General features: G+C 66.3%; 69 protein-coding genes (1 of these 69 only partly in view). 51 read left to right on the forward strand and 18 right to left on the reverse strand.

The features are described from left to right. The 38 genes from H536_RS23845 to H536_RS0117645 all read left to right on the forward strand — a co-directional run. Positions 1-95, forward strand: a 95-nt coding sequence (locus H536_RS23845) for an EF-Tu C-terminal domain-related protein (RefSeq protein ID WP_155898537.1), incomplete at its 5' end; no start/stop codon positions are given. A 165-nt stretch (positions 96-260) separates the two neighbouring features. Then, the gene (gene rpsJ / locus H536_RS0117465) at positions 261-569 is read left to right on the forward strand and encodes a 30S ribosomal protein S10 (protein ID WP_006205468.1); all 309 of its coding nucleotides are present in this window, start codon (positions 261-263) and stop codon (positions 567-569) included. A 25-nt stretch (positions 570-594) separates the two neighbouring features. Further along, the gene (gene rplC / locus H536_RS0117470; RefSeq protein ID WP_024351692.1) at positions 595-1,320 is read left to right on the forward strand and encodes a 50S ribosomal protein L3; all 726 of its coding nucleotides are present in this window, start codon (positions 595-597) and stop codon (positions 1,318-1,320) included. Continuing rightward, on the forward strand, positions 1,320-1,940 hold the full coding sequence (rplD, locus tag H536_RS0117475; RefSeq protein ID WP_009209731.1) for a 50S ribosomal protein L4: 621 nt from the start codon (positions 1,320-1,322) through the stop codon (positions 1,938-1,940). The genes rplC and rplD overlap by 1 nt, the downstream gene beginning before the upstream one ends. Continuing rightward, positions 1,937-2,230: a 50S ribosomal protein L23 gene (locus tag H536_RS0117480; RefSeq protein ID WP_024351693.1), complete on the forward strand. Its 294-nt coding sequence runs from the start codon at positions 1,937-1,939 to the stop codon at positions 2,228-2,230. The genes rplD and H536_RS0117480 overlap by 4 nt, the downstream gene beginning before the upstream one ends. 23 nt (positions 2,231-2,253) lie before the next feature. Then, on the forward strand, positions 2,254-3,090 hold the full coding sequence (rplB, locus tag H536_RS0117485) for a 50S ribosomal protein L2 (protein WP_009209730.1): 837 nt from the start codon (positions 2,254-2,256) through the stop codon (positions 3,088-3,090). 12 nt (positions 3,091-3,102) lie between these two features. After that, positions 3,103-3,381 (forward strand): 30S ribosomal protein S19, encoded by a 279-nt coding sequence (gene rpsS / locus H536_RS0117490; protein WP_024351694.1) that lies wholly within the window; start codon positions 3,103-3,105, stop codon positions 3,379-3,381. Positions 3,382-3,383: 2 nt separating this feature from the next. Next, positions 3,384-3,773 carry a 50S ribosomal protein L22 gene (gene rplV, locus H536_RS0117495; protein ID WP_009209729.1) on the forward strand — a complete coding sequence of 130 codons (390 nt, stop codon included), beginning with the start codon at positions 3,384-3,386 and terminating at the stop codon, positions 3,771-3,773. Continuing rightward, entirely contained in the window at positions 3,773-4,480 is a 708-nt protein-coding gene (rpsC, locus tag H536_RS0117500; RefSeq protein WP_009209728.1) for a 30S ribosomal protein S3, read from the forward strand. The genes rplV and rpsC overlap by 1 nt, the downstream gene beginning before the upstream one ends. A 27-nt stretch (positions 4,481-4,507) precedes the next feature. Beyond that, the gene (gene rplP, locus H536_RS0117505; RefSeq protein ID WP_009209727.1) at positions 4,508-4,921 is read left to right on the forward strand and encodes a 50S ribosomal protein L16; all 414 of its coding nucleotides are present in this window, start codon (positions 4,508-4,510) and stop codon (positions 4,919-4,921) included. 11 nt (positions 4,922-4,932) lie between these two features. Further along, positions 4,933-5,133: a 50S ribosomal protein L29 gene (rpmC, locus tag H536_RS0117510; protein WP_009209726.1), complete on the forward strand. Its 201-nt coding sequence runs from the start codon at positions 4,933-4,935 to the stop codon at positions 5,131-5,133. Between the two features lie 10 nt (positions 5,134-5,143). Then, positions 5,144-5,392, forward strand: a complete 249-nt coding sequence (gene rpsQ, locus H536_RS0117515) for a 30S ribosomal protein S17 (RefSeq protein WP_024351695.1) — start codon at positions 5,144-5,146, stop codon at positions 5,390-5,392. Positions 5,393-5,454: 62 nt separating this feature from the next. Beyond that, complete coding sequence (gene rplN, locus H536_RS0117520) at positions 5,455-5,823, forward strand: 50S ribosomal protein L14 (RefSeq protein WP_009209725.1); 369 nt, start codon at positions 5,455-5,457, stop codon at positions 5,821-5,823. 15 nt (positions 5,824-5,838) lie between these two features. After that, positions 5,839-6,153: a 50S ribosomal protein L24 gene (gene rplX, locus H536_RS0117525; RefSeq protein WP_009209724.1), complete on the forward strand. Its 315-nt coding sequence runs from the start codon at positions 5,839-5,841 to the stop codon at positions 6,151-6,153. Next, entirely contained in the window at positions 6,146-6,709 is a 564-nt protein-coding gene (gene rplE / locus H536_RS0117530) for a 50S ribosomal protein L5 (protein ID WP_024351696.1), read from the forward strand. The genes rplX and rplE overlap by 8 nt, the downstream gene beginning before the upstream one ends. Positions 6,710-6,734: 25 nt before the next feature. Further along, a complete protein-coding gene (rpsN, locus tag H536_RS0117535) occupies positions 6,735-7,040 on the forward strand; it encodes a 30S ribosomal protein S14 (RefSeq protein ID WP_009209722.1) in 306 nt (101 codons plus the stop codon). A 12-nt stretch (positions 7,041-7,052) separates the two neighbouring features. After that, positions 7,053-7,451 carry a 30S ribosomal protein S8 gene (gene rpsH, locus H536_RS0117540; RefSeq protein ID WP_009209721.1) on the forward strand — a complete coding sequence of 133 codons (399 nt, stop codon included), beginning with the start codon at positions 7,053-7,055 and terminating at the stop codon, positions 7,449-7,451. 41 nt (positions 7,452-7,492) lie between these two features. Continuing rightward, entirely contained in the window at positions 7,493-8,026 is a 534-nt protein-coding gene (gene rplF, locus H536_RS0117545) for a 50S ribosomal protein L6 (protein WP_009209720.1), read from the forward strand. A gap of 8 nt (positions 8,027-8,034) precedes the next feature. After that, positions 8,035-8,397: a 50S ribosomal protein L18 gene (gene rplR, locus H536_RS0117550; RefSeq protein ID WP_009209719.1), complete on the forward strand. Its 363-nt coding sequence runs from the start codon at positions 8,035-8,037 to the stop codon at positions 8,395-8,397. Positions 8,398-8,486: 89 nt separating this feature from the next. Beyond that, a complete protein-coding gene (gene rpsE, locus H536_RS0117555; protein WP_009209718.1) occupies positions 8,487-9,044 on the forward strand; it encodes a 30S ribosomal protein S5 in 558 nt (185 codons plus the stop codon). A gap of 54 nt (positions 9,045-9,098) precedes the next feature. Next, complete coding sequence (gene rpmD, locus H536_RS0117560; protein ID WP_024351697.1) at positions 9,099-9,302, forward strand: 50S ribosomal protein L30; 204 nt, start codon at positions 9,099-9,101, stop codon at positions 9,300-9,302. A 120-nt stretch (positions 9,303-9,422) separates the two neighbouring features. After that, the gene (gene rplO, locus H536_RS0117565) at positions 9,423-9,890 is read left to right on the forward strand and encodes a 50S ribosomal protein L15 (RefSeq protein ID WP_009209717.1); all 468 of its coding nucleotides are present in this window, start codon (positions 9,423-9,425) and stop codon (positions 9,888-9,890) included. Positions 9,891-10,027: 137 nt separating this feature from the next. Then, a complete protein-coding gene (secY, locus tag H536_RS0117570) occupies positions 10,028-11,371 on the forward strand; it encodes a preprotein translocase subunit SecY (RefSeq protein ID WP_024351698.1) in 1,344 nt (447 codons plus the stop codon). After that, positions 11,368-12,021, forward strand: a complete 654-nt coding sequence (locus tag H536_RS0117575; RefSeq protein WP_009209715.1) for an adenylate kinase — start codon at positions 11,368-11,370, stop codon at positions 12,019-12,021. Before secY ends, H536_RS0117575 begins: the two co-directional genes overlap by 4 nt. Before the next feature lie 209 nt (positions 12,022-12,230). Further along, on the forward strand, positions 12,231-12,599 hold the full coding sequence (rpsM, locus tag H536_RS0117580) for a 30S ribosomal protein S13 (RefSeq protein ID WP_009209714.1): 369 nt from the start codon (positions 12,231-12,233) through the stop codon (positions 12,597-12,599). Between the two features lie 104 nt (positions 12,600-12,703). Then, on the forward strand, positions 12,704-13,093 hold the full coding sequence (gene rpsK, locus H536_RS0117585) for a 30S ribosomal protein S11 (RefSeq protein WP_009209713.1): 390 nt from the start codon (positions 12,704-12,706) through the stop codon (positions 13,091-13,093). 116 nt (positions 13,094-13,209) lie between these two features. Continuing rightward, entirely contained in the window at positions 13,210-14,238 is a 1,029-nt protein-coding gene (locus H536_RS0117590; RefSeq protein WP_009209712.1) for a DNA-directed RNA polymerase subunit alpha, read from the forward strand. A 148-nt stretch (positions 14,239-14,386) separates the two neighbouring features. Beyond that, a complete protein-coding gene (gene rplQ, locus H536_RS0117595; protein ID WP_009209711.1) occupies positions 14,387-14,809 on the forward strand; it encodes a 50S ribosomal protein L17 in 423 nt (140 codons plus the stop codon). 145 nt (positions 14,810-14,954) lie between these two features. Next, entirely contained in the window at positions 14,955-15,989 is a 1,035-nt protein-coding gene (locus H536_RS0117600) for an NAD-dependent epimerase/dehydratase family protein (protein WP_024351699.1), read from the forward strand. A 236-nt stretch (positions 15,990-16,225) separates the two neighbouring features. Next, positions 16,226-16,396, forward strand: a complete 171-nt coding sequence (locus tag H536_RS24490) for a hypothetical protein (protein WP_155898538.1) — start codon at positions 16,226-16,228, stop codon at positions 16,394-16,396. A gap of 189 nt (positions 16,397-16,585) precedes the next feature. Further along, on the forward strand, positions 16,586-18,145 hold the full coding sequence (locus H536_RS0117610) for a DegQ family serine endoprotease (RefSeq protein ID WP_373279292.1): 1,560 nt from the start codon (positions 16,586-16,588) through the stop codon (positions 18,143-18,145). Position 18,146: 1 nt separating this feature from the next. Next, the gene (locus H536_RS0117615; RefSeq protein WP_024351701.1) at positions 18,147-19,505 is read left to right on the forward strand and encodes a replication-associated recombination protein A; all 1,359 of its coding nucleotides are present in this window, start codon (positions 18,147-18,149) and stop codon (positions 19,503-19,505) included. Between the two features lie 147 nt (positions 19,506-19,652). Beyond that, positions 19,653-21,269, forward strand: a complete 1,617-nt coding sequence (locus H536_RS0117620) for a BCCT family transporter (RefSeq protein ID WP_024351702.1) — start codon at positions 19,653-19,655, stop codon at positions 21,267-21,269. A gap of 141 nt (positions 21,270-21,410) precedes the next feature. After that, the gene (gene crcB, locus H536_RS0117625) at positions 21,411-21,788 is read left to right on the forward strand and encodes a fluoride efflux transporter CrcB (RefSeq protein WP_024351703.1); all 378 of its coding nucleotides are present in this window, start codon (positions 21,411-21,413) and stop codon (positions 21,786-21,788) included. Between the two features lie 37 nt (positions 21,789-21,825). After that, positions 21,826-22,812, forward strand: coding sequence for an RluA family pseudouridine synthase (locus H536_RS0117630; RefSeq protein WP_024351704.1), 987 nt, complete (start codon positions 21,826-21,828; stop codon positions 22,810-22,812). Continuing rightward, complete coding sequence (locus H536_RS0117635) at positions 22,812-23,519, forward strand: HAD-IA family hydrolase (RefSeq protein ID WP_024351705.1); 708 nt, start codon at positions 22,812-22,814, stop codon at positions 23,517-23,519. Before H536_RS0117630 ends, H536_RS0117635 begins: the two co-directional genes overlap by 1 nt. A 93-nt stretch (positions 23,520-23,612) precedes the next feature. Beyond that, entirely contained in the window at positions 23,613-24,335 is a 723-nt protein-coding gene (locus H536_RS0117640) for an ATP12 family chaperone protein (RefSeq protein WP_024351706.1), read from the forward strand. 103 nt (positions 24,336-24,438) lie between these two features. Beyond that, positions 24,439-25,971, forward strand: coding sequence for an acyl-CoA carboxylase subunit beta (locus H536_RS0117645; protein ID WP_024351707.1), 1,533 nt, complete (start codon positions 24,439-24,441; stop codon positions 25,969-25,971). 55 nt (positions 25,972-26,026) lie between these two features. On the opposite strand, the gene H536_RS0117650 is transcribed toward H536_RS0117645, so the two are convergent. From H536_RS0117650 to topA, 7 genes are all read right to left on the reverse strand, one after another. Beyond that, complete coding sequence (locus H536_RS0117650) at positions 26,027-27,034, reverse strand: hypothetical protein (protein ID WP_024351708.1); 1,008 nt, start codon at positions 27,032-27,034, stop codon at positions 26,027-26,029. Between the two features lie 144 nt (positions 27,035-27,178). Next, positions 27,179-27,346: a 50S ribosomal protein L33 gene (rpmG, locus tag H536_RS0117655; protein ID WP_024351709.1), complete on the reverse strand. Its 168-nt coding sequence runs from the start codon at positions 27,344-27,346 to the stop codon at positions 27,179-27,181. 192 nt (positions 27,347-27,538) lie between these two features. Next, positions 27,539-28,738 (reverse strand): MFS transporter, encoded by a 1,200-nt coding sequence (locus tag H536_RS0117660; RefSeq protein WP_024351710.1) that lies wholly within the window; start codon positions 28,736-28,738, stop codon positions 27,539-27,541. A gap of 19 nt (positions 28,739-28,757) precedes the next feature. Then, entirely contained in the window at positions 28,758-29,516 is a 759-nt protein-coding gene (locus H536_RS0117665) for an NUDIX hydrolase (RefSeq protein WP_024351711.1), read from the reverse strand. Then, positions 29,513-29,950 (reverse strand): DUF983 domain-containing protein, encoded by a 438-nt coding sequence (locus H536_RS0117670; protein ID WP_024351712.1) that lies wholly within the window; start codon positions 29,948-29,950, stop codon positions 29,513-29,515. The genes H536_RS0117665 and H536_RS0117670 overlap by 4 nt, the downstream gene beginning before the upstream one ends. Further along, a complete protein-coding gene (rnr, locus tag H536_RS0117675) occupies positions 29,947-32,214 on the reverse strand; it encodes a ribonuclease R (RefSeq protein WP_024351713.1) in 2,268 nt (755 codons plus the stop codon). Before rnr ends, H536_RS0117670 begins: the two co-directional genes overlap by 4 nt. A 3-nt stretch (positions 32,215-32,217) precedes the next feature. After that, positions 32,218-35,004 (reverse strand): type I DNA topoisomerase, encoded by a 2,787-nt coding sequence (gene topA / locus H536_RS0117680; protein WP_024351714.1) that lies wholly within the window; start codon positions 35,002-35,004, stop codon positions 32,218-32,220. A gap of 253 nt (positions 35,005-35,257) precedes the next feature. Between topA and H536_RS24495 the strand changes: the two genes are divergently transcribed. Then, positions 35,258-35,434: a hypothetical protein gene (locus H536_RS24495; protein ID WP_155898540.1), complete on the forward strand. Its 177-nt coding sequence runs from the start codon at positions 35,258-35,260 to the stop codon at positions 35,432-35,434. Here H536_RS24495 and dprA read toward each other — a convergent pair. From dprA to H536_RS0117705, 4 genes are read right to left on the reverse strand one after another with little or no spacing between them, the layout of a single operon-like run. After that, entirely contained in the window at positions 35,423-36,553 is a 1,131-nt protein-coding gene (gene dprA / locus H536_RS0117690) for a DNA-processing protein DprA (protein WP_024351715.1), read from the reverse strand. The genes H536_RS24495 and dprA overlap by 12 nt on opposite strands. After that, positions 36,550-37,158 (reverse strand): glycerol-3-phosphate 1-O-acyltransferase PlsY, encoded by a 609-nt coding sequence (plsY, locus tag H536_RS0117695; RefSeq protein ID WP_024351716.1) that lies wholly within the window; start codon positions 37,156-37,158, stop codon positions 36,550-36,552. Before plsY ends, dprA begins: the two co-directional genes overlap by 4 nt. After that, positions 37,159-38,472 carry a dihydroorotase gene (locus tag H536_RS0117700; RefSeq protein ID WP_024351717.1) on the reverse strand — a complete coding sequence of 438 codons (1,314 nt, stop codon included), beginning with the start codon at positions 38,470-38,472 and terminating at the stop codon, positions 37,159-37,161. Further along, a complete protein-coding gene (locus tag H536_RS0117705; protein WP_009209692.1) occupies positions 38,469-39,422 on the reverse strand; it encodes an aspartate carbamoyltransferase catalytic subunit in 954 nt (317 codons plus the stop codon). Before H536_RS0117705 ends, H536_RS0117700 begins: the two co-directional genes overlap by 4 nt. A 72-nt stretch (positions 39,423-39,494) precedes the next feature. On the opposite strand from H536_RS0117705, the gene H536_RS0117710 reads away from it, so the two are divergent. The 3 genes from H536_RS0117710 to H536_RS0117720 all read left to right on the forward strand — a co-directional run bounded on the left by H536_RS0117710 (position 39,495) and on the right by H536_RS0117720 (position 42,211). Next, positions 39,495-41,150, forward strand: a complete 1,656-nt coding sequence (locus tag H536_RS0117710; RefSeq protein ID WP_024351718.1) for an acyl-CoA dehydrogenase family protein — start codon at positions 39,495-39,497, stop codon at positions 41,148-41,150. Positions 41,151-41,315: 165 nt separating this feature from the next. After that, positions 41,316-41,873 carry a hypothetical protein gene (locus tag H536_RS0117715; protein ID WP_156421805.1) on the forward strand — a complete coding sequence of 186 codons (558 nt, stop codon included), beginning with the start codon at positions 41,316-41,318 and terminating at the stop codon, positions 41,871-41,873. Beyond that, positions 41,873-42,211 (forward strand): DUF6105 family protein, encoded by a 339-nt coding sequence (locus tag H536_RS0117720; protein WP_024351720.1) that lies wholly within the window; start codon positions 41,873-41,875, stop codon positions 42,209-42,211. Before H536_RS0117715 ends, H536_RS0117720 begins: the two co-directional genes overlap by 1 nt. On the opposite strand, the gene ruvX is transcribed toward H536_RS0117720, so the two are convergent. Beyond that, positions 42,172-42,642, reverse strand: coding sequence for a Holliday junction resolvase RuvX (ruvX, locus tag H536_RS0117725; RefSeq protein WP_024351721.1), 471 nt, complete (start codon positions 42,640-42,642; stop codon positions 42,172-42,174). The genes H536_RS0117720 and ruvX overlap by 40 nt on opposite strands. A 107-nt stretch (positions 42,643-42,749) precedes the next feature. Here ruvX and H536_RS0117730 point away from each other — a divergent pair, with 107 nt between their 5' ends. The 9 genes from H536_RS0117730 to H536_RS0117770 all read left to right on the forward strand — a co-directional run bounded on the left by H536_RS0117730 (position 42,750) and on the right by H536_RS0117770 (position 49,226). Next, the gene (locus H536_RS0117730) at positions 42,750-43,451 is read left to right on the forward strand and encodes a metal-dependent hydrolase (protein ID WP_024351722.1); all 702 of its coding nucleotides are present in this window, start codon (positions 42,750-42,752) and stop codon (positions 43,449-43,451) included. A gap of 143 nt (positions 43,452-43,594) precedes the next feature. After that, positions 43,595-43,882 carry an Asp-tRNA(Asn)/Glu-tRNA(Gln) amidotransferase subunit GatC gene (gatC, locus tag H536_RS0117735; RefSeq protein WP_009209688.1) on the forward strand — a complete coding sequence of 96 codons (288 nt, stop codon included), beginning with the start codon at positions 43,595-43,597 and terminating at the stop codon, positions 43,880-43,882. A 7-nt stretch (positions 43,883-43,889) separates the two neighbouring features. After that, positions 43,890-44,360, forward strand: a complete 471-nt coding sequence (locus tag H536_RS0117740) for a GNAT family N-acetyltransferase (protein ID WP_024351723.1) — start codon at positions 43,890-43,892, stop codon at positions 44,358-44,360. After that, complete coding sequence (gatA, locus tag H536_RS0117745; RefSeq protein ID WP_024351724.1) at positions 44,357-45,838, forward strand: Asp-tRNA(Asn)/Glu-tRNA(Gln) amidotransferase subunit GatA; 1,482 nt, start codon at positions 44,357-44,359, stop codon at positions 45,836-45,838. Before H536_RS0117740 ends, gatA begins: the two co-directional genes overlap by 4 nt. A 4-nt stretch (positions 45,839-45,842) precedes the next feature. Then, a complete protein-coding gene (locus tag H536_RS0117750; protein WP_024351725.1) occupies positions 45,843-46,076 on the forward strand; it encodes a hypothetical protein in 234 nt (77 codons plus the stop codon). 96 nt (positions 46,077-46,172) lie between these two features. Next, positions 46,173-47,672 carry an Asp-tRNA(Asn)/Glu-tRNA(Gln) amidotransferase subunit GatB gene (gene gatB / locus H536_RS0117755; protein WP_024351726.1) on the forward strand — a complete coding sequence of 500 codons (1,500 nt, stop codon included), beginning with the start codon at positions 46,173-46,175 and terminating at the stop codon, positions 47,670-47,672. Beyond that, entirely contained in the window at positions 47,669-48,175 is a 507-nt protein-coding gene (locus H536_RS0117760; RefSeq protein ID WP_024351727.1) for a GNAT family N-acetyltransferase, read from the forward strand. Before gatB ends, H536_RS0117760 begins: the two co-directional genes overlap by 4 nt. Positions 48,176-48,279: 104 nt before the next feature. Further along, the gene (locus H536_RS0117765; RefSeq protein WP_024351728.1) at positions 48,280-48,660 is read left to right on the forward strand and encodes an NADH:ubiquinone oxidoreductase subunit NDUFA12; all 381 of its coding nucleotides are present in this window, start codon (positions 48,280-48,282) and stop codon (positions 48,658-48,660) included. A 158-nt stretch (positions 48,661-48,818) separates the two neighbouring features. Next, positions 48,819-49,226, forward strand: coding sequence for a DUF2155 domain-containing protein (locus H536_RS0117770; protein WP_009209683.1), 408 nt, complete (start codon positions 48,819-48,821; stop codon positions 49,224-49,226). Here H536_RS0117770 and aat read toward each other — a convergent pair. The 6 genes from aat to H536_RS0117800 all read right to left on the reverse strand — a co-directional run. Beyond that, the gene (aat, locus tag H536_RS0117775) at positions 49,166-49,834 is read right to left on the reverse strand and encodes a leucyl/phenylalanyl-tRNA--protein transferase (RefSeq protein WP_024351729.1); all 669 of its coding nucleotides are present in this window, start codon (positions 49,832-49,834) and stop codon (positions 49,166-49,168) included. The two genes, H536_RS0117770 and aat, sit on opposite strands and share 61 nt — an antisense overlap. A gap of 4 nt (positions 49,835-49,838) precedes the next feature. Continuing rightward, positions 49,839-51,188: an acetyl-CoA carboxylase biotin carboxylase subunit gene (accC, locus tag H536_RS0117780; RefSeq protein WP_024351730.1), complete on the reverse strand. Its 1,350-nt coding sequence runs from the start codon at positions 51,186-51,188 to the stop codon at positions 49,839-49,841. A gap of 10 nt (positions 51,189-51,198) precedes the next feature. After that, a complete protein-coding gene (gene accB, locus H536_RS0117785) occupies positions 51,199-51,678 on the reverse strand; it encodes an acetyl-CoA carboxylase biotin carboxyl carrier protein (protein ID WP_024351731.1) in 480 nt (159 codons plus the stop codon). A 31-nt stretch (positions 51,679-51,709) separates the two neighbouring features. Beyond that, a complete protein-coding gene (gene aroQ, locus H536_RS0117790; RefSeq protein ID WP_024351732.1) occupies positions 51,710-52,144 on the reverse strand; it encodes a type II 3-dehydroquinate dehydratase in 435 nt (144 codons plus the stop codon). A 117-nt stretch (positions 52,145-52,261) separates the two neighbouring features. After that, positions 52,262-53,041 (reverse strand): DsbA family protein, encoded by a 780-nt coding sequence (locus tag H536_RS0117795; protein ID WP_035695195.1) that lies wholly within the window; start codon positions 53,039-53,041, stop codon positions 52,262-52,264. A 59-nt stretch (positions 53,042-53,100) separates the two neighbouring features. Continuing rightward, positions 53,101-53,397, reverse strand: the 3' end of a protein-coding gene (locus tag H536_RS0117800) for a M48 family metalloprotease (RefSeq protein ID WP_024351734.1). It continues 1,086 nt past the right edge of the window; the window shows 297 of its 1,383 coding nt (coding positions 1,087-1,383); its start codon lies off the right edge, out of view; its stop codon occupies positions 53,101-53,103.

Genomic DNA, 53,397 nt, shown 5'->3' on the forward strand with positions numbered 1-53,397 from the left:
TCGTGCCGATCGCGATGGAAGACAAGCTGCGCTTCGCCATCCGCGAAGGCGGCCGCACCGTCGGCGCCGGCATCGTCGCCTCGATCATCGAGTAGGACGAAGCGATCTCGGGGACGCCGCGCGCTTGAGAGCGGCGTCCCCGGTTCTTTGCCCCCCACGGGCGAGCCGGGGTTCGCCCCGCGCGACATTGGCTGCTTTGACAAGACAAGCGCTCGGAAAGCGCCGCCGCGCCGGTGGTCTCCGACGAGAGGACGAATAAAATGAACGGCCAGAATATCCGCATCCGCCTCAAGGCGTTCGATCACCGGGTTCTCGATGCGTCGACCCGCGAGATCGTGTCGACCGCTAAGCGCACCGGCGCGAATGTGCGGGGGCCGATCCCGCTGCCGACGCGGATCGAAAAGTTTACCGTGAACCGTTCGCCGCACGTCGACAAGAAGTCGCGCGAGCAGTTCGAAATGCGCACCCACAAGCGGCTCCTCGACATTGTCGATCCGACGCCGCAGACGGTTGATGCGCTCATGAAGCTCGACCTCGCCGCCGGCGTTGATGTCGAGATCAAGCTCTGATCCGAGCACGGGAAGGATAACGCCCATGCGTTCAGGTGTGATAGCACAGAAGGTCGGCATGACCCGCGTCTACAACGACGTCGGTGAGCATGTTCCGGTCACCGTCCTGAAGGTCGAGAACCTCCAGGTCGTCGCCCAGCGGACCAAGGAAAAGAACGGTTACACCGCCGTCCAGGTCGGCGCTGGCCTCGCCAAGGTCAAGAACACGTCCAAGCCGATGCGCGGCGTGTTTGCCCAGGCTTCGGTCGAACCGAAGCGCAAGCTCGTCGAGTTCCGCGTGTCGGACGACAACATGATCGACGTCGGTGCCGAGATCACGGCCGAGCACTTCGTGCCGGGCCAGATGGTCGACGTGACCGGCACCTCGATCGGTAAGGGCTTCGCCGGCGCGATGAAGCGCCACAACTTCGGCGGCCTGCGCGCCACCCACGGCGTGTCCGTCTCGCACCGTTCGCACGGTTCGACCGGTCAGCGTCAGGATCCCGGCAAGGTCTTCAAGAACAAGAAGATGGCCGGCCATATGGGCGACGTCCGCGTGACCACGCAGAACCTGCAGGTCGTGCGCACCGATCCCGAGAAGGGCCTGATCCTGGTTCGTGGCGCCGTCCCGGGCTCCAAGGGTGGCTGGATCGAAATTCGTGACGCCGTGAAGGCGTCGCTGCCCGACAACGCGCCGAAGCCGGCCGCGCTCCGCAACGCCGGAAACGGTGCTGCTGTCGAGACCGCGGACGCTTCCGAGGGAGCGGAATAATGGACGTTACGATCAAAAGCCTCGACGGCAAGGACGCCGGCACGGCTACCCTGGCCGACGACATCTTCGGTCTCGAGCCGCGCGAAGACATTCTTCAGCGCATGGTTCGCTGGCAGCTGGCCAAGCGCCAGCAGGGGTCCCACCAGACCCTCGGCCGTGCGGAAATCGCACGGACCGGCGCGAAGCTGTACCGCCAGAAGGGCACCGGTCGTGCCCGTCACGGCTCGGCGCGTGCGCCGCAGTTCCGCGGTGGTGGCAAGGCCCACGGTCCGGTCTCGCGCAGCCATGCGCATGACCTGCCGAAGAAGGTGCGGGCTCTGGCCCTGCGCCATGCGCTGTCGGCCAAGGCGAAGTCGGGCGGCATCGTCGTCATCGACGAGCTGAAGGCTGCTGAGGGCAAGACCAAGGCGATGGTCAAGACCTTCGCCGATCTGGGCCTGACCAACGCGCTGTTCATCGGTGGTGCGGAGCTCGACGCGAACTTCACGCGCTCGGCTCGCAACATCCCGCAAATGGACGTGCTGCCGGTTCAGGGCATCAACGTCTACGACATTCTCCGCCGCCAGACGCTGGTTCTGTCGAAGGCTGCGGTCGAGGCTCTCGAGGAGCGGTTCAAATGACCGATCTGCGCCATTACGACGTCATCACGAGCCCGGTGATCACCGAAAAGTCGACGCTTCTGTCCGACAACAACCAGGTGGTCTTCAACGTCCCGGGGACGGCGACCAAGCCGGACATCAAGGCCGCCGTCGAGGCGCTCTTCAATGTCAAGGTGACCGCCGTCAACACCATGGTCCGCAAGGGCAAGGTCAAGCGCTTCCGTGGCCGCATCGGCCGCCAGAGCGATCAGAAAAAAGCCGTCGTGACGTTGGCCGAAGGCCAGTCCATCGACGTCTCGACCGGTCTTTGATCGGGACCGGAGGGAGCTAGGCAATGGCACTTAAGAATTTCAAACCGAACACGCCGAGCCAGCGTCAGCTGGTCATCGTCGATCGCTCGGGCCTCTGGAAGGGCAAGCCGGTCAAGCAGTTGACCGAGGGTCTCAGCCAGAAGGGCGGCCGCAACAATGCCGGTCGCGTCACGGCTCGCTACCAGGGCGGCGGTCACAAGCGGACCTACCGCATCATCGACTTCAAGCGTCGCAAGTTCGACGTGTCGGCGACGGTCGAGCGGATCGAGTACGATCCGAACCGCACCGCCTTCATCGCGCTGCTGAAGTACGAGGATGGCGAGTTCGCCTACATCCTGGCGCCGCAGCGCGTGGCTGCTGGCGACACGGTGATCTCGGGCCTGTCCGGCGTCGACGTCAAGCCGGGCAACGCGATGCCGCTGTCGGCCATGCCGGTCGGCACGATCGTCCACAATGTCGAGATGAAGCCGGAGAAGGGTGGTCAGATCGCCCGTTCGGCTGGCGCCTATGCGCAGCTCGTCGGTCGTGACTCGGGTCTCGCAATCCTGCGCCTGAATTCGGGCGAGCAGCGCCTGGTCCCGTCGTCCTGTCTCGCGACGGTCGGCGCGGTCTCCAACGCCGATCACTCGAACATCAACCTCGGCAAGGCTGGTCGTTCGCGCTGGCTGGGTCGTCGCCCGCACGTTCGCGGTGTCGTGATGAACCCCGTCGATCACCCGCATGGTGGTGGTGAAGGTCGTACGTCCGGTGGTCGTCACCCGGTTTCGCCGTGGGGCAAGCCGACCAAGGGCAAGCGTACCCGCCAGAACAAGTCGACTGACAAGTTCATCATGCGCTCGCGCCATCAGCGCAAGAAGTAAGAGGATTTCTTCATGACACGTTCCGTCTGGAAGGGTCCGTTCGTCGATGGCTACCTTCTCAAGAAAGCCGAGAAGGGGCGCGAGAGCGGCCGCAACGATGTGATCAAGATCTGGAGCCGTCGTTCGACGATCCTGCCCCAGTTCGTCGGTCAGACCTTCGGCGTCTACAACGGCTCGAAGCACATTCCGGTGTCGGTCAACGAGGATATGGTCGGACACAAGTTCGGCGAGTTCGCTCCGACCCGCACCTATTACGGCCACGGCGCCGACAAGAAGGCGAAGAGGAAGTAGCAATGGGCAAGGCCAAAGCCGAACGTCGGCTGTCGGAGAACGAGGCGAGAGCGGTCGCCCGGACGATCCGTGTCAGCCCGCAGAAACTGAACCTCGTCGCGCAGATGATCCGCGGCAAGAAGGTCGACGCCGCACTCGCGGATCTGACCTTCTCGCGCAAGCGGATCGCCGAGACGGTCAAGAAGACGCTGGAAAGCGCCATCGCCAACGCCGAGAACAACCATGATCTCGACGTCGATTCGCTGGTCGTCGCCGAGGCTTATGTCGGCAAGTCGATCACGATGAAGCGCTTTCATGCCCGCGGTCGCGGTCGTGCCAGCCGCGTCGAGAAGCCGTTCTCGCATCTGACGATCGTCGTGCGCGAGATCGCCGCAATCGAGGAGGCCGCATAATGGGTCAGAAGATCAATCCGACCGGTTTTCGGCTCGGCATCAACCGCACCTGGGATTCGCGCTGGTATGCGAACACCGGCGAGTACGGTCACCTGCTGCACGAGGATCTGAAGATCCGCGCCTATCTGCTCAACGAGCTGAAGCAGGCCGCGGTCTCCAAGATCGTCATCGAGCGTCCGCACAAGAAGTGCCGCATTACGATCCACTCGGCACGTCCGGGCATCGTCATCGGCAAGAAGGGCGCCGACATCGAGAAGCTTCGCAAGAAGCTCGCTGCGATGACCAACGCCGAGACGCACATCAACATTGTCGAGGTGCGCAAGCCCGAGACCGATGCGACCCTGGTGGCTCAGTCCATCGCCCAGCAGCTCGAGCGCCGCGTGGCGTTCCGCCGTGCGATGAAGCGTGCCGTCCAGTCCGCCATGCGCCTCGGCGCGGAAGGCATCCGCATCAATTGCGGTGGCCGTCTCGGCGGCGCGGAGATCGCGCGCACCGAATGGTACCGCGAAGGCCGGGTGCCGCTGCACACGCTGCGCGCCGACATTGACTACGGGACTGCCGAAGCCAAGACGGCCTACGGCATCTGCGGCGTCAAGGTCTGGATCTTCAAGGGCGAGATTCTCGAGCACGATCCGATGGCCTCCGAGCGCCGTCAGGTCGAAGGCGAGGGTCAGGGCGGCGGCGGTCGTCGTCGCGAGCACGCCTGAGCCTTATCGAATTCGGAGTGACATAAGATGCTGCAGCCAAAGCGCACAAAGTACCGGAAGGCGTTCAAGGGACGCATTCACGGTACCGCAAAAGGCGGAACCGGCCTTAATTTCGGCGCCTTCGGATTGAAGGCGATGGAACCAGAGCGGGTCACCGCGCGTCAGATCGAGGCGGCTCGCCGCGCGATCACCCGCCAGATGAAGCGCCAAGGCCGCGTGTGGATCCGGATCTTCCCGGACCTGCCCGTGACCTCCAAGCCGACCGAAGTCCGCATGGGTAAGGGCAAGGGGTCCGTTGACTATTGGGCGGCGCGGGTGCATCCCGGCCGCGTGGTCTTCGAGATCGACGGTGTCGACGAGACGACGGCCCGCGAGGCGCTTCGTCTCGGCGCGGCCAAGCTGCCGATCCGTACGCGCTTCATTCAGCGCATTGCCGAATAGGAGAGTTTGAAGTGAAAGCTTCCGACGTCAAGACAATGACCCAGGACGAACTCACCGACGAGCTCGCCAAGCTGAAGAAGGAGCAGTTCAACCTGCGCTTCCAGCGTGCCACGGGTCAGCTCGAGAACACCGCCCGCGTGCGCAAGGTGCGCCGCGACATCGCGCGGATCAAGACGATTTCTCGCCTGAAGGCGGGCGAGGCCAAGGCCTGAGGACGAGAATATGCCCAAACGTATCCTGCAGGGGACGGTCGTCTCCGACAAGAACGACAAGACGGTAGTGGTCCTGGTGGAGCGTCGCTTCACCCACCCGCTGTTCAAGAAGACCGTGCGCCGTACCAAGAAGTACAAGGCGCACGACGAGAGCAATCAGTACAAGGTCGGCGATATCGTCTCCATCGAGGAGACGCGGCCGATCTCGCGCGACAAGAGCTGGATCGTCGTTTCGAGCGAAGCGGCAGCAGCCAGTTGATGATTTGGCCGGGACGCGCGCGTCAAGCGCACCCCGGCAGCAAGCTTTGAAGGCGGTCTGACATGATTCAGATGCAAACAAACCTCGACGTCGCGGATAACTCCGGTGCGCGTCGTGTCATGTGCATCAAGGTATTGGGCGGCTCGAAGCGGAAATATGCCTCGGTCGGCGACATCATCGTCGTTTCCGTGAAGGAGGCAATTCCGCGGGGCCGTGTGAAGAAGGGCGACGTGATGAAGGCCGTGGTGGTACGTACCGCCAAGGACATCCGCCGCGCCGACGGTTCGGTGATCCGGTTCGATTCGAACGCCGCGGTCCTGATCGACAACAAGAAAGAGCCGGTCGGCACCCGTATCTTCGGCCCGGTTCCCCGCGAGCTTCGCGGCAAGAACCACATGAAGATCGTCTCGCTGGCCCCCGAAGTTCTGTAAGAAGGAGAGCGGACGATGCAGAAGATCCGCAAGGGCGACACGGTCGTCGTGCTCGCCGGCAAGGACAAGGGCCGGTCGGGTGAAGTCATTAAGGTGATGCCGAAGGACGGTCGTGCACTGGTGCGTGGGATCAACATGATCAAGCGCCACCAGCGTCAGACCGCTTCCCAGGAAGCCGGCATCATCAACAAGGAAGCCGGCATTCAGCTTTCCAACCTGGCGGTCGCAGACCCGAAGGACGGCAAGGCGACCCGCGTCGGCTTCAAGGTACTCGACGATGGCACCAAGGTGCGCGTCGCCAAGCGCTCGGGAGAGCAGATCAATGGCTGATACGGAAACCGCTTACGAGCCGCGCCTCAAGCGCGTCTATCGCGAAGAGGTCCGCAAGACGCTTCAGGACCAGTTCTCGTATCAGAACGAGATGCAGGTCCCGCGCGTCGACAAGATCGTCATCAACATGGGCGTCGGCGAGGCAACTGCCGACTCCAAAAAGCCGACGGTCGCTGCCGAGGACCTGGGCCGCATCGCGGGCCAGAAGCCGGTCATCACCTATGCGCGCAACTCCATCGCAGGCTTCAAGGTCCGCGAAGGCATGCCGATCGGCGCCAAGGTCACGCTGCGCAAGGACCGCATGTACGAGTTCATGGACCGGCTGGTGCAGATCGCACTGCCGCGTGTCCGCGACTTCCGCGGCCTGAACCCGAAGAGCTTCGACGGTCGTGGCAATTTCGCCATGGGCGTCAAGGAGCACATCGTGTTCCCGGAGATCAACTACGACAAGGTTGATCAGATGTGGGGCATGGACATCATCGTCTGTACGACGGCGAACACCGACGACGAAGCCCGGGCGCTGCTGACAGCGTTCAACTTCCCGTTCCGCCAGTAACGGCTGACGAGCAAAGGACGAGATAATGGCCAAAAAGGGCATGATCGAGCAGAACAAGCACCGTCAGAAGATGGTGGCGAAATACGCCGCCAAGCGGGCTGCTCTGAAGGCGATCACCAAGAATGCCGACGCCCCCATGGAAGAGCGCTTTCAGGCGCAGCTCCAGCTCGCGGAACTGCCGCGGAACGGGTCGAAGGTTCGCATTCGTAACCGCTGCGAGGTGACGGGCCGTCCGCGCGCCTACTATCGCAAGCTGAAGATGAGCCGCATTGCGCTCCGGGACCTGGGCAACAACGGCCAGATCCCCGGTATCGTGAAGTCGAGCTGGTAAGGAGGTATAGACATGTCTTTGTCTGATCCGCTCGGCGATATGCTGACCCGTATCCGCAACGCCATCATGCGCAACAAGTCCTCGGTGACGACGCCCGCGTCGAAGCTGCGCGGCCGTGTGCTCGACGTCCTCAAGGACGAGGGCTACATCCGTGGCTACACCCAGACCGAGTTCGTTGCCGGCAAGTCCGAGTACGAAATCGAGCTGAAGTACTACGAAGGCGGACCCGTCATCCGGGAGATCGCCCGCGTCTCGAAGCCTGGTCGTCGCGTCTATGTGTCGGCCAAGACGATTCCGCAGGTCGCGAACGGTCTGGGCATCTCGGTCCTGTCGACGCCGAAGGGCGTCATGGCCGACCATAGCGCCCGTGAACAGAATGTCGGCGGCGAGGTGCTCTGCCGCGTCTTCTGACGCGGCGGCACTGACGCCCAGCGAACGCACAGGGTTTCGAAATGTCTCGTATTGGTAAGAAGCCGATCGCACTGCCGGAGGGTGTCTCTGCCACCGTCGACGGTCAGACCGTGACGGCAAAGGGCCCTAAGGGCGAGCTCACCTTCGTGGTGAACGAGGAAGTCCTCGTGAAGATGGAAGACGGCGCGGTCCAGGTGGATCCGCGCGACAATTCCAAGGATGCACGCTCCAAGTGGGGCATGTCCCGCACGATGATCTCCAACATCGTCAACGGCGTGAAGACGGGTTTCGAGAAGAAGCTCGAGATCAACGGCGTCGGCTATCGTGCCTCGCTGCAGGGCAAGAACCTGCAGCTGGCCCTTGGCTTCTCGCACGATGTGATCTACCCGGTGCCGGAAGGTATCCAGATCACCGTGCCCAAGCCAACCGAGATCGTCATCTCGGGCATCGACCGTCAACGGGTCGGGCAGGTTGCGGCAGAGATTCGCGAGTACCGCGGCCCCGAGCCCTACAAGGGCAAGGGCGTCAAATATGCTGACGAGACGATCGTCCGCAAAGAGGGCAAGAAGAAGTAGGGCTCGTAATGGCTACCTTGAAGGAAAATCTGCGACGGCGGGCCTCGCGCATCCGCCGCTCGATCAAGAAGGTGGCGAACGGTCGTCCTCGGCTGTCCGTCCATCGCTCTTCGAAGAACATCTATGCGCAGATCATCGACGACACCGCGGGCCGTACGCTCGCCGCTGCCTCGACCCTCGACACCTCGCTGCGTTCGCAGCTGAAGACGGGTGCCGACACCGAGGCCGCTGCGGCGGTTGGCAAGCTGGTCGCCGAGCGTGCGAAGGAAGCCGGCGTCACCGACGTGGTTTTCGATCGTGGCGCGTTCATCTATCACGGCCGGATCAAGGCACTCGCCGAATCGGCACGTGAAGGCGGTCTCAACTTCTGAGGCCGCTCGGGCGCATCGCCCGTATCATTGCGGCCGCTTGACGCGGTCGCCACCGACAGACGCCTCCGGAAAAGAACAAGGAACAGGATATGGCGCCTCGTAACGATCGACGTGAAGACCGCGATGACGGTTTCGTCGACAAGCTCGTTCACATCAACCGCGTTGCCAAGGTGGTCAAGGGTGGCCGTCGCTTCGGCTTCGCCGCCCTCGTCGTCGTCGGCGACTTGAAGGGCCGCGTCGGCTTCGGCCACGGCAAGGCACGCGAAGTGCCGGAGGCCATCCGCAAGGCGACGGAAGCCGCCAAGCGCGATCTCATCTTCGTGCCGCTGCGCGACGGTCGTACGCTGCATCATGACGTCAGCGGTCGTCACGGCGCCGGCAAGGTCATCCTGCGCGCCGCCGAGGCCGGTACCGGCATCATCGCCGGCGGCCCGATGCGCGCCGTCTTCGAAGCCGTCGGCATGCATGACGTCGTCGCCAAGTCGCTCGGCTCGTCGAACCCCTACAACATGGTTCGCGCGACCTTCGACGGCCTGAAGCAGGCCATGCATCCGAAGGACGTCGCTTCGCGTCGCGGCATCAAGTACTCCGAGCTCCAGGCACGTCGCCGGGAAGTCATCGGTGCGCAGGCCGCTTCCGAGGATTGATTGGATGCGGGGAGTTCGGCGAACTCCTCGCGCTTTGACTGAAGGAGCCAATCGATGGCCGAAACAAAAACCGCAGGTAGCACCGTCACCGTCGTGCAGACCGGCAGCCCCATCCGTCGCTCCGCCGACCAGCGCCAGACGCTGATCGGCCTGGGGCTGAACAAGATGCACCGTCGCCGGACGCTCGAGGACACCCCCGCCGTGCGTGGGATGATCGCCAAGGTCGCCCATCTCGTGCGCGTGGTCGAGCCGGCCTGACGAGTGCGTGGAGCGGCATCGCGTTGGGCGCGGCCGCACCAGACCGTAATTTTGCCAGAGCATCGGGCTACCGCGCAGGGCAGGGCGTTGCCCACCCTCCGGTAGACCAGGAGAAGCAACATGAAACTCAATGAGATTTCCGACGTCGAGGGCGCGACCCACTCGCGCAAGCGTGTCGGTCGCGGAATCGGTTCGGGCAAGGGCAAGACCGGTGGTCGTGGCGTCAAGGGACAGAAGTCCCGTTCGGGCGTCTCGATCAACGGCTTCGAGGGCGGCCAGATGCCGCTGTTCCGCCGTCTGCCGAAGCGCGGCTTCGTCAACATCTTCGCCAAGAACTTCAACGTCGTGTCGCTCGGACGCGTGCAGCAGGCGATCGACGCCGGCAAGCTCGACGCCTCGGCGACAGTCGATCTCGCAGCCCTCAAGGCTGCCGGTCTGGTGCGTCGCGCCAAGGACGGCGTGCGCGTCCTGGGCGACGGCGAACTGACCGCCAAGGTCTCCTTCCTCGTCGATGGCGCCTCCAAGTCGGCCGTCGAGAAGGTCGAGAAGGCTGGTGGTTCCATCAAGACCGTGGGAGCGGAAGCCTAAGGCTTCTTGCACCCGGCGGACGCGGCGTCTATCTCTCGGTCTTCCTCATGGAGGAGCCCGCCGGTAGACGGCGCGGCTGACGGTACGGGCGCGCATTCGATGCCGACCCGCCGGACAACCCCGGAGACAGGTAAAGTATGGCATCGGCTGCGGAACAACTCGCCGCGAATTTGAACTTTTCGGCCTTTGCGAAGGCTGAGGATCTCAAGAAGCGCATCTGGTTCACCCTGGGTGCGCTTCTGGTGTATCGGCTCGGCACCTATATTCCGATGCCGGGCATCAACCCTGACGCACTCGCGCAGGCCTTCCAGCAGCAGTCGACCGGCATTCTCGGTCTGTTCAACATGTTTTCCGGCGGTGCCGTCGGACGCATGGCGATCTTCGCGCTGGGAATTATGCCCTACATCTCCGCTTCCATCATCATTCAGCTGATGACGTCGGTCATTCCGTCGCTCGAGCAGCTGAAGAAGGAAGGCGAGCAGGGCCGCAAGGTCATTAATCAGTACACCCGCTACGGCACCGTGCTTTTGGCCACGGTCCAAGCCTACGGCATCGCTGCCGGCCTGCAGACCCAGCCCGGCATCGTCGTCGATCCGGGCATGTTCTTCCAGGTCTCCGCGGTGATCACGCTGGTCGGTGGCACCATGTTCCTGATGTGGCTGGGCGAGCAGATCACCGCCCGCGGCATCGGCAACGGCATCTCGCTGATCATCTTCGCCGGCATCGTGGCGCATCTGCCTTCGGCGATCGCGAATCTCCTCGAGCTCGGCCGCACCGGCGCGCTGTCCACCGCCGTGATCCTTCTGGTGATCGTCGTGGCGGTCGCCTGCATCGCGGTCATCGTGTTCTTCGAGCGCGCCCAGCGCCGGCTGCTGATCCAGTATCCCAAGCGCCAGGTCGGCAACCGGATGTTCCAGGGCGACACGTCGCACCTGCCGCTGAAGCTGAACACCGCCGGCGTCATCCCGCCGATCTTCGCGTCCTCGCTCCTGCTTCTGCCGGTGACGATCGCGAATTTCACCAGCACGGAGGATCTGCCGGGCTGGGCGTCGGCGACGATCGCTTCGCTCGGCCACGGCCAGCCGCTCTACATGGCGATGTATGCCGGCCTGATCGCGTTCTTCGCCTTCTTCTACACGGCCGTCGTGTTCAATCCGAAGGACACGGCCGACAATCTGAAGAAGCATGGCGGCTTCATTCCGGGCATCCGTCCGGGCGAGCGCACGGCCGAATACATCGACTACGTGCTGACCCGCATCACGGTCGTCGGCGCCATCTACCTGGTGATCATCTGTCTTCTGCCGGAATTCCTGATCTCGGCCGTGGGTGTCCCGTTCTATCTTGGCGGCACGTCGCTGCTGATCGTCGTCAGCGTCACGATGGATACTGTCGCGCAGGTGCAGGGGCACCTCCTGGCGCACCAGTATGAGGGCCTCGTGAAGAAGGCGAAACTCAGGGGTGGAAGACGGGGGGCCAGATGAGGCTGATATTGTTGGGGCCGCCGGGAGCCGGGAAGGGCACCCAGGCGCAGCGCCTGATCGAAACGCACAAGATCCCGCAGCTCTCGACCGGCGACATGCTGCGGGCGGCTGTGACCGCCCAGTCCGAAGTCGGGCTGAAAGCCAAGGCGGTGATGGATTCCGGCAATCTCGTCTCGGACGACATCGTCAATGCGATCGTCTCCGAGCGGATCGACCAGGCGGACTGCGCCGAGGGCTTCATCCTCGACGGGTATCCGCGGACGCTGAACCAGGCCGACGCGGTCGAGGCGATGCTGGAGCGCAAGGGCCTGAAGCTCGATCATGTGATCGAGATCAAGGTCGATGACGATATCCTCGTCAACCGCGTCTCCGGTCGCTTCTCCTGCGCCAGTTGCGGCGCGGTCTATCACGACGAGGACAAGCGTCCGAAGGTCGAGGGCGTCTGCGACGTTTGCGGCTCGACGGATTTCAAGCGCCGTCCCGACGACAATGCCGAGACCATGCGCACCCGGCTGCGGTCCTATTACAAGGACACCTCGCCGCTGGTCGGTTACTACCACTGCAAGGGCACGCTGCGTGCCGTCGATGGCATGCAGCCCATCGACGTGGTGACCGAGAGCATCGAGCGCATCGTTTCGGGCAAGGCCTGACGCGTCGAAACCGGCGGCGGCCACGGCCGCCGCAAGGGGCGGGCGGTTGACTTGTCAAGCCCCGCTGATCTATAGCCTGCGCTATTCGCGAATCCTTAGCGATCGGCGCATGTCTTCATTCGGAGTCCTGCATCGGTCGCTTTCGGCTGCAGGGCCCCGCATCTTGTGTATGGCGGGCCCAGAGCCCATCTAATTCTAGGAGTATGGTTGTGGCCCGTATCGCTGGCGTCAACATCCCGACCAACAAGCGCGTCGTCATCGCGCTGCAGTACATCCATGGTATCGGCGCTGCCCATGCCAAGGACATCGTCAAGAAGGTCAATCTCGGCGACGAGCGCCGCGTCAACGACCTGACCGACGCTGAAGTCCTGCAGATCCGTGAGATCATCGATCGCGACTACCGCGTCGAGGGCGATCTGCGTCGCGAGACCGCAATGAACGTGAAGCGTCTGATGGACCTCGGCTGCTACCGCGGCCTGCGTCATCGTCGCAGCCTTCCGGTTCGCGGTCAGCGCACGCACACCAATGCCCGCACCCGCAAGGGTCCGGCCAAGGCGATCGCCGGCAAGAAGAAGTAAGACGGGTCCTTCCGGAACCGTTTCATACGATGCGGCGCGTCCTCGGGCGCGCCGTGGTGTAGCTGCCGGAATTACGGCGGTGTCGATATCAACAGGACAGTTTAATGGCTAAAGAAGCACAGCGCGTTCGCCGTCGCGAGCGCAAGAACATCACGTCGGGCGTCGCCCATGTGAGCTCGACCTTCAACAACACGCTGATCACCATCACCGATGCGCAGGGCAACTCGATTGCCTGGTCGTCGGCTGGCGCGCAGGGTTTCAAGGGCTCGCGCAAGTCGACGCCGTTCGCCGCGCAGGTCGCTGCCGAGGACGCCGCCAAGAAGGCGCAGGAACACGGCATGAAGACCCTCGAGGTCGAAGTCCGCGGTCCGGGTTCGGGTCGTGAGTCGGCGCTCCGCGCGCTGCAGGCCGCCGGTTTCACGATCACCTCGATCCGTGATGTCACGCCGATCCCGCACAACGGCGTGCGCCCCCGCAAGAAGCGCCGCGTCTGATGCTTTTCGCCGCGCTCGTCTGAGCGCGGTGTGCAGCCGACAGGAAGGGTTCCGCCTTCCGCACTCAGACCTATCGCCACGATTGGATGGTGGCGAGGAAACTGAAAGGCATCCGCATGATTGCTAGCAATTGGCAAGATCTTACCAAGCCGAACCAGGTGGTGTTCAAGAATGGCGGAAGCCGTTCGAAGGCGTCCCTGACGGCCGAGCCGCTGGAGCGCGGCTTCGGCCTGACGCTCGGCAACGCGCTGCGTCGCGTTCTTCTGTCGTCGCTCCAGGGTGCCGCCATTACGGCCATCCAGATCGACGGCGTTCTGCACGAGTTCTCCTCGATCCCGGGCGTCCGTGAAGACGTCACGGACATCGTCCTGAACGTCAAGGAAATCAACATCGGCATGCAGGGCGAAGGCCCGAAGCGGATGGTGGTGCGCAAGCAGGGCCCGGGCATCGTCCGCGCCGGCGACATCCAGACGGTCGGTGACATCGAGGTCCTGAACCCCGAGCACGAGATCTGCACCCTCGACGAGGGCGCCGAGATCCGCATGGAGTTCACGGTCAACACCGGCAAGGGCTACGTCCCGGCCGACCAGAACCGCGCCGAGGATGCGCCGATCGGGCTGATCCCGGTCGATTCGCTGTTCTCGCCGGTCAAGAAGGTGTCCTACAAGGTCGAGGCGACCCGCGAGGGTCAGGACCTGAACAAGGACAAGCTGACCATGCAGATCGAGACCGATGGCTCGATCAGCGGCGAGGACGCCGTGGCCTACGCCGCGCGCATCCTGCAGGACCAGCTTTCGGTGTTCGTGAACTTCGAGGAGCCGCAGCGCGACCAGCGCGCGCCGGCCGGTGCCGAGGAACAGATGGCCGAACTGGCCTTCAACCCGGCGCTGCTCAAGAAGGTCGACGAGCTCGAACTGTCCGTGCGTTCGGCGAACTGCCTGAAGAACGACAACATCGTCTATATCGGTGATCTGATTCAGAAGACCGAGGCGGAGATGCTGCGTACGCCGAATTTCGGCCGCAAGTCGCTCAACGAGATCAAGGAAGTTCTCGCGTCCATGGGGCTGCATCTCGGCATGGAAGTGTCGGATTGGCCGCCGGAGAACATCGACGATCTGGCCAAGCGCTACGAAGACCAGTACTAGAACGAGACTGCCTCCCGCCGGCGCCCGCGTCGGCGGGAGGATTTCAATCATTCAAAGGAACGGCGGCCTGTCCCGAGAACGGGGCAGGGACGCAAAGATCCCGACTTCCGGCGCAATGACGCCGGCTTATTTGACTTGAGGAAATCCCATGCGCCACGCAAAACGCGGTCGTAAGCTTAATCGTACCGCCAGCCACCGTAAGGCGATGTTCGCCAACATGGTCGCTTCGCTGATCCTGCACGAGCAGATCGTGACCACCCTGCCGAAGGCCAAGGAACTGCGCCCGATCGTCGAGAAGATGATCACGCTGGGCAAGCGCGGCGATCTGCATGCGCGCCGCCAGGCGATCTCGCAGGTTCGCGACCCGTCGGTCATCGGCAAGCTGTTCGACACGCTGGCTCCGCGTTACGCCGAGCGCAACGGCGGCTACACCCGCGTTCTGAAGGCCGGCTTCCGCCGCGGTGACAACGCCCCGCTGGCCGTCATCGAATTCGTCGATCGTGACCCGGAAGCCCGTGGCGCCATTGATCGCGAGCGCGTCGAGGCCGAAGGCGAGCTCGACGCAGCCTGATCGACCCGATCATCGGAACGAGGAACGAGGGGCCCATGTGGCCCCTTTTTCATGTCCGCTCCACCCCACGCTATCTGCCGGAGGGTGACCGGCTGACCCGCGCGTAGTCGTGCGGCGTGGGACAGCACGAACGAGGAGGCTAGCGATGGCGCGGGATCGGGTGCTGCTCACCGGCATATCGGGCTTCATCGCCGGCCATGTGGCGCTGCGTCTGCTCCGGGCCGGCTACGATGTGCGCGGAACGGTGCGCGGGCTCGACAAGGCAGACGCCGTTCGCGGCCTGCTCGCCGCCGCCGGTGCGGATATCGATCGGCTGTCCTTCGTCGCTGGGGACCTCACTGACGACGCCGGCTGGATGGAGGCGGCCGCAGGCTGCCGCTACGTGCTGCACAGCGCATCGCCATTCCCCGCAAGCCCGCCACGCGACCGGCATGCGCTGGTTCCGGCAGCCGTGGACGGCACCCTGCGGGTGATGGCCGCCGCGGAACGCGCCGGCGCCGAGCGGATCGTCCTGACGTCGTCGGCCGCGGCGATCTATTCGGCCCATCCTCCGCGCCCTGGGGAGTACTACGGCGCGGCCGACTGGTCCGACACCGAAAGCCCCGACATCTCCGGCTATGCCCTGTCGAAGACCCTCGCCGAACGCGCTGCCTGGGATGCGGCGCGAGACGCGGGGCTCGACCTGGTCGCGATCAATCCGGCACTGGTTCTCGGTCCGCTGCTGGGGGCAGGCGCGCCGGGAGGCGAGGGCACGTCGGCAGCGCTGATCCGGGCCGTGATGGAGGGGCGCATGCCCGTCGTTCCCGATCTGGCCTTCGCGCTCGCCGACGTCCGCGACGTCGCCGACGCGCATCTGGCGGCGATGACGGCGCCGTCAGTGTCCGGACGGCGTTTCGCCCTGTCCAGCGGCACGCTCAGCCTGATCGAGATCGGCAAGGTGGTGGGCGAGGCCTGTCCCGGTAAAGCACGCCGCCTGCCGCGCTGGACATTGCCGGATCGCGTGGTGCGGCTTGCCGCGATCCTGTCACCGCAGGCACGCGCCGCCGTGCCCGAACTCGGTCGTCGCAAATCGCTCGACACCACGCCGGCGCGCGACATTCTCGGCCTGTCGGCACGGCCCCCGGAAGATGCCGTCGCCGCGATGGCGCAGAGCATCCCGCAGCTGCCGCGGACCGTCTGAGACAAGCCCGCATGGGCCGCTCCAGCTTCGGCTGCTACGCATTTCGCGTATTCGGTAAGTGTGATGCAAATGCCATGGCGAGGGCCGCCGGGGCGTGGCATAGGCGGGGTCTCGGGGGAGCCAGCAGAAATTTCGTTCAAAACGAGGCAACCTTTTGGCGGCCGAACGCTTTTGCCCTCAAGAACGGGACGCAGCCACGCAAAAGTGGCGACATTTACGCGGATGAAACAACTTCTATGAAAAATGCGGACATCATGAACACCACGGGCCGGCTCTCCATGCGACGCACTTTTCTGACCCTCCTGTGTGCCATGGCGGCATTTGGCGTCCTGACCGCCAGCTACGCGACGGCCGACCTGCCTGACGAGGCGGTTGCGACCAGCACGCAGACGGCGGTCGCAGACTAGGCGACGTCAGCCACACAGATCGCAATGACGAGGAAGGGGCCGCAACGGCCCCTTTTTCGCGTCCGCGGTCTGGTCTATGCGAAAGCAGGCCGCCACTGCGCGGCGTGACTTTTCGCAAGGCAGCATCCGGTTCCAGCGCCTGTTCACAGTGCCGGGCCGATGCTGCCGAGCCACCACGGCGGACCGGATATGCAGATGAAACTGATTCTTGCGGGTCTACTGATTGGCGCCGGGGTGCTCGCAGCCCCCTATCTCGACCTCTTCGACGGCGGTGATCCGAAGCCGTCCCTGGGGCAGGATGCGGCGGGCAGCGCGGCGCCGGGCGATGGTTTCGTCCCCCTCCTCGATGACGGCGAGACCCGCGTCGCCGAGGCCGACACCGCCCCGGCCGGGCAGCCGGTGCCGTCATCCCCCGTCGGGGAGGCCGATGCCCGCGTGCCGGCGAGCCAGACGCAGATCCAGCTTTCCTTCGCACCTCTGGTGAAGCGGACTGCGCCAGCGGTGGTCAATGTCTATGCCGCGCGGGCCGTCCCGGCGCAGCGCTCGCCCTTCGCCGGCGATCCCTTCTTCGGTCAGTTCTTCGGCCAGCCGCGCAATCGCCAGCCGCGGATGGAATCGTCCCTCGGCTCCGGCGTCATCGTCGATGCGTCGGGGCTCGTCGTTACCAACAACCATGTCGTGGCCGACGCGGACGAGGTGAAGATCGGCTTTGCCGACGGGCGCGAGTTCAAAACCGAGGTCCTGCTCAAGGACGACAGCGTCGATCTGGCGGTGCTGAAGATCGAGGGCGAGGGGCCGTTCCCGACCCTGCCGATCGCCGATTCGGACCGGTTGCAGATCGGCGATCTCGTCCTGGCGATCGGCAATCCCTTCGGCATCGGCCAGACGGTGACCAGCGGCATCGTCTCGGCGCTCGCCCGAACCCATATCGGCGTCGACGATTTCGGCTTCTTCATCCAGACCGATGCGGCGATCAATCCCGGCAATTCCGGCGGCGCGCTGATCGGCATGTCGGGGGAACTGGTCGGGGTGAACACCGCCATCTTCTCGCGCTCGGGCGGCTCCAACGGCGTCGGCTTCGCCATTCCCGCCAACATGGTGGCGAGCTTCATCCGTTCGGCCAAGGCCGGCGGCCGCTTCGAGCGGCCCTTCATCGGGGCGAGCTTCGTGCCGGTGACCGCCGACATCGCCGAGGCGGTGGGGCTCGATCGCCCGTCGGGAACCCTCGTCCGGGGCATCATGCCCGGTGGTCCCGCCGAGGCGGCAGGCCTTGCGGTCGGCGACGTGATCCTGGCGGTGGACGGCCTCGAGGTCGGCGGCGCAGATGCCCTGGGGTACCGGTTGGCGACGGCCGGGATCGGCAAGACCGTAAGTCTGACGGTGCTGCGCGGCGATGAGCGCCGCACGCTGGAACTGCCGCTGCAGCCGGCGCCGGAGATACCGCCGCGCGACGCCCGCACCATCGACGGGCAGAACCCGTTCGCCGGGGCCACCGTCCTCAACCTGTCGCCGCGCGTGGCGGAGGAGTTCGACATGCCGCTCGAAAAGACCGGCGTGCTCGTGGCGGAGGTGGCGCGCGGCTCGCTCGCGCAGCGTTTCGGGTTGCGGCCGGGGGACATCGTCCTCGCCGTCAACGGCGAGCCGGTGACGACCACCAGGGAACTTGAGGCCGCAGCCATCGACAGCAATCGCGGCTGGAGCTTCGAGATCGACCGGAACGGACGCCGCCTGGCGCGGCGGGTGCGCTGACATGGCGGATCTCTTCGGCGACGGTGGCGGCGCTCCGAGCGAGCGGCCGCGGCCATCCGCAACGGCGGTGGACGATCGGAACGACCGCTCCCGGCCGCTGGCCGACCGGCTGCGACCGCGCCAGCTCGGCGAGGTCGTCGGCCAGGAACATCTGACGGGCGAGGGCGGGGTCCTGTCGCGCATGCTCGAGGCGACGAGCCTCGGTTCGATGATCTTCTGGGGTCCGCCGGGCACCGGCAAGACCACCGTGGCGCGGCTGCTCGCCCATGAGGTGGACTACGCCTTCGAGCAGATCTCGGCGATCTTTTCCGGCGTCGCCGATCTGAAGAAGATGTTCGAGGCGGCGCGGCTGCGTCGCTCCAACGGCAGGCGCACGCTGCTCTTCGTCGACGAGATCCACCGCTTCAACCGCGCCCAGCAGGATTCCTTCCTGCCGGTCATGGAAGACGGCACCGTCGTCCTCGTCGGCGCCACGACCGAGAACCCGTCCTTCGAGCTCAACGCCGCTCTCCTGTCGCGCGCACGGGTACTGACCTTCAAGCCGCACGGTTCCGCCAGCCTCGTGAAGCTGCTGGAGCGGGCCGAGGCGACCGAAGGCATGGCACTACCGCTCGACGAACAGGCGAGGGCGGTGCTGCTGCGCATGGCGGATGGCGACGGCCGCGCCGCGCTGACGCTGGCCGAGGAGGTCTGGCGCGCCAGCCGCAAGGGCGAGATCTTCGATGCCGCGGGTTTGCAGGAGATCGTCCAGCGGCGCGCGCCGGTCTACGACAAGGGCCAGGACGGCCATTACAATCTGATTTCCGCGCTGCACAAGTCGGTGCGCGGCTCGGACCCGGACGCCGCCCTCTACTGGCTGTGCCGCATGCTTGACGCAGGGGAGAACCCCCTGTATCTCGGCCGCCGTCTGGTGCGCATGGCTTCCGAGGATATCGGACTGGCCGATCCCCGCGCGCTGGGCATTGCGCTCGCCGCCAAGGACGCCTTCGACTATCTCGGATCGCCGGAGGGCGAACTCGCGCTGGCCGAGGCGACCGTCTATCTGGCGAGCGCACCGAAATCCAACGCCGTCTACACCGCCTACAAGGCGGCCATGCGCGCGGCGAAGGAACACGGCTCGTTGCTGCCGCCGAAACACATTCTCAATGCCCCGACTGCGCTGATGCGCGACGAGGGCTACGGCTCCGGATACGCCTATGACCATGACGCGCCCGACGCGTTTTCCGGTCAGGACTATTTTCCGGACGAGATGGACCGGCAGCAATTCTACCGGCCGACTGATCGTGGTGCAGAGATCCCGATCGGCGACCGGCTTCAAAATTGGGCGAAACTTCGCCGCAATCGTGACCGCAGGGGTTGATACTTTTCCCGCGACACCAAGTAATCAGCATCGGTGAGAATATCGCCGGAGTGTCCGCGTGCCCGATCTGTGGCAATATGGCGGCTTGATCGTCCGGGCTTCGTTTGACGCCCCCGAATTTCCATAATCGTGCAAAGCGAGGTTCAGATGTCTCTCGAACCGGGCCAATTGGCCGAACATTCGATAACCGATTACGAGGTCGGTCAAGACAACATGCAACGGTTCGGGCTGGATATTCATAATCCGGTTTTCCCGATTTCCGCCGGCGTCATCATCGCCTTCGTCACCTTCACCCTGCTGTTCCCGACGATGGCGGACGGCTTCTTCGGGTGGCTGCGTCCGGCGATCACCAACACCTTCGACTGGCTGTTCATCATCGCCGGCGACATCTTCGTGCTGTTCTGCCTGTTCCTGATCGTCTCGCCCTACGGCAAGATCCGGCTCGGCGGAAAGGACGCGCGTCCGGACTACGGCTATTTCGGCTGGTTCGCGATGCTGTTCGCCGCCGGCATGGGCATCGGCCTGATGTTCTACGGCGTGTCCGAGCCGATCACCCACTTCACCGCCGCCATGGAAGGCGGCTCGGCTGCACCGCTGGGTGGCGCTCCCGGCGACATCGAGGCGGCACGCCGTCTTGGCATGGCCGCCACGATCTACCACTGGGCGCTGCATCCCTGGGCGATCTACGCCGTGGTGGCGCTGGCCCTCGCCTTCTTCAGCTACAATCTCGGTCTGCCGCTGACCATCCGCTCGGCCTTCTATCCGCTGCTCGGCGAGAAGACCTGGGGCTGGCCCGGCCATCTGATCGACATCCTGGCGGTCTTCGCCACGCTGTTCGGTCTGGCGACCTCGCTCGGCTTCGGTGCGGAGCAGGCGGTGTCCGGTCTCAACTTCCTGTTCGGCGTGCCGGATTCGCTCCTGTCCAAGATCGTGCTGATCTGTCTGATCACCGCCGTCGCGCTGGTGTCGGTCGTGGCCGGCCTCGACGGTGGCGTGAAGCGGCTGTCGGAGCTGAACATGGTCCTGGCGCTGCTGCTGATGCTGTTCATCTTTGCAGTCGGGCCGACGATGGATCTCGTCTACGGCTTCTTCGGCAACTCCGTCGCCTATCTGCGCGAGGTGATCCCGCTGTCGAACCCGTTCGGCCGGACCGATGACGGCTATCGCACCGGCTGGACGACCTTCTACTGGGCCTGGTGGATCAGCTGGTCGCCCTTCGTCGGCATGTTCATTGCCCGCGTTTCGCGCGGTCGTACGGTGCGTGAGTTCATCACCTGCGTGCTGCTCATCCCGACCGTCGTTTCGGTGATCTGGATGACGATCTTCGGTGGCACCGCGCTGACCGAAACGATCGCCGGCTACACCGGGATCGTGGACGCCGACCTGTCGGTCAAGCTTTTCGCCATGCTCGGCGAGCTGCCGCTGTCCTCGATCAGCTCGTTCATCGGCATCATCCTGGTGATCGTGTTCTTCGTGACCTCGTCGGACTCCGGCTCGCTGGTGATCGACACGATCACGGCAGGCGGCAAGATCGACGCGCCGGTGCCCCAGCGCATCTTCTGGGCGACCTTCGAAGGTCTGGTGGCGATCACGCTGCTGATCGGCGGTGGTCTGGCGGCCCTGCAGGGGGCGGCGATCACGACGGGGCTTCCCTTCGCGGTGCTGCTGCTCGTGCTCTGCTATTCGACCCTGCGCGGGCTCCATGGGGAGCTGAAGCAGCCGTTCCAGCAGCACGCCGAGGCGGAAGCGCGCGCCGCCGAATAGGCCGCCTTCCCAGGACGACAAACCGACGGCGGGGCCAGCCACTGGCCCCGCCGTCTTGCGTTCGGACGGTGTTCTCAGCCTGCCGACACCGGGCTTCTCCGGCATCTTACGCCACGTCGCGCCATCGGTTAGAAGGCGGCCATGTCACAGCTTCTCATCGTTGCCGCCGGCGGTGCCGTCGGCGCCACCCTCCGGCACCTCTCCGGCATGGCTGCCATGCGCCTGTTCGGCGCGGGATTTCCGTGGGGCACGGTCTTCGTGAACGTCTTCGGCTCGTTCCTGATGGGGCTGTTCATCGAGCTGGCGGCACGACGCTTCGGAGCCTCGCAGGAAGTTCGCCTGTTCGTCGCCACCGGATGCCTGGGCGGCTTCACCACCTTCTCGACCTTTTCGCTCGATGCGATGGCGTTGGCCGAGCGCGGATCCCACACATTGGCGGCGATCTACGTGATCGGGTCGGTGGTTGTGGGGATCGCGGCGTTGTTTGCCGGTCTCGCCCTCGCGCGCGGGCTCGCCTGATGCTATCTGCACCAGTTCAAGCGGAAGGCATGTGATAATGGCGTCGGTCGAACAAAGACGGATCGAGGATGACGAGGCGGGATTGCGCCTCGATCGTTGGTTCAAACTGCACTACCCGGGACTGGGCTTCGGCCATCTGCAGAAGCTGCTGCGCTCGGGACAGGTGCGCATCGACGGTGGTCGCGCCAAGACCGATACCCGGGTGCAGCCCGGGCAGATGGTTCGCATTCCGCCGATGAGCGGCGATGCGGGGCGTCCGAAGATCGGGCCGCTGACGGCCAACACCATGCGCGACAAGCACGATGACGAGGTGTTGTCGCAGATGCTGATCTACGAGGACGAGAAGGTCTTCGTCTTCAACAAGCCGGCAGGACTGGCCGTGCAGGGCGGCTCCGGCCTGAACCGGCATGTCGACAAGATGCTGGAGGCTTGGCGCAGCCGCAAGGGCGAGAAGCCCCGGCTGGTCCACCGCCTCGACCGCGACACCTCCGGCGTGCTGGTCGTCGCCCGCACCCGCGGCGCGGCCACCGCGCTGACCAAGGCGTTCCGCGAGCGCGACACCAAGAAGACCTACTGGGCCATCCTCAAGGGCGTACCGGTGCCCCATGAGGGCCGCATCTCGACCTTTCTCGTCAAGGAACAGACGCCGGACGGCGACCGCATGCGGACCGCCAAGCATGGCGAGGAGGGCGCCGACCATGCGCTGACCCATTACCGGGTCATCGAGAACCTGGCGCAGAACTTCTCCTGGGTGGAGATGGAGCCCTATACCGGCCGCACCCACCAGCTGCGTGTCCACGCGCTGCATATCGGCAACCCGATCCTGGGCGACCCGAAATATTTCGAGCATGACACCAACTGGGAGTTTCCGGGCGGCGTCCAGAAACGGCTGCACCTCCACGCCCGCCGCATTGTCATTCCGCATCCGAGCGGCGGCTTCATCGACCAGATCGCACCGCTGCCGCCCCACATGATCCAGACCTTCAATCTGTTCGGCTTCGACGAAACGGCGATGAACGACTGATGAAGGCCGTTCTGTTCGATTGCGACGGCACGATTGCCGATTCCTGCGGGGTCATCTGCGCCACGATGCGCCTGGCCTTCGAGGCACACGGCCTGCCGGCGCCCGAGGATGCCGCGACGCGGGGCATTATCGGCCTGTCCCTCGACCAGGCGATCCGGCGGCTGCATCCCGTCGCCGAGCCGGCGCTCGTCGCGACTCTCGTCGACGGTTATCGGCAAGCCTTCCGCATCCAGCGCGCCGATCCCGATTTCCGCGAGCATCTGTTTCCCGGCATGAAGGCGCTGGTCCAGGATCTGGCGGCGCGCGACGACGTGTTCGTAGGGCTGGTGACCGGCAAGTCGCGCCGTGGCGTCGCCTCGATCTGCGAGGCCCATGGCCTGACCGACGCCTTCCTCGCGGTCCGCACGGCGGACGACTGCCCGTCCAAGCCGCATCCAGCGATGGTCGAGGAATGCTGCACGGTCTTCGGCGTTGCGCCGCGCGATGCGCTGGTCGTCGGCGATTCGATCTTCGACATGGAAATGGCCCGGGCCGCAGGCGCCGCGGCCCTGGGGGTTGCCTGGGGCACGCACGAGCCGGCGCCGCTGCTTGCCTCCGGCGCCTATGCCGTCGCCGAAACCGTGACCGGGCTGGTCGAGAGCGTGGACCGCTGGCTGGCGGACCCGATCATCCAGCCCGCGATGCGGCAAGCCGCTCCGGCGCTGTAGGGCGGGGTCCGGCGAGGCCGGCAGACGACAATGGCATGTGGTGCGACGCGATTGACAGCGCTCCGTGTGCGGCACGCAAGATGAGAGACACGGATGACGCAGGACAAGGCGAAGGCTGAACTGCCGAAGCGCTTCTACAGCGAGGTGACGCTAGCGCCGACCGACGACGGCTTCGCGGTGCTCCTCGATGGCCGGCCGGTGAAGACGCCTGGCCGACGGCCGCTCGCGGTCCCCATGCAGAGGGCCGCCGAGGTGGTTGCCGCCGAATGGGATGCCCAGCGCGAGCGCATCGATCCGGCAACCATGCCGATGACCCGGCTGGTCAACACCGTGGTCGAGGCGATCGCCGACGATCCGATTCCGGTGCGCGACGATCTCGCCCGCTATATCGAGACCGATCTCCTGTTCTATCGCGCCGGCACGCCGGAGCGGCTGGTGGCGCGCCAGCAGGAGCTTTGGGACCCGGTGCTCGACTGGGCGCGGGATAGCTTCGGCGCCCGGTATCTTCTGACCGAGGGCGTCATGCATGTCGCCCAGCCGCCCGCCGCGATCGCCGCCTTCCGGGAGCGCCTCGCCGGGATCGACGATCCCTTCAAGGTCGCGGCCATGCATCAGGCGACGACCCTGACCGGATCGGCGCTGCTGGCTCTCGCCCTCGCCGAAGGGCATCTGACGGCCGAGGACGTATGGCTGAGGGCGCATGTCGACGAGGACTGGAACATCGAACAATGGGGCGCCGACGACGAGGCGAGCGCCCGCCGCGAACTGCGCTGGCAGGAAATGCAGGTCGCGGCCGTCCTTCTGGACAGCGAATAAGCCGGTCGCCGCTCGACCCGGGCGGCGGCACTGCTATGGTCTGCCCGCAGGGCAGGACGGTCGCAAGGACCGCGTACAGACGCAACAGGTGAGGAAACAGGCAATGCGCGACATGCTGTCGGAACTCGAGGCGCGGCGCGAGAAGGCCCGCGAAGGCGGCGGCACGAAGCGGATCGAGGCGCAGCACGCCAAGGGCAAGCTGACCGCCCGCGAGCGGCTGACGGTGTTTCTCGACGAGGACTCCTTCGAGGAGTTCGACATGTTCGTCCAGCACCGGGCGACCGATTTCGGCATGGACCAGCAGCATTATCCCGGCGACGGCGTCGTCACCGGTTGGGGCACGGTCAACGGCCGCACCGTCTTCGTCTTCGCCAAGGACTTCACCGTGCTGGGCGGCTCTCTGTCCGAGGCCCATGCCGAAAAGGTGCAGAAGGTCCAGGACCTCGCCTTGCGCAACCGCGCCCCGATCATTGGGTTCTACGACGCCGGCGGTGCACGCATCCAGGAGGGCGTCGCGGCGCTCGGCGGCTATGCCGAGATTTTCCAGCGCAATGTCCTGGCCTCCGGCGTCATCCCGCAGATTTCGGTGATCATGGGCCCCTGCGCGGGCGGCGACGTCTATTCGCCCGCGATGACCGACTTCATCTTCATGGTCCGCGATACCTCCTACATGTTCGTCACCGGTCCCGACGTGGTGAAGACCGTGACCAACGAGACGGTGACGGCCGAGGAACTGGGCGGCGCCTCCATCCATACGGTGAAGTCGTCGATCGCCGACGGTGCCTATGACAACGACGTCGACGCGCTGCTGCAGATGCGCCGGCTGATCGACTTCCTGCCGGCCTCCAACACCTCGCCGGTGCCCGAGCTCGACTACAGCCAGTCGGTGACCGCCGAGGACGTGTCGCTGGACACGCTGATCCCGGACAACGCCAACAAGCCGTACGACATCAAGGAACTGATCCGGAAGACCGTCGACGAGGGCGACTTCTTCGAGATCCAGGCCGCCTTCGCCGGCAACATCGTCACCGGCTTCGGCCGCATTGAGGGCCGCACCGTGGGCATCGTCGCCAACCAGCCGATGGTGCTGGCCGGCGTTCTCGATTCCGACGCCTCGCGCAAGGCCGCGCGCTTCGTGCGCTTCTGCGACTGCTTCTCGATCCCCGTGGTCACCTTCGTCGATGTGCCGGGCTTCCTGCCCGGGACCGCGCAGGAATATGGCGGCCTGATCAAGCATGGCGCCAAGCTGCTCTTTGCCTATGCCGAGGCGACCGTGCCGAAGGTCACGGTGATCACCCGCAAGGCCTTCGGCGGCGCCTATGACGTCATGGCGTCCAAGCATCTGCGCGGCGACATCAACTATGCCTGGCCGACGGCGCAGATCGCGGTGATGGGCGCCAAGGGGGCGTCGGAGATCATCCACCGCAAGGACGCCAAGGATCCGGAGAAGCTGGCGGCCCACACCAAGGCCTACGAGGAGCGCTTCCTGTCGCCCTTCGTCGCTGCCGAGCGGGGCTATGTGGACGAGGTGATCATGCCGCATTCGACCCGCCGCCGGGTCTCGCGGGCGCTGGCAATGCTGCGTAACAAGGATCTCGAGAACCCCTGGAAGAAGCACGACAACATCCCGCTGTAAGGGGAGCTGAGGACAGGGCGGCGAGGAGCGCTCGGCCTGCCTGGCATGCCGGCGATCAGTGCTGGGCCCATTCGGCGATGGCGGCGCCCATCGCCGGATGCATCAGGTATCCGTAGAGATCGTGCGGGTTGGAGACGAGGGCCCCGGTCGCCGCATCCGCATAGTGCCAGCAATTGTAGATCTTGCGGTCGCTGATCTGCCCGACGAAGCCGGCGCGCATCATCGCGCCGAAGGTCGACCGCATCCGCTCGACATGGGCGATGTAGTCGTCCTCGGCGTGGATATTGCGCCATTGCCGGATCTGCCGCGGAAATTCCTCGTTCGCTCGTGCCCAGCCGCCGAGCAGATTGCGCCGCACGCCGGGTTCGCCCAGCGGGCAGCCGCAGGTGATCCAGCGCGCGACATGGCCGCCACGCGCCCGCAGCGGCTCGTATTCGCTCATGTAGGACAGCTTCCACAACACGTCCCAGGCGACGATGCAGCCCATGCTGTGGGTCAGGAGGCAGATATCGTCGCGCGCCTCCATCGCCGGGAGAAGCACCGACTGCAGCCGGCTGCGGATCGCCGAGGAGACGATCTGCGAGGTGAGATAGGCTGAGAGGTCCGGCAGGGCGCCGGAGATCAGCCGATCGTTCAGGAAGCCGAAGGTGAAGAGTTGGCCGAACAGGCTGGCAATATCCGCCGCCTCGTCGAGCAACCGCCAGTCCTCCGCCTCGGCCAGGACGGCGCGATAGGTCGTCCGGTTGAAGCGGCGCAGCGCCGAGGTGAGGGCGTAGCCCACCTCGATCAGGTCGAAGGGCAGGGCCGGCCGGAACGCATAGCGCGGATCGTTGGTCGCGGTGAGAATGGCGCGCTTGGCAGGATCGGCTGCCGCGATCTCGTTGTTGATGTCGCCGTAATAGATGAAGGACAGTTTGAGGTCGCCGGCTTCGAGATCGGCCAGCGCGATCCCGGCGTCGGCCCGTCGCAACCCCTCGCGAAGGGCTGTCCCGACCATCGCCGCCATCAGGCTGCCGGCTGGTTTCACCGAGCGCCCGTGAACCAGAATCAGATGCTTCGCCATGTCCGGGCTCCGCATGCATCTGCCGCACGATCACGGTACTCTGGGTTGTGTCCGCGCACAACCGCCGCCTGAACGACGAAAAGCGCCGCCCCGTTGCCGGAGCGGCGCTCGATTCGTCCCTGGCAGGCGAAGGCCTGCCGGAGCTTACTTGATCTTGGCTTCGCGGAACTCGACGTGCTTGCGCGCGACCGGGTCGTACTTGGTCTTGACCATCTTCTCCGTCATCGTGCGGCTGTTCTTGCGCGCGACGTAGAAGAAGCCGGTGTCGGCGGTCGAGAGGAGCTTGATCTTGATCGTGGTTGCCTTGGCCATGGCCCTATCCGTTCGCTGATGCGTGCCGCGTCTCGAACTGACCGGCCCTGTGCCGGTGCCGTTCGTCCAGATGACGGCGGAAACCCAAATTGTTCGATTCGCGAAAAGCCGCTGCAGCGGTAGCACGCGACGATGCGCCGGCGCAGGGCGTCGGCGAATTCGAGCCGGACCATAGCCATGACGGCAGCCAAGTCAAGACCGGTCGCGGGCCCAGACCATGCGGGCGACGGTGAGAACCAGATAAAGCCCGAAGAACAGCGCCAAGGCCCAGGCAAATCCGTTGTAGCCGAAGAGATCCATCGAAGACCCGATGGTCTGCGGACCGACCAGCATGCCGGCCGAATAGCAGAACACGAAGGCGGCGTTGGCAGCGGCGAGATCGGCGCCCCCGAGTCGCGAGCCGAGATGGGCAAGGCCGACCGTGTAGAGGCCGGCCACGACACCGCCCCACAGGAACAGAAGGCTCGCCATCAGCCACCAGTCGGTGCCCAGAAGCGGCAGGCACAGCGTCCCGGCCAGCCCGACCGCCGCGAACAGGGTCAGCAGCGAGCGCCGGTCCCGTACGCGGTCGGAGATCAGTCCGATGGGGATCTGCATCAGGACGTTGCCGAGGCCGATGGCAATGAGCAATTGCGCCGCCGCGGCCTCCGTGTAGCCGAGCCGCTCGCCATAGATCGGGAAGAGGGCGAATCCCCCGGCTTCGACCGCGCCGAAGATCAGCACCGCGCCGGTGGCCGTGGGAACCGATACGATATGGCGCCAGAACGCCCCGTGGCGCCGCTCGCCCAGCGCCGGCTGACGATCCCAGGCGAACAGCAGCGGGATCGCCGAGGCGAAGATGACGCCCGAGCCGATCGCGAAGGGCAGGAAGCCCTGCGAGCCCACCACCGAGAAGATGTAGGGGCCAAGCGCGAAGCCGAGCGACAGGACGGTCGCATAGATACCGAGGATGAAACCGCGGCGGCTCGGCGGCGCGGCGGCGTTGATCCAGAACTCCGACAGGACGAACAGCGCGGTGATGGCGAAGTGGAAGACCAGTCGCAGCGGGAACCACGTCCAGAAGGCGGTGAAATAGTAGAAGCCGAGGGCCGAGACACCGGACAGGACGATCGCGATCAGCATCGACAGGCGCACGCCGAGGACGCGCGCAATGGGCGTGACGAGCGGCGCGGCCAGCAGCGAGGCGACGCCCGCGACAGCCGTGTTGGCGCCGATCATCGTGGTGGAGATGCCGCGGCTTTCGAGGATGACGCTGAGCAGCGGCAGGCCGAGACCGAGCGCGATGCCGACGGCGCTGATCGAGGCGATGGCGGCGCCGGCGGCAACCCAGTCGACGCGTTCGATCCCGGCTTCCGCTTCGGCCACGATGTCGTCGGCGGTTTGCCTGTCCATCGGTCACCGCCCCGTTGCGTCAGAGCGATTCGCGTACGAACTGGCCGCGAATGGCCCGGTAGAACGGCATCGGCCGCGCCGGGTCGCGCCAGGTCCCGTCGGCGATGCGCGCCTTCAGATCACCGACGATGCGCAGGGTGATCGGTGCCAGCGACAGCTCCTGGAGCGCGTTCAGATCGACCCAGGCAAGCTCTTCCAGCTCGTCCGTCGGCAATTCGTCGAGGGCGAGCTGATGGCCGATCGCATCGGCGGCGACACAGAAGAAGCGGGTATCGTAGCGCCGCGGGGGACCAGGCGGCGTGATCGCCCGCGCAATGGGCACCAGCATCTCCGGGGCGGGGCGGATGCCGCGTGCGCCGAAGACGCTCCAGTGCTCGCCCTTGCCGGCGAAGCTGCCGGGCGCGCCGATCATGGCGCCCGCCTCCTCGAAGGTTTCCCGGATCGCGGCGAGCGCCGTTGCGGTGGCGCGCCGTCGGTCGTAGCGGGCCGGGGGGCCGGCACAGAGGCGGTCGAGGGCAGGTTCGGAGAGGGCGAAGTCGCGGGCCAGCGCCAGATCGGACGGATCGACCCGGCCGCCGGGAAAGACATAGCGTCCCGGCATGAAGACATGCTTCGTGGAGCGTCGTCCCATCAGGACGCGGGCCGTGCCGTCGCTGTCGTCGACGATGAGCAGCGTTCCGGCGTCGCGGATCGCCTTGGCCGCCGGCAGTCCGCTCGGCCGGGCAAGCCGCGCCCGTTCGGCGTTCAGTGTAGCGAGCGGATCACCGGCCTCGCTCACCCGACGCGATCCGCCTCGTCCTCGGTGCCGAAGCCGCCGAGGCGCAGCGACCATTGCAGGCCGATGGTGGCGCCCTTCAGCGGCTGCAGGAGTGCCAGCGAGAGCACCAGCGTGACCGGAACCCACATCGCCAGATGCGTCCACATCGACAAATCGTAGGAGGCTTCGATTCCCATGAAGAGGGCGACCACGATATGCCCGACGATGAAGATCGTCAGATAGGGCGGTAAATCGTCGGCGCGGTGATGGTGGATCTCCTGGCCGCACACGGTGCAGTCGTCGACGCTGCGCAGATAGCTGCGGAACAGCTTGCCTTCACCGCAATTGGGGCAGTGGCAACGGAAGCCGTTGACGAGCGCCGGCCAGAGCGGGCGATCGCCTTCGGCGCTGTTGGCCCGGGCCTCGGCGTCTGCGTGCATGGTCACACTGTTCATCGTTTCTTCCTGACCTTCCCGGCGACGTTCTTCTCGCGGCGGCCGAAGCGCTGCTTGCGTCCGGTCTTGTGGAACGAGCCCGCCTCGCGCGGCAGCTTGCGCGGCTCGCTGAGCATCTCGAACTGCATCGAGCCGGCCAGCGGAATGGCCTCCTTCAGACGAATCTCGACGGTGTCGCCGAGGCGGTAGCCGTTGCCGCTGCGGTCGCCAACCAGCGAACGTCCGACCTCGTCATAATGGAAGAACTCGTTCCCCAGTGTCGATATGGGAACGAAACCATCGGCGCCAAAGGCCGGAAGCGCGACGAAAAGCCCCGCTTTCGTCACGCCGGCTATGCGTCCCTCGAAATCGTCACCGATCCGGTCGGCCAGATGGTGGGCGATCAGCCGGTCGACCGTGTCGCGCTCGGCCGCCATGGCCCGGCGTTCGGCCCGCGAGATCTCCTCGGCGGTCGCCTGGAGATTTTCCTCGTCCTCGCGGCTGAGCCCGCCTTCGCCGAGATCGAAGGCGGTGACCAGCGCCCGGTGCACGATGAGATCGGCATAGCGGCGGATCGGCGAGGTGAAATGCGCGTAACGGTCGAGGTTCAGGCCGAAATGGCCGATATTGTCCGGCGAGTAGACCGCCTGCGACTGGGAGCGCAGCACGACCTCGTTGACCAGGCTCTCGTGCTCGCTGGCCTTCACCTGGCTGAGGATGCCGTTGAAGTGTGAGGGGCGTAGCGTGCCGCTCTTGGCCAGCGAGATTTCCAGCGTGCGCAGGAACTCGCGCAGGGATTCCAGCTTGGCCAGGGACGGCGCGTCATGGGCGCGGTAGATCAGCGCCTGCCGCTTGGATTCGAGGCTCTCGGCCGCCGCCACATTGGCGAGGATCATGAACTCCTCGATCAGCCGGTGGGCGTCGAGGCGAGCCGGCACGACGACCTTCTCCACCCGGCCGTCGGGGCCGAGCTTGAGCTTGCGCTCGGGCAGGTCGAGGTCGAGCGGCTGGCGGCGTTCGCGCGCCGAGCGGGCCAGTGCGTAGGCCGCCCAGAGCGGCTTCAGCATCGTCTCGGTCACATGCGGGTCGACGTCGCCGGTCGCCCCGTCAATGGCCGCCTGGGCGGCCTCGTAGGCGATCTTGGCGTGGCTGCGCATCATCACGCGGTGGAAGCTGTGGTGCCGCTTCTCGCCATTGGCGCCGAGCACCATCCGCACGGCGAGCGCCGGCCGGTCGACATTCTCGCGCAGCGAGCAGAGGTCGTTGGAGATCCGCTCGGGCAGCATGGGCACGACCCGGTCGGGGAAGTAGACCGAATTGCCGCGCAGCCGGGCCTCGGAATCGAGCTTGGTGCCGGGGCGGACGTAATAGGAGACGTCGGCGATGGCGACGGTCACCACCATGCCGCCGGGATTGGCCGGGTCCTCGTCGGGCGCGGCATGGACCGCGTCGTCGTGATCCTTGGCGTCGGCCGGGTCGATGGTGACCAGCGGCAGCGACCGCCAGTCCTCGCGATGCGCCATGCTGGCCGGGCCGGCGGCCTCGGCCTCGCTCAGCACCGCCTTCGGGAAGACATGCGGAATGGAATGGGCATGCAGTGCGATGGTCGAGATCGCGCGCTCCGATTCCATCGAACCAACGACATCGGTCACGGTGGCGAAGGGCAGGCCGAGACGCGCGCGCGGCCCCGGCTCGACGGCCACGAGGTCGCCGTTACGCGCACCGTTCTCGTCGCCGGGCTTGATGGCGTATTCCGGCTGCTTGCGCTCGACCGGTTCGACCCGGCCGCCGCCGCCGGGCTTGGCGCGGAACACGCCCAGGGCCGTCGTCTTGCGCTGCTCCAGAACGCGGATGATCCGGGCGATCCGGGCGCCGCCCTCGTCCTCCTCGATGCTGGCGAGGATGCGTTCGCCGAGGCCCGCCGCCGGGCTTTTGGCGCGATCCTGCCGCACGGCCAGACGCGGCCGCTCGCCATCGACGGCCTCGTCCCAGCTCACCGGTTCGGCCAGGAGACCGCCGTCGTCGTCGCGGCTGCGGATTTCCAGAACCGCCACCGGCGGCAGGACCCCCGGCGTCGAGAAGCGCTTACGGCTTCCCGCCAGCAGCCCCTCGGCCTGCAGATCGGCCAAAAGATCCTTGAGCGCGACGCGCCCGTCGCCCTTGACCGCAAAGGCCTTGGCGATGTCGCGCTTGGAGGCGCGGCCGGGATTGTCCGCGATGAAGCGGAGCACCGCCTCGCGCGTGAGCTCGGGCGGTGCGTCGTTCCGGGACCGGCCTTTCGCCAAGGTCTACTCCTGATCCCAGGGCACCGAATCGTCGGCGGCCTGCGGTTCGGTGGTTGTCTTCGCCGCCGGCTTCCTGGCCGTGGCAGTCTTCTTCGCGGGCGCCTTCTTGGCCGCCGGCTTCTTCACTGCTGCCTCGCCATCGGCATCGGCCTTCGCCGCCGTCTTCTTGGGCGCGGCCTTCTTGGCGGGCGCCTTCTTCGTGGCAGCCTTCTTGGCCGCCGGCTTCTTGGCAGGAGCCTTCTTGGCGTTCGGCGTCTTGCCGGTCTTCTCAACCCGCTCGTTGATCAGCTGGATCGCCTCTTCCAACGTGACGCTGGCGGGGTCCTTGGCCTTGGGCAGCGTCGCATTGACCTTGCCAACATTCACATAGGGCCCGAAGCGGCCGTCCCGAACGGTGATCTGGCCACCATATTCGGGATGCTCGCCGAGGGTCGCCAGCGCCGCGGGGGTGCCGCGTCCGCGGCCGCCCTTTTCCTTCTTCTCCGCAATGACGGTGACGGCCCGGTTGAGGCCGACCTCGAACACGTCCTCGATGGTCTCGAGATTGGCGTACATGCCGTCATGGTTGAGGAACGGCCCGTAGCGCCCGAGACCGGCCAGGATCGGCTTGCCGCTTTCGGGATGCAGGCCGACCTCGCGGGGCAGCGACAGCAGCCGCAGCGCCTTGTCGAGATCCATCTCGCTGGCCTGCCAGCCCTTGGGCAGGGACGAACGCTTGGCTTCCTTGCCTTCGCCGCGCTGGACATAGGGGCCGAAACGACCCGTGCGCAGGGTCACCGGCTCGCCGGTTTCCGGATCGACGCCGAGATCCGACGGACCCTCGTCGGCGGCCGCACCGTCGCCCGACATGTTGGTGCCGAGCTGGCGGGTATAGCCGCAATCGGGATAGTTCGAGCAGCCGACAAAGGCGCCGAACTTGCCGAGCTTCAGCGACAGCTGGCCGTTGCCGCAGCGCGGGCAGGCACGCGGCTCGGTGCCGTCTTCCTTGGGCGGGAAGACCAGCGGGCCGAGTTCGACGTTCAGCGCGTCCAGAACATTGGTGACCCGCAGTTCCTTGGTGCCGTCGACCTGTGCGGAGAAGTTCTGCCAGAACTCGCGCAGCACGTCCTTCCAGGCGAGCTGGCCGGCCGAGATCAGGTCGAGCTTCTCTTCCAGCGCCGCGGTGAAGTCGTACTCGACATAGCGCTCGAAGAAATTGTGCAGGAACGCTGTGACAAGACGCCCCTTGGCGTCGGGCAGAAGCTTGCGGGCCTCCTGCACGACATAACCGCGATCCTCCAGGGTCTGCAGCGTCGAGGCATAGGTCGAGGGCCGGCCGATGCCGAGCTCTTCCATCTTCTTGATCAGCGACGCCTCGGAATAGCGCGGCGGCGGCTCGGTAAAGTGCTGCGAGGCCTCGATGGCGCGCTTGGCCAGATCCTCGTCGGCGAGGATTTCCGGCAGCCGGGCGCGGTCGTCGTCCTCGTCACCCGGATCGCTCGCCTTGCTGTCGTCGCGGTGCTCGACATAGGCGCCGATGAAGCCGTCGAACTTGATGACCTGGCCGGTAGCGCGCAGGGTCGCGGTCTCGCCTCCATTGGTGGCGACGATCTCGGCGGTGGTGCGCTCGATCTCAGCGGAGGCCATCTGGCTGGCGATGCAGCGCTTCCAGATCAGGTCGTAGAGGCGTGCCTGGTCACGGTCGAGATAGCGCTCGACATCCTTGGGCGCGCGACCGAACTCGGTCGGGCGGATGGCCTCATGGGCCTCCTGCGCGTTCTTGGCCTTGCTCGAATAATAGCGTGGCTTTTCCGGAACATAGCGCTCGCCGAAAGCGGCACCGATCGACTTGCGCGCGTCGGCGATCGCCTCGGGCGCCATCTGCACGCCGTCGGTCCGCATATAGGTGATCAGGCCGACGGTCTCGCCGCCCACATCGACACCTTCATAGAGCCGCTGCGCGACCTGCATGGTGCGCGAGGCCGAGAAGCCGAGCTTGGCGGAGGCCGCCTGCTGCAGCGTCGAGGTGGTGAAGGGAGGGCCCGGATTGCGCTTGGTCGGCTTGGCCTGGACGCTGTCGACCCGGTAGGTCGCCCCGTCCAGCATGGCGCGGATCGTCTCGGCCTTGTCGCCGTCGCCGATCGACATCTTCTGCAGCTTGTCGCCGCCGAAGCCGGTGAGGCGGGCGCGGAAATCGTCGCCGCGCGGCGTCGCCAGCATCGCGGCAATCTGCCAGTACTCTTCCTTCTTGAAGCGCTCGATCTCGGCTTCGCGGTCGCAGACGAGGCGCAGCGCCACCGACTGGACGCGGCCCGCCGAGCGGGCGCCGGGCAGCTTGCGCCACAGCACCGGCGACAGGGTGAAGCCGACGAGATAGTCCAAGGCGCGGCGGGCGAGATAGGCGTCCACCAGCGGCTCGTCGATGGCGCGCGGATTGGCCATCGCGTCGAGCACGGCCTTCTTGGTGATGGCGTTGAACACCACCCGGCTGACCGGCTTGGTGCCGATCACCTTCTTCTGCCGCAACACTTCCAGGACGTGCCAGGAAATCGCTTCGCCTTCGCGATCCGGATCGGTGGCGAGCACGAGGCCGTCGGCCTTCTTGACCGCCTGGGCGATCTCGCTGATTCGCTTCACGGACGGCTTGCCGACCTCCCAGCTCATCGCGAAGTCCTCGTCCGGGCGCACCGAGCCGTCCTTGGCCGGCAGGTCGCGGACGTGACCATAGGAGGCGATCACCTGGTAGTTGCTGCCGAGATACTTGTTGATCGTCTTCGCTTTGGCGGGCGATTCAACGATGACGACATCCATGACAAGGCAGTCCTGAGAGAAGAGAGATGCGACCCGGTAAGGTCGCCTGTGCGGCGGAGAATTCAGCGACGAACAGCGCGTCGACCGCACCGTCACATGGACAGTCCGGCGCGACCGGTCAACCCCGGCGGGATCGGGACCCCGCGAAGGTTGCAACCAATAAGGGAAAATCTCTATAATCCCAACCTGCAGACGAGGCGGTGGGCTGCAGGATCAGTGGCCGGTTCAAACCGCGTTCGGGAGCGTGCCGACCATGACAGCACATCCAGAGGACCGGGAAGCGAGCCTGCGCTACGTGAGCGACATGTTGACGCAACTGAAGGTTGTATTCGGCGCGCCGCATAACTCGTTGCTGGGTTATTTCCTGGAGATGGCGCGGCTCGAGGCCGAGCATCAGCTCACGTCCGGTGCCCGGCGCTCAGAGAAGTAGCGAGACCAGTCCGCCCGGATGTCGCTCGAGGCGGCCCGCCAGATCGAGTTCGAGAAGCACGAGTTGCACGACACCGGGCCGCGCACCGGTGTGGAGGATGATGTCGTCGACATCGATCGGCGTCGGCCCGAGCGTCTCGATGATGCGCTCGCGTTCGCCCTTGGCCGGCTCGTCGGTTTCCTGGCCCGAGGGCGGTTCCTCGATGGCGGGCGGCATCCAGCCCATGCGGTCGTCCAACGGTCGCAGCGCCGCGGTCACGTCGTTCGCCTCGGTCGCCAGGATCGCGCCATTCTTCAGAAGCTGATTGGCACCGGCGGCCCGCGGGTCGAGCGGCGATCCGGGCACGGCAAAGACGATCCGCCCGATCTCGGCGGCGATCCGCGCGCTGATCAGTGAGCCCGAACGCAGCGCCGCCTCGGTCACGACGAGACCCAGGGCCAAGCCGGCAACGAGCCGGTTGCGCCGGGGAAAATCGCGCGAGCGCGGCTCCCATCCGAACGGCCGCTCGGACAGGAGGCATCCGCCTTCGTCGATGATCCGGCGCATCAGCGGCCGGTTCTCGTCGGGGTAGGGCCGGTCGAGGCCGCCGGCAAAGACGCCGATCGTGCCGGTGGTCAGCGCCGCCTCGTGCGCGGCGGCATCGATGCCCCGTGCAAGGCCCGAGACGACGACGTAGCCGGCCCGGCCGATCTCGTCGGCAAACTGGCGGGTAAGCTTGATCCCCGAGAGCGAGGCGTTGCGGGCCCCCACCATAGCGACGGCGGGCTGATGGAGAACCGTCTCGGTGCCCATCACCGCCAGCACCGGCGGCGCGCTCTCGGTGGCCTTGAGGAGCGGCGGGTAGTCGGGCTCGCCGAGACAGATGAAGCGGGCGCCCATGCGGCTGGCCCGGTTCATCTCGTCCTCGGCCGCGGCAAGGCTCTCGACGCGAACGCTGCGGCCGCCCCGCGCTGCGAGTTCCGGCAGCGCCGCGAGTGCCGCCTCGGCGCCGCCATAGCGGTTGATCAGCGATCGGAAGGTGGCGGGGCCGACATTCTCGCTGCGGATCAGCCGGAGCCAGGCGAGCCGCGTCTCGTCGGGAAGTCTGACGCCGTGGGGAGGGGCGTCAGAGGGGCTCACCCCTTGGCTCCGATCTTGCCCTCCGTGCCGGCCAGCAGCCGGCGGATATTGGCGTGATGGCGGATATAAACGATGGCGGTCAGGATCGCGGTGAGGGCGGCCGCGTCTATGTAGCCGAGCGCGACATAGACCACCGGCACGACCAGCGTGGCGGCGAGCGCCGCCAGCGAGGAATAGCGGAAGAGGAAGGCCACCGAGAGCCAGACCACCGCGAAGACCAGGACGCCGATGGGCGCGATGCCGAGCAGGATGCCGAGATAGGTGGCGACGCCCTTGCCGCCCTTGAACCCGACCCAGACCGGGAAGAGGTGGCCGAGAAACGCCGCGAGACCCGCGAGGATCGCCGCTTCGCCGCCCCAGCGCGAGGCGATCAGGACCGGCACGGTGCCCTTGAGGACGTCACCGGCCAGCGTCAGCGCCGCCATCGGCTTGTTGCCGGTCCGCAGCGCGTTGGTCGCGCCGATATTGCCCGAACCGATCTTGCGGATGTCGCCGAGGCCGAAGAGCCGCGCGAAGATCAGCCCGAAGGGAATCGAGCCGACGAGATAACCGCCAGCAACGCAGGCCAGCCAGATCGGCCAGAGGCTTGAGTCCCAATCCACCATTCAGCCCCCGCTCCGGTCCGATTCCGAAAAGACTGTGCGGCCCGCGACGAAGGTCCGCAAGACCTGGCCCTGGAAGCGGGCGTTCTCGAAGGCGGTGTTCTTGGAGCGCGAGCGGATGCGGTCCTCGCTGAACAGGAACGGCGCTTCCAGATCGACCAGCGCCATGTCGGCGACGGATCCGGGCGCCAGCGTGCCGCGATCGAGGCCGAGGAGCTTTGCCGGAGCGGCGGTCACCGCCTCGATGATGCGCGCCAACGGCACGGCGCCGGAATGATGCAGCCGCAGCGCCGCCGGCAGCAGCGTCTCCAGGCCGATCGCGCCGCTCTCGGCCTCGGCGAAGGGCCGGCGCTTGCCGTCGGCGTCCTGCGGATCGTGGGACGAAACGATGATGTCGATGGTGCCGTCGGCCAGCGCCTCGACCATGGCGGCGCGATCCTCCTCGCGCCGCAGCGGCGGCGACAGGCGGAAGAAGGTGCGGTATTCGCCGATGTCGTTCTCGTTCAGCGACAGATGATTGATCGACACGCCGGCCGTCGCCGCGATGCCGCGCCGTTTGGCCCGCCGCATGACGTCCGCCGATTCGCCCAGCGAGAGCTTGGCGGCGTGGTAGCGGCAGCCAGTGAGGACGGCGAGCCGCAGGTCGCGCTCCAGCGGAATGATCTCGGCTTCGGCCGGCGCGCCCGGCAGGCCCAGCCAGGAGGCCAGCAGCCCCTCGTTCATGACGCCGTTGCCGGTCAGCGCCGCATCCTGCGTTTCGTGCATGACCAGGGCATCGAAATCGCGCGCATAGGTCATGATCCGGCGCAGCAGCACCGGGTCGGCGATGGTGTGGCGGCCGTCGGTGAAAGCGCGCACGCCGGCCCCGGTGAGAAGGCCGATCTCGCTCATCTCCTTGCCCTTCAGGCCGCGGGTGAGCGCTGCCGCGGGGAAGACGTTGACGACGGCGGTATCGCGCGCCGTCCGCATGACGAATTCGGCGATCGCCACTTCGTCGACCACCGGATTGGTGTCGGGCATGGTGAGGATCGAGGTGACGCCGCCGGCCGCCGCCGCCGCCGAGGCCGAGGCGATGGTCTCGCGGTGTTCGCCGCCCGGCTCGCCGATGAACACCCGTGCGTCGACGAGCCCGGGCACCAGCAGCAGGCCTCGGCCGTCGACGATCTCGGCGCCGTCGGGCGCGCCCTGGTTGAGCGCGTCGGCGCCCGCGGCGACGATATGGCCGTCGACGACGACGACCGTGCCGACCGCGTCCAGCGACCGGGCCGGGTCGATGATCCGCACATGCTCGATGACGGTCGGAGCTGCAACCCTCATGCCGAGGCCTCCGGTCCGCCGATGAGGGCCGACATCACGGCCATGCGCACGGCGACGCCCATCTCCACCTGTTCCTCGATGACGCTCTGCGGCCCGTCGGCGATCTCCGAGGCGATCTCGACGCCGCGGTTCATCGGCCCGGGATGCATGACCAGCGCGTCGGGCCGGGCGTGGCGCAGCTTGGCCGCATCGAGGCCGAAATAGCGGAAATACTCCCGCACCGACGGCACGAAGGAGCCCTCCATGCGCTCGCGCTGCAGGCGCAGCATCATCACCACGTCCGCGTCCTTCAGCCCGTCTTCCATGCGCCGGTAGACCTCGACGCCCATCGATTCGATGCCGCTCGGCAGCAGTGTTGCCGGGGCGACGACGCGGACCCGGGCGCCCAGCGCATTGAGGAGCAGGATGTTGGAGCGCGCGACGCGGCTGTGCAGCACGTCGCCGCAGATCGTCACCGTGAGCCGGGCGATGCGGCCCTTGTGGCGGCGGATGGTGAGCGCATCGAGCAGCGCCTGGGTTGGGTGCTCATGCGCGCCGTCGCCGGCATTGACCACCGAGCAGGCGACCTTCTGGGCCAGCAGCGCCACGGCGCCGGCCGAATGGTGCCGCACGATCAGGATGTCCGGCTGCATGGCGTTGAGCGTCATCGCCGTGTCGATCAGGGTCTCGCCCTTCTTCACCGACGAATTGGCGACCGCCATGTTCATGACGTCGGCGCCCAGCCGCTTGCCGGCCAGTTCGAACGACGCCTGGGTGCGGGTCGAGGCCTCGAAGAACAGGTTGATCTGGGTGCGGCCCTTCAGCGTCGACTTCTTCTTGTCGCGCCGGCGGCTGACCGCCACCTCCGCCTCGGCCAGATCGATCAGTTGTTCGATCTCGTGGGGTTGCAGGCGGGCGATACCCAGAAGGTGTCGCTGGCCGAACGGGGGAAAAGGCAGGGTCGCGCTCATTAAAACGACGCCTATAGGCAATCCGTGGTTTAGCGGCAAGGATCGAGAGCAAGTGAAGCACAGGAGTCGCGTGTGGCCGAGACGAATTTCCACACCCACGAGGTGACCAACCAGTCCTCCGACTATGCTGGTTTCAACGCCTTTCGCGGCGATCCGCTGCTGCGTCTCCTGGCCGCCGATTTTCCTGACCTGGTCCTGACGACACTGGAGCGGCACGGACGATTCTGCGGCTCATTCGAGGCCCATGATCTGGCGCGGCTTGCCAATATCGAGACGCCGCGCCTGCGTCGTTTCGACGAGAAGGGCCGGCGGCTGGAACTGATCGACTATCATCCCGCCTATCACGCCCTGATGCGGCGCTCGGTCGCCGACGGGCTGCACGCCTCGATCTGGCAGGGGCCGGAGGAGGAGGTCGGGCGCCGCCATGCGGTGCGGGCCGCGCGCTTCTACATGACGGCCGGGGTCGAATGCGGCCATCTGTGCCCGGTGACCATGACCAGCGCGTCGGTCGCGGCGCTCGCGGCGGCGCCGAAGCTGCGCGATGCCTGGCTGCCGGTGATCGCCACGCGGCAGTACGACCCCAGCGTCAAGGCGCCGCTGACCAAGGCCGGCATCACTCTCGGCATGGGCATGACCGAGAAGCAGGGCGGTACCGACGTGCGGGCCAACACCACCCGCGCCGTCGATGCCGGCGGCGGGCATTATCGGCTGACCGGGCACAAATGGTTCATGTCGGCACCGATGTCCGACGGGTTCCTCGTTCTGGCGCAGACGCAGGAGGGGCCGACCTGCTTCCTGATGCCCCGGCGCCGCGACGATGGCTCGCTGAACGGGCTGCATTTCCAGCGGCTGAAGGACAAGCTCGGCAACCGCTCCAACGCCTCCTCCGAGGTCGAGTTCGTCGACGCCGACGCGCGGCGTGTCGGCGATCCCGGCAAGGGCGTGAAGACCATCATCGAAATGGTGACGCTGACCCGCCTCGACTGTGCGCTGGCCTCCGCGGGCCTGATGCGTGGCGCGCTCGCCGAGGCGGTCCATCACGCCCGGGAACGCCGGGTGTTCGGCAAGACGCTGATCGAGCAGCCGCAGATGGTGCGCGTCCTGGCCGACATGGCGCTGGACGTTGCGGCCGCGACGGTGCTGTCCTTCCGGCTCGCCGAAGCCTTCGACCGGCGAACGGGGGAGGCGGCCTCCGAGGCAGACGCCGCCTGGGCGCGGGTGATGACCCCGGTCACCAAATACTGGGTCTGCAAGATGGCCCCGGGGCTGACATACGAGGCAATGGAGTGTCTCGGCGGCAATGGCTATGTCGAGGACGGCAGGCTTGCCCGCGCCTATCGCGAAGCCCCGGTCAACGCGATCTGGGAGGGCTCCGGCAACGTGATGGCCCTCGACCTCGCCCGCATCCTGCAGCGCGACCCGCAGGCCTTCGACACGGTGATCTCGACGATCGAGGCGGACATGGCCGAGACCGCCGGCGGCACGCCCGGTGTCCTGCGCGCCGCGATGGCGATGGCGCTGGCGGACGAAGGCGCCTGCCGGTTGCTGGCCGAGCAGCTGGCCCTGGCGGGCGCCAGCGCCTCCATGCGCCGGCTGGGATTGGGCCAGACCGCCGATGCCTTCACTGAGACGCGGCTCGGCGGTGTCTTCCGCAATACCTACGGCATGCTCGACCTGCGCCATGATTCGCGGGCAATCGTCGAGGATCTCTACCCGCCGATCCGCTGAGCCCGGCGCCGGATTTCGGCAACCGAAACCCAAGCTGCGGCGTTTGCACTGAAGGAGGCAGAGGAAGGGGACGCGTTAAGGTTAACAACCGGTTTCGATTGCGGCAAAGGCCTCTCACCGACAGGGTCGCCGTTAACGGATCGGTAACCGTGACGAGGAGGTTCCATGCGCAGAATGGCGACGACCCTGGCGCTCAGTGCCTGGATTGGGTTCGCGGCTGTCAGCAGTCTGCGGCTCATGGCGCATTCGGGCTGGCTCGATCCGCTGACCGCCGGAACCGCGGCCGCGCCGCTCCTGCAGGATTTCGCGATCGCGGCCGACCTCTATCTGCCGGCCCAGGCGACCCTCGTCTTCGCAGGCCTCTTCGTAGCGCTGGCCACGGGCCTCGGCATGGCGATCGCCGGGCTTTCCTCGCCATCGATTCTGGCCATCCGCCGGGCCGAGCCGCTGGCCGCGGCTGTGCTGGTCGCACTCTTCGCCTTTTATGCCGCTGCAAGCATCGCCGGATCGCCGCTCGCCAGCCTGTTCGGTGATGGCCCGGGTTTCCTCGTCGCGCTGGCGCTGACCTTCGGAGCGCTGCTGTTCGACCGCCTGGTCGAAGTCGATGACGCGGCCGACGATGCGGCCTTCGAATCGGTTCTCAGGTCGATCCACGCCGCCGAGCGCGAGGCGCTCATGCGCCGCCATCGCTCGCCGTTCGGCGACAAGGGCAAGTCCCGCTGATGCGCACCTTCCTGGTGCTCTGGATCGGACCCCTGGTCTTTTTCTGGGGCTGGTATTTTCTTTCGCTGAACGATCTCGGCGGACCGCTCTTCTCCCGCGAAACCCACGACCGGGTCTTCATGGTCTACGGCGCGATCCTCGGTATCGAGCCGGCGACGATCCCGCCGCTGGTGGCGCGTGCGCTCGCGATCGACAGCCTGATCCTCGGCGCGATCCTCGCCTTCCGCCGCCGCAAGAAGATCCGGGCGTGGTGGCAGGCCCGGCGCGCCGCGCGGCTCGCCCTGGCGAACGGCTTTGCCTATGAGCGCAGCGACGAAAGCCGGTCCAGCGCACCCTGAAGAATGAAGGAGGCGGCGGCCGAATCGATCCGTTCGGCCCGCTTCTTGCGCGAGACGTCGGCTTCGAGCAGGCCGCGTTCCGCAGCGACCGTGGACAGGCGCTCGTCCCACAAGAGCACCGGCCGTTCGTCGAAGCGGCTGTAATTGCGCAGGAAAGCCCGCGTCGCCTGCGCCCTCGGCCCCTCCGACCCGTCCATGTTCAGCGGCAGGCCGATGACGATGCCGACGATGCTGTCCTCGTTCAGCGCCGCCACCAGCGCATTCGCATCGGCGGTGAACTTGGTTCGCCGCAGCACCTTGCGCGGCGTGGCGAAGCGCTGGCCGCGGTCCGACACGGCGAGGCCGATGGTCTTGGTGCCGAGGTCGAGACCGGCGATGGTCGTGCCGCTCGGGACGGCGTCGGCGAATTCTTCCAGCGTCACGATGGCCATCGCGTTCTCCTTGACCGGGGGACGGGCCGGTGCAGTTAGCACGCCGAGTGCCGGACACCACCCACAGAACAGAGGTCCGGCCGGCGATCGGACCGCAAGGAGCCCCCATGAAGATCACCTATTTCGGCCATTCCGCATTCCGGATCGACACCGGCTCGTCGGTCATCCTGATCGACCCGTTCCTGTCCGGTAACCCGCATTTCGAGGGCAATATCGACAGCGCCGTCGCGGGCGTCACCCATATCGTCCTCAGCCACGGCCACTTCGACCATGTCGGCGACACCGTCGACATCGCGAAGAAGCATGGCTGCAAGGTTGTCGGCACCTTCGAACTGGTCAGCTGGCTCGGCAAGAAGGGGATCGAGGCGATCGAGCCGCTGAACACCGGCGGAACCGCGAGCTTTGACGACTTCACCGTCACCCTGACCCAGGCGTTTCATTCCTCCGGCCATGTCGAGGAAGACGGGACCGTGACCTATCTCGGCATGCCGAACGGACTGGTCTTCCACTTCGCCGACGGCCCGACGGTCTATCACATGGGCGACACCGACATTTTCGCCGACATGGCGCTGATCGAGGAACTGCACGCCCCGAAGGTTGCGATGGTGCCGGTGGGCGATCGGCTGACGATGGGCGCGGCGGTGGCGGCGCTCGCCTGCCGGCGCTACTTCAACTTCGACAAGATCATCCCGATCCACTGGGGCACGCTGCCGATCCTCGACCAGACCCCGGACAAGTTCACCGAGGCGATGGAAGGCGACGCCGGCAAGATCATCAAGCCGGCGATCGGCGAAGCCTTCGAGGTCTGATCGCACGCATTTCGGCTTTCGGATCCGGACCGGACGGTCGGGGCGCAGAGCAGCGCCTAGGCCGTCCGGCCATTGCGGCGTTGCCTCGCAAGGGGCGCGCCGCTATAGCTCGCGCAATTCCTCTTGCAACCAGTAGGACCGCAATGTCCGTCGATGCTTCAACAGTCCGCCGGGTCGCCCGGCTGTCCCGGATCGCCGTTACCGACGACGAGGTCGTGGCGATGGAAAGCGAACTCAACGCGATCCTCGGCTTCGTCGAACATCTGGGCGAGGTCGATGTCGAGGGCGTCGAGCCGATGACGTCGGTGATCCCGATGGTGATGAAGAAACGCGCCGACGAAGTGACAGACGGCGCCAAGGCCGACGACATCGTCGCTAACGCGCCGGCCAGCGAAGATCATTTCTTCGTCGTGCCGAAGGTGGTGGAATAGTCGCGCCATGACGGTGACGATCGCGGTGGAATCGCCGCTTCAGGATGAGTTGCGCGAACTGGTCGCCCGGCTGAACGATCATCTCCGGCCGCTGTCGCCGCCGGAGTTCCAGTTTCAGCTCACCGCCGAGCAGATGGCCGGTGAGGACACCACCGTCTTCGTGGTGCGCGATGATCAGTCCGCCGCGGTGGGGATGGGCGCGCTGAAGGTTCACAGCCCCGCGATCGGCGAGGTCAAGCGCATGTACACGACGCCGGACGTGCGCGGGTCCGGGCTCGGCTGGCTGGTCCTGCAGTCCATCGAGGCCGAGGCGCGCCGCCGGGAACTCGGCCGGCTGGTACTGGAAACGGGCTCCACGGCCGGCTTCGAGGCGGCCTGGAGACTTTACGAACGATCCGGTTTCACGCGCTGCGGCGCCGTGCTCGACTACCCGGATTCCGATTACAGTCGCTTTTACGAGAAGAAGCTGTCCCCATGACCGAATTGACGTCTTTCACCATCGCCGAAGCGCGGGACAAGCTGGCGGCGAAGGAGTTTTCCGCGACCGAGCTGACGCAGGCCTACAATGCCGCGATCGAGGCCGCCAACCCGCAGATCAACGCCTATGTGGCGGTGACGCCGGACAAGGCGCTGGCCATGGCGAAGGCCTCCGACGAGCGGCTGGCCAAGGGCGAGGCCGGCGCGCTCGAAGGCATCCCAATGGGCATCAAGGACCTGTTCGCCACCGAGGGCATCCACACCCAGGCCGCGTCGCATATTCTCGACGGGTTCGAGCCGCGCTACGAATCGACGGTCACCGCCAATCTGTGGGCCGATGGCGCCGTCATGCTGGGCAAGCTCAACATGGACGAGTTCGCCATGGGCTCGTCCAACGAGACCTCCTATTACGGCCCGGTGAAGAACCCCTGGCGCCGCAAGGGCTCGAATGCCGACCTGGTGCCCGGCGGCTCGTCCGGCGGTTCGGCCGCGGCGGTCTCGGCGCATCTGTGCGCCGGCGCGACGGCCACCGACACCGGCGGCTCGATCCGCCAGCCCGCCGCGCTGACCGGCACGGTCGGCATCAAGCCGACCTATGGCCGCTGCTCGCGCTGGGGCACGGTGGCCTTCGCGTCGTCCCTCGACCAGGCCGGGCCGATCGCCCGCGACGTGCGCGATGCGGCGATCCTTCTGAAATCCATGGCCTCCGTCGATCCGAAGGACACCACCTCGGTCGACCTGCCGGTGCCGGACTACGAGGCCGCGGTCGGCCGTTCGGTGAAGGGCCTGCGCATCGGCATTCCGAAGGAATACCGCGTCGACAACATGCCGGAGGAGATCGAGGCGCTCTGGCAGCAGGGCATCGCCTGGCTGCGCGACGCCGGCGCCGAGATCGTCGACGTCTCGCTGCCCCACACGAAATACGCCCTGCCTGCCTATTACATCGTCGCGCCGGCGGAAGCCTCGTCGAACCTCGCCCGCTATGACGGCGTGCGCTACGGCCTGCGCGTGCCGGGCAAGGACGTCGCCGAGATGTACGAGAACACCCGCGCTGCCGGTTTCGGCCGCGAGGTGAAGCGCCGCATCATGATCGGTACCTATGTGCTGTCGGCCGGCTATTACGACGCCTATTACCTGCGCGCCCAGAAGGTCCGCACGCTGATCAAGCGCGACTTCGAGACCGTCTATGCGGACGGCATCGACGCGCTGCTGACGCCGGCGACGCCCTCGGCCGCCTTCGGCATCGCCGATCAGGACATGGCCTCCGACCCGGTGAAGATGTATCTGAACGACATCTTCACGGTGACGGTGAACATGGCCGGCCTGCCGGGCCTCGCCGTTCCCGCGGGCCTGTCCGGCGACGGGCTGCCGCTCGGTCTCCAGCTCATCGGCCGGCCCTTCGAGGAAGAGACCCTGTTTGCGATCGGCAGCGCCATCGAGCAGGCGGCCGGCCGCTTCGAACCGGCAAGATGGTGGTAGGCTGATGGCGGAGCTTCGCAAGGCACTCGATCTCTTGGCGGCGGGCGACTGGCACGGCGCCCACGCGATCGTGCAGGACGATCATTCCGCCGACGCAGCCTGGATCCACGCACATCTCCACCGCGTCGAAGGCGACCAGGGCAATGCCGAATACTGGTATCGCCGCGCCGGGCGCGAGCCGAGCGCGCAGAGCCTCGAGGCCGAGCGCGACACGATCGTCGCCGCACTCGGTCGCTGACCGGCTGCAGCCGCTCCGGCGTGCTGCGCCACCGGACCGATTTCATGCATTGAACCAGCCGTTCTGGCAGCCCATCTTCAGTTTCTGGACACGCCCATGACCCTCGTCGACACCCGAACGCCCGATCCGAAGAACTTCATCTCCGGCGCCACCGGCGACTGGGAGATCGTCGTCGGCATGGAGGTCCACGCCCAGGTAACGTCCGAGGCCAAGCTGTTCTCCGGCGCCTCGACCGATTTCGGCGGCGCGCCCAACGATCATGTCAGCCTCGTCGACGCGGCCATGCCGGGCATGCTGCCGGTGATCAACGAGGAATGCGTCCGCCAGGCGGTGCGCACCGGCCTCGGCCTCAAGGCCGAGATCAAGCACCGCTCGGTGTTCGACCGGAAGAACTATTTCTATCCGGACCTGCCGCAGGGCTACCAGATTTCCCAGTTCAAGGACCCGATCGTCGGCGAGGGCATCGTCTCGGTCTCCGTCGGCCCGGACTCCAAGGGCGAGTTCGAGGAGATCGAGATCGGCGTCGAGCGGCTGCATCTCGAACAGGATGCCGGCAAGTCGATGCACGACCAGCATCCGACCATGTCCTATGTCGATCTGAACCGCTCCGGCGTCGCACTGATGGAGATCGTCTCCAAGCCCGACATGCGCTCGGCCGACGAGGCCAAGGCGTATCTGACCAAGCTGCGGACCATCCTGCGCTATCTGGGCACCTGCGACGGCAACATGGACGAGGGCTCCATGCGCGCCGACGTCAACGTCTCCGTGCGGCGTCCCGGCGGTGATTTCGGCACCCGCTGCGAAATCAAGAACGTCAACTCCATCCGCTTCGTCGGCCAGTGCATCGAGGCCGAGGCGCGTCGTCAGGTCGCGATCCTCGAGGATGGCGGCACCATCGACCAGGAGACCCGCCTCTACGATCCGGCCAAGGGCGAGACCCGCGCCATGCGGTCCAAGGAAGAGGCGCATGACTACCGCTACTTCCCGGACCCGGACCTTCTGCCGCTGGAATTCGACCAGGCCTATGTCGACGCGCTGCTCGAAGGCCTGCCGGAACTGCCGGACGCCAAGAAGAACCGGCTGATCCGCGATGCCGGCCTGTCGGCCTACGACGCCTCGATCCTCGTCTCCGAAAAGGCGATCGCCGACTATTACGAGGCCGTGGCGAAGGGCCGCGACGCCAAGCAGGCTGCCAACTGGGTCATCAACGACCTGCTGGGCGCGCTGAACAAGGCCGGCAAGGATATCGGCGAGACGCCGGTGACCGCGGACCAGCTCGGGGCGATCCTCGACATGATCCGGGCCGAGACGATCTCCGGCAAGATCGCCAAGGACCTGTTCGAGATCGTCTGGAACGAGGGCGGCGACCCCGAGAAGATCGTCGACGAGCGCGGCATGAAGCAGGTCACCGACACCGGCGCCATCGAGACGGCGGTGGACGAGGTGATCGCAGCCAATCCCGACAAGGTCGAGCAGGCCCGCGCCAAGCCGACCATGGCCGGCTGGTTCGTCGGCCAGGTGATGAAGGCGACCGGGGGCAAGGCCAATCCCCAGGCGGTCAACGCGCTGGTCAAGCAGAAGCTCGGCGTGGAATGACCTTCTTCGTCCGCACCGCCGGCGCGGCCGATCTGGAGGCGATCAGCCAGTTGCTCGGCGAGACCTGGCACGCGACCTACGACCACATCTACGGGGCTGAGCGGGTGAGCGAGATCACCCGCTCGTGGCATTCGGTCGAAGCGCTCAGGCCGCGGATCAACCGGCTGAACTCGGAGTTCCTGGTCGCCGACGACGGCACGCGGCTGGGCGGCATGGCCTATGCCGCCGCGACCGCCGGCGACGGCAAGATGGTCGTCCTGCACCAGCTCTATGTGCGGCCGGGCTGTCAGCGCCAGGGCATCGGCCGCGATCTTCTGGCCGAGATTTCCGACTGCTTCCCGACGGCGCGCACGCTGCGCCTCGAGGTCGAGGAAGCCAATATGCCGGCGATCGACTTCTACCGCGCGCACGGTTTCACCCAGACCGGCTCGACCGCCAATTGCGGCTGTGCCGATTCGGGTATTCCAGCCTCGGTCTACGAGAAGACGCTGGCCGCCGGCTGAGCCGGGCAGGGCGCCGCCGAAGGGCGGCGCGAACGCGATCCATGGTGGACATTTTGCGGCCGCGGCAGCATAACGTCCCCGCATCGACACGGACTGGAATTCCCATGAAGGAATGGCTGCTGCAGATCTTCACCTGGTGGCAAGGCCAGACGATCGGCACGAGATTCTACACCTGGCGCAAGGGCCAGAAGGTCGGCGAGGACGATGCCGGCAACCAGTATTATCAGAACGCCGACGGCACCAAGCGCTGGGTCATCTACAACGGCCCGGCCGAGGCGTCGATGATAGCCGGCGGCTGGCACGGCTGGATCCATTACCGGGTCGATACGCCGCCTTCGCAGGAAGACTACAAGCCGCGCGCCTGGCAGAAGCCGCACCAGCCGAACTACACCGGCACGGCCAAGGCCTACCGGCCGCAGGGCTCGCTGCTCACTCCGTCCGAGCGCCCGCGCGTCACCGACGATTACGACGCCTGGACGCCCTGATCGCACGGCGGTCCGGAGCGCGGTCGGCCGCCTGACAGGATCGGCTTTCGGCCTTTTCGATTGCTGCCCGGACGATCTCCCTGTCATCGCCGCAATCTGCCGGCAGACACAGCGCGTATTGCCCGGCCCGGCGGGCCGGAAATGTTGAGGACGCCCCCATGAACCGTCGGCTATGTGCGTCGATCCTGTTTGCCGTGACGACCGGTCTCGCGCTGGTTCCGGCGTCGGCGCAGCAGCGCATCGCCAACAAGGTCGCGGTGTTCTCCGGGCTCGACAAGATCACCGGCCGGATCACCAGCTTCGACGTCTATATCGACGAGACGGTGCAGTTCGGCGCCCTGCAGGTGACGCCGAAGGTCTGCTACACCAGCGCCGAGGGCGAAGCCGCCAAGACCGATGCCTTCGTGAAGGTCGACGAGATCACCCTGCAGCGCGACATCCGCCAGATCTTCTCCGGTTGGATGTTCGCCGCGTCTCCCGGCCTCAACGCCGTCGAGCATCCGGTCTATGACGTCTGGCTGAAGAGCTGCAAAAGCGAATCGGATGTCCCGGCGCCCGCGGGGTAGAACGTCGCATCCACCGTGATCGCCTCGGCCAGCAGCGCCTGGTACGTGTCGCGGTCGATCTCGATCGCGCCGAAGCGCTCCAGATGGCCGGTCAGGAACTGGGTGTCGAGGAGCTGGTAGCCGCCACGGCATAGCCGCTCCCACAGATAGGCCAGCGCGACCTTGGACGCATCGGTGCGGCGCGAGAACATGCTCTCGCCGAAGAACGCGCCGCCCAGTGATACGCCATACAGGCCCCCGACGAGCTCGTCGCCGTCCCAAGCTTCTACCGAATGGGCAAAGCCTTCCTGCGCCAGCGCCAGTGTCAGCGAGCGGATCTGGCCGTTGATCCAGGTCTCCATGCGGCCGGGCGCAGCTTCCGCGCAGCCGTCGACCACCGCCGCGAAGGCGGTGTCGACGCGAATGTCGAAGGGCGCTCGGCGGATGGTCTTGCGCAGGCTGCGCGGCAGGTGGAAGCCGTCCAGCGGCAGGATTCCCCGCTCGGTCGGATCGATCCAGAAGATGCCCGGATCGTCCGCCTTTTCCGCCATCGGAAAGATGCCGCAGGCATAGGCCTTCAGCAGGATGGACGGGGTGATCTCGAAACGCTGGCCACCACGCCGTGTCATGATCCTACCCTGCTGATCTGCGGGCGAGATACTTTTCCAGCCAGTGGATGTCGTAGTCGCCCTTGGCGACGTCCGGATTGTCCACGAGGTCACGGAACAGCGGCAGCGTGGTCTTCACCCCGTCCACGACGATCTCGTCGAGGGCGCGCCGCAGCCGCATCATGCATTCGGTCCGGGTGCGGCCATGCACGATCAGCTTGCCGATCAGGCTGTCGTAGAAGGGCGGGATCGAATAGCCCTGATAGACGCCCGAATCGACCCGTACGCCGAGACCGCCGGGCATGTGGTAATGGGTGATCCGCCCCGGCGACGGTGCGAAGGTCTCCGGGTCCTCGGCGTTGATCCGGCACTCGATCGCATGACCGGCGAACTGGATGTCGGCCTGCGTCACCGACAGACCCTGGCCGCTGGCGACGCGGATCTGCTCGTGGACGAGGTCCAGCCCGGTGATGGCTTCCGTCACCGGATGCTCCACCTGCAGGCGGGTGTTCATCTCGATGAAATAGAACTCGCCGTTCTCGTACAGGAACTCGATCGTGCCGGCGCCGCGATAGCCGAGCTTGGCGATGGCGTTGGCGCAGATCATGCCGATCCGGTCGCGCTGCTCCTGGTCGAGCGCCGGCGAGCTGGCTTCTTCCCAGACCTTCTGGTGGCGGCGCTGCAGCGAGCAGTCGCGTTCGCCCAGATGGATGCCGTTGCCGGCGCCGTCGCCGAAGACCTGCACCTCGATATGGCGCGGCTTCTCCAGATACTTCTCCAGATAGACGGCATCGTCGCCGAAGGCCGCTCCGGCTTCCGAACGGGCCGTGGACAGCGCCATCGACAGGTCCTGCGCCGTCTTCGCCACCTTCATGCCGCGGCCACCGCCGCCGGCCGAAGCCTTGACGATGACCGGATAGCCGATCTCCGCGGCGATCCGTGCGGCCTCGTCGTCGTCGGTCACCGCGCCCGCCGAGCCGGGGACCACGGGAATGCCGAGACGCTTGGCGGTGCGCTTGGCCTCGATCTTGTCGCCCATGATCCGGATATGCTCGGCGGTGGGGCCGATGAAGGTGATCTTGTGGGCGTCGAGAATGTCGGCGAAGCGCGCATTCTCGGACAGGAAGCCGTAGCCGGGATGCACGGCATCGGCGCCGGACACCTCGCAGGCGGCGACGATCTGCGGAATGTTCAGATAGCTGTCGCGGGCCGGCGGCGGACCGATGCAGACGCTCTCGTCGGCAAGGCGCACATGCATGGCCGTGTTGTCGGCGGTGGAGTGGACGGCCACCGTCGGGATGCCGAGTTCCTTGCAGGCGCGCAGCACCCGCAGGGCGATCTCGCCGCGGTTGGCGATCAGGACCTTCTTGACCATGCCGCGCCCCTTACGCGATCACGACGAGTGGTTCGCCGTATTCCACTGGCTGCGCATTCTCGACCAGAATCTTGGTCACCGTGCCGGCGCGCGGCGCGGGGATCTGGTTCATCGTCTTCATCGCCTCGATGATCAGCAGCGTCTCGCCCTCGGCGACCTTCTGGCCGACCTCGACGAAGGCGCGCGCGCCCGGCGCCGACGACAGGTAGATCGTGCCGACCATCGGCGAGGGGACCGTGCCCTTCTCCGGGCCGGTGGCGGCCGCCGGGGCGGCAGGCTGCTCCGCGTGCGGCGCCGGAGCGGCGGGCGCCGGGCCCGACGCCGCAGCGTAGTGCATCGGCTGGGCGTAGCCGCCATAATCCTTCTGGCGGGAGACGCGGACGCGCATCTCGCCGTGCTCGACCTCGATCTCGGTCAGATCGGTGTCCTTCAGGATGCTCGCCATCTCGCGGACGAACGACGGGTCGACAGAGTTGTCTTCTTTCGACATGCGATTCCTTCGGTCTATTCGACTCGATTGTTCACAGGCGCGCCTTGAGGGCTGCAATGGCGAGTTCGTAACCCACCGGGCCGAAGCCGGCGATCATGCCGACGGCGACCGGCGCGATCAGGCTCTTGTGCCGGATCTCCTCGCGCGCGTGAATGTTGGACAGATGCACCTCCACGACGGGCTTTCCGAAGACCCGGAGCGCGTCGTGAAGGGCGAGGGAAGTATGGGTGTAGGCGGCGGCGTTGATGACGATCGCCACGGCGCGTTCGCGCGCTTCGTGGATCCAGTCGACCAGTTCGCCCTCATGGTTGGACTGCCGGAACACGATCTCGAAGCCGGCGTCCGCGGCCACATCGCGACACCGGGCCTCGATGTCGGCCAGCGTCGTCGTGCCATAGATCTCGGGCTCGCGGGTTCCGAGCGTGTTGAGATTGGGGCCGTTGAGAAAGTAGATCGTCGAGGTCATCGACCCTCGGTCTTTTCTGGCAATCGCACGCGCACCGCGCAGCTCACAGCCCCGTATAGAGGCATCGACAGCGTGGGGAAAGCGCCCCGACGGGTGTTTCGTTCCCTCAGCCCGTCCTCAACAGGCAATGGTTCCGCATTCGCGCACATTGGCGATGCTCGCCTGCAGATTGTCGAGACCGACCGCGCCGGGAACCACCTCTTCGCCGACCACGTAGGACGGCGTGCCGTTGATACCGAGTCGGGTCGCCATCTCGTTCGACTGCCGCAGCGCCTCCGTCACGGCGGATGACTGCATGGCCGTGCGCAGGGCCGACTCCTCGACGCCGAAATCTCCGGCCACCGCAATGGCGCTTGCCTCGTCGGCGGTGCCGCGCGAGCCGAGCAGCGCGCGGTGATAGGCTGCGTATTCGTTCGGCGCGATCTCGCGGAAGGCGAGGGAGACCCGCGCGGCTTCCAGCGACTGCGGGCCGAGCACCGGGATTTCCTTCAGGACGAAGCGGATGTTCGGATCGGCCGCGAGCAGCGCATCCATGTCCTGCATCGCCTTTTTGCAGTAGCCGCAATTGTAGTCGAAGAACTCGACCACGGTGACGTCGCCGTCGGGATTGCCGAGCACCGTGCCCTCCGGTGTCTCGAACAGCGCCGGCCCGACTTCGGCGATCGCCGCCTTCTGGGCCGCCGACTGGTCGGCCGTCCGCTTGGCCTCCAGCGCGTCGAGCGCTTCCAGCAGCACTTCGGGATGCTCGATCAGATAGGCGCGCACGATCGTCTCGATCGCGTCGGTCTGCTTCGCGTCGAACGATGTCTGCGCTGCCGCGGGCGCGCTGTCCTGCGCGTTGGCGGCGCCGGCTGCGATCAGCGGAAGCGTGCAGGCGAGGGCCGTTGCGGCGGTCAGGCGTCGGATGGAAAGCACGGGTGCGGCGTCCTTCTGTTCGGTTCGGTGCGGATCGCCCGTCAGCGAATCTCGGTCTGGATGATGTCCTGCGCCGCCCGCCAGGGCGGCGTGCCCGGCTGCAGCTTCTGCTGGGCGCGGATGGCGAAGATCTTCGCCTGGCGGAAGGCACCGCCATGCCAGTAGCCTTCGGCGGTGGCAAGTTCGGCGCGGCCGACTTCGCCGATCCGCCCGTAGGCCATGGCGAGGAACCGGTAGGCGACGGAATTGCCAGGATCCGAGCTGAGGCCCTCGCGGATGAGGCGAATCGCCTCCTTCATCTTGGCCGGATCGCCGCTGGTCACCAGCGCCTGGCCGAT

This window comes from Aurantimonas coralicida DSM 14790 (assembly GCF_000421645.1).
GTDB classification, from domain to species: Bacteria; Pseudomonadota; Alphaproteobacteria; order Rhizobiales; family Rhizobiaceae; genus Aurantimonas; species Aurantimonas coralicida.

Excerpts from the sequence above, each read along its gene's own strand:
- rpsJ (WP_006205468.1), top strand. The coding sequence starts at position 261 with ATGAACGGCCAGAATATCCGCATCCGCCTCAAGGCGTTCGATCACCGG.
- rplC (WP_024351692.1), top strand. The coding sequence starts at position 595 with ATGCGTTCAGGTGTGATAGCACAGAAGGTCGGCATGACCCGCGTCTAC.
- rplD (WP_009209731.1), top strand. The coding sequence starts at position 1,320 with ATGGACGTTACGATCAAAAGCCTCGACGGCAAGGACGCCGGCACGGCT.
- H536_RS0117480 (WP_024351693.1), top strand. The coding sequence starts at position 1,937 with ATGACCGATCTGCGCCATTACGACGTCATCACGAGCCCGGTGATCACC.
- rplB (WP_009209730.1), top strand. The coding sequence starts at position 2,254 with ATGGCACTTAAGAATTTCAAACCGAACACGCCGAGCCAGCGTCAGCTG.
- rpsS (WP_024351694.1), top strand. The coding sequence starts at position 3,103 with ATGACACGTTCCGTCTGGAAGGGTCCGTTCGTCGATGGCTACCTTCTC.
- rplV (WP_009209729.1), top strand. The coding sequence starts at position 3,384 with ATGGGCAAGGCCAAAGCCGAACGTCGGCTGTCGGAGAACGAGGCGAGA.
- rpsC (WP_009209728.1), top strand. The coding sequence starts at position 3,773 with ATGGGTCAGAAGATCAATCCGACCGGTTTTCGGCTCGGCATCAACCGC.
- rplP (WP_009209727.1), top strand. The coding sequence starts at position 4,508 with ATGCTGCAGCCAAAGCGCACAAAGTACCGGAAGGCGTTCAAGGGACGC.
- rpsQ (WP_024351695.1), top strand. The coding sequence starts at position 5,144 with ATGCCCAAACGTATCCTGCAGGGGACGGTCGTCTCCGACAAGAACGAC.
- rplN (WP_009209725.1), top strand. The coding sequence starts at position 5,455 with ATGATTCAGATGCAAACAAACCTCGACGTCGCGGATAACTCCGGTGCG.
- rplX (WP_009209724.1), top strand. The coding sequence starts at position 5,839 with ATGCAGAAGATCCGCAAGGGCGACACGGTCGTCGTGCTCGCCGGCAAG.
- rplE (WP_024351696.1), top strand. The coding sequence starts at position 6,146 with ATGGCTGATACGGAAACCGCTTACGAGCCGCGCCTCAAGCGCGTCTAT.
- rpsN (WP_009209722.1), top strand. The coding sequence starts at position 6,735 with ATGGCCAAAAAGGGCATGATCGAGCAGAACAAGCACCGTCAGAAGATG.
- rpsH (WP_009209721.1), top strand. The coding sequence starts at position 7,053 with ATGTCTTTGTCTGATCCGCTCGGCGATATGCTGACCCGTATCCGCAAC.
- rplF (WP_009209720.1), top strand. The coding sequence starts at position 7,493 with ATGTCTCGTATTGGTAAGAAGCCGATCGCACTGCCGGAGGGTGTCTCT.
- rplR (WP_009209719.1), top strand. The coding sequence starts at position 8,035 with ATGGCTACCTTGAAGGAAAATCTGCGACGGCGGGCCTCGCGCATCCGC.
- rpsE (WP_009209718.1), top strand. The coding sequence starts at position 8,487 with ATGGCGCCTCGTAACGATCGACGTGAAGACCGCGATGACGGTTTCGTC.
- rpmD (WP_024351697.1), top strand. The coding sequence starts at position 9,099 with ATGGCCGAAACAAAAACCGCAGGTAGCACCGTCACCGTCGTGCAGACC.
- rplO (WP_009209717.1), top strand. The coding sequence starts at position 9,423 with ATGAAACTCAATGAGATTTCCGACGTCGAGGGCGCGACCCACTCGCGC.
- secY (WP_024351698.1), top strand. The coding sequence starts at position 10,028 with ATGGCATCGGCTGCGGAACAACTCGCCGCGAATTTGAACTTTTCGGCC.
- H536_RS0117575 (WP_009209715.1), top strand. The coding sequence starts at position 11,368 with ATGAGGCTGATATTGTTGGGGCCGCCGGGAGCCGGGAAGGGCACCCAG.
- rpsK (WP_009209713.1), top strand. The coding sequence starts at position 12,704 with ATGGCTAAAGAAGCACAGCGCGTTCGCCGTCGCGAGCGCAAGAACATC.
- H536_RS0117590 (WP_009209712.1), top strand. The coding sequence starts at position 13,210 with ATGATTGCTAGCAATTGGCAAGATCTTACCAAGCCGAACCAGGTGGTG.
- rplQ (WP_009209711.1), top strand. The coding sequence starts at position 14,387 with ATGCGCCACGCAAAACGCGGTCGTAAGCTTAATCGTACCGCCAGCCAC.
- H536_RS0117600 (WP_024351699.1), top strand. The coding sequence starts at position 14,955 with ATGGCGCGGGATCGGGTGCTGCTCACCGGCATATCGGGCTTCATCGCC.
- H536_RS24490 (WP_155898538.1), top strand. The coding sequence starts at position 16,226 with ATGAAAAATGCGGACATCATGAACACCACGGGCCGGCTCTCCATGCGA.
- H536_RS0117610 (WP_373279292.1), top strand. The coding sequence starts at position 16,586 with ATGCAGATGAAACTGATTCTTGCGGGTCTACTGATTGGCGCCGGGGTG.
- H536_RS0117615 (WP_024351701.1), top strand. The coding sequence starts at position 18,147 with ATGGCGGATCTCTTCGGCGACGGTGGCGGCGCTCCGAGCGAGCGGCCG.
- H536_RS0117620 (WP_024351702.1), top strand. The coding sequence starts at position 19,653 with ATGTCTCTCGAACCGGGCCAATTGGCCGAACATTCGATAACCGATTAC.
- crcB (WP_024351703.1), top strand. The coding sequence starts at position 21,411 with ATGTCACAGCTTCTCATCGTTGCCGCCGGCGGTGCCGTCGGCGCCACC.
- H536_RS0117630 (WP_024351704.1), top strand. The coding sequence starts at position 21,826 with ATGGCGTCGGTCGAACAAAGACGGATCGAGGATGACGAGGCGGGATTG.
- H536_RS0117635 (WP_024351705.1), top strand. The coding sequence starts at position 22,812 with ATGAAGGCCGTTCTGTTCGATTGCGACGGCACGATTGCCGATTCCTGC.
- H536_RS0117640 (WP_024351706.1), top strand. The coding sequence starts at position 23,613 with ATGACGCAGGACAAGGCGAAGGCTGAACTGCCGAAGCGCTTCTACAGC.
- H536_RS0117645 (WP_024351707.1), top strand. The coding sequence starts at position 24,439 with ATGCGCGACATGCTGTCGGAACTCGAGGCGCGGCGCGAGAAGGCCCGC.
- H536_RS0117650 (WP_024351708.1), bottom strand. The coding sequence starts at position 27,034 with ATGGCGAAGCATCTGATTCTGGTTCACGGGCGCTCGGTGAAACCAGCC.
- rpmG (WP_024351709.1), bottom strand. The coding sequence starts at position 27,346 with ATGGCCAAGGCAACCACGATCAAGATCAAGCTCCTCTCGACCGCCGAC.
- H536_RS0117660 (WP_024351710.1), bottom strand. The coding sequence starts at position 28,738 with ATGGACAGGCAAACCGCCGACGACATCGTGGCCGAAGCGGAAGCCGGG.
- H536_RS0117670 (WP_024351712.1), bottom strand. The coding sequence starts at position 29,950 with ATGAACAGTGTGACCATGCACGCAGACGCCGAGGCCCGGGCCAACAGC.
- topA (WP_024351714.1), bottom strand. The coding sequence starts at position 35,004 with ATGGATGTCGTCATCGTTGAATCGCCCGCCAAAGCGAAGACGATCAAC.
- H536_RS24495 (WP_155898540.1), top strand. The coding sequence starts at position 35,258 with ATGACAGCACATCCAGAGGACCGGGAAGCGAGCCTGCGCTACGTGAGC.
- plsY (WP_024351716.1), bottom strand. The coding sequence starts at position 37,158 with ATGGTGGATTGGGACTCAAGCCTCTGGCCGATCTGGCTGGCCTGCGTT.
- H536_RS0117700 (WP_024351717.1), bottom strand. The coding sequence starts at position 38,472 with ATGAGGGTTGCAGCTCCGACCGTCATCGAGCATGTGCGGATCATCGAC.
- H536_RS0117705 (WP_009209692.1), bottom strand. The coding sequence starts at position 39,422 with ATGAGCGCGACCCTGCCTTTTCCCCCGTTCGGCCAGCGACACCTTCTG.
- H536_RS0117715 (WP_156421805.1), top strand. The coding sequence starts at position 41,316 with ATGCGCAGAATGGCGACGACCCTGGCGCTCAGTGCCTGGATTGGGTTC.
- H536_RS0117720 (WP_024351720.1), top strand. The coding sequence starts at position 41,873 with ATGCGCACCTTCCTGGTGCTCTGGATCGGACCCCTGGTCTTTTTCTGG.
- ruvX (WP_024351721.1), bottom strand. The coding sequence starts at position 42,642 with ATGGCCATCGTGACGCTGGAAGAATTCGCCGACGCCGTCCCGAGCGGC.
- H536_RS0117730 (WP_024351722.1), top strand. The coding sequence starts at position 42,750 with ATGAAGATCACCTATTTCGGCCATTCCGCATTCCGGATCGACACCGGC.
- gatC (WP_009209688.1), top strand. The coding sequence starts at position 43,595 with ATGTCCGTCGATGCTTCAACAGTCCGCCGGGTCGCCCGGCTGTCCCGG.
- H536_RS0117740 (WP_024351723.1), top strand. The coding sequence starts at position 43,890 with ATGACGGTGACGATCGCGGTGGAATCGCCGCTTCAGGATGAGTTGCGC.
- gatA (WP_024351724.1), top strand. The coding sequence starts at position 44,357 with ATGACCGAATTGACGTCTTTCACCATCGCCGAAGCGCGGGACAAGCTG.
- H536_RS0117750 (WP_024351725.1), top strand. The coding sequence starts at position 45,843 with ATGGCGGAGCTTCGCAAGGCACTCGATCTCTTGGCGGCGGGCGACTGG.
- gatB (WP_024351726.1), top strand. The coding sequence starts at position 46,173 with ATGACCCTCGTCGACACCCGAACGCCCGATCCGAAGAACTTCATCTCC.
- H536_RS0117760 (WP_024351727.1), top strand. The coding sequence starts at position 47,669 with ATGACCTTCTTCGTCCGCACCGCCGGCGCGGCCGATCTGGAGGCGATC.
- H536_RS0117765 (WP_024351728.1), top strand. The coding sequence starts at position 48,280 with ATGAAGGAATGGCTGCTGCAGATCTTCACCTGGTGGCAAGGCCAGACG.
- H536_RS0117770 (WP_009209683.1), top strand. The coding sequence starts at position 48,819 with ATGAACCGTCGGCTATGTGCGTCGATCCTGTTTGCCGTGACGACCGGT.
- aat (WP_024351729.1), bottom strand. The coding sequence starts at position 49,834 with ATGACACGGCGTGGTGGCCAGCGTTTCGAGATCACCCCGTCCATCCTG.
- accC (WP_024351730.1), bottom strand. The coding sequence starts at position 51,188 with ATGGTCAAGAAGGTCCTGATCGCCAACCGCGGCGAGATCGCCCTGCGG.
- accB (WP_024351731.1), bottom strand. The coding sequence starts at position 51,678 with ATGTCGAAAGAAGACAACTCTGTCGACCCGTCGTTCGTCCGCGAGATG.
- aroQ (WP_024351732.1), bottom strand. The coding sequence starts at position 52,144 with ATGACCTCGACGATCTACTTTCTCAACGGCCCCAATCTCAACACGCTC.